The organism is Magnetovibrio blakemorei (assembly GCF_001746755.1).
Taxonomy (GTDB): Bacteria; Pseudomonadota; Alphaproteobacteria; order Rhodospirillales; family Magnetovibrionaceae; genus Magnetovibrio; species Magnetovibrio blakemorei.
Genome location: NZ_MCGG01000027.1, coordinates 57672 through 102916 on the forward strand (window position 1 = coordinate 57672; position 45245 = coordinate 102916).

Consider the following 45245-nt stretch of genomic DNA (forward strand, 5'->3'; position numbering starts at 1 on the left):
TTAGCACATGAAATGCAGGGGACAAAGCCAAAAAAACTCAAGTGTATCAATGACTTTAACAAAAAATACACACGACATTTTCATCAGCATTTACTCATGTAAGTGTTGTTCTTTACGAACAACACTTACATGACGTATTTCTTATGTTGCGACACACCAATGTCACAAACACAATCACTTAGTCTATTTGTACAGGGGCGTTATCGCTCATATATTGCATTGCAATAGAGACATCTACGCGTCAAAAAACTTGCAATCAGCATCCGTTTCCTTGAAGATTTGACCAAATTCGACACTGAGACATGGGGAAAGCCAGAAACCTCCAACTAAATTTAAATTGAAAGTTTGTTATTATGCGTCTCCTTCTTGCTATTCTCGTTCCGTGGTTACAATTTTTCACCATTGGTCGTCCCATTGCCGGCATCATTTGTCTGATATTGCAACTGACCTTGGTGGGCTGGATTCCCGCCGCGATTTGGTCCGTCTACGCTTTGAGCCAGTACAAAACGGACAGCAAAATCAAAAAGGCGCTGGGGCAATAATCCCTCACCTGCCTGTCTCTCAACGCCCTTGACTTGGATTGAACCATGGCTGCTGCCCCGCGCATTCCCGTATTGAAACTGCTCATCTGGTGTTTGATCATCGGGCTCTTGTTGGCGTGGTTCAACGCCTCGCCCGAGGGCGTCTATGCGTGGGCCGGTGAAACTGGTAAAGCGGCCTTTAATTGGCTGTGGAACTTTGGCCAACGAATCGGCCCTTATATACTGATGGGGGCCATGCTGGTGCTGCCCATTTGGGCCGTTATGTTTTTATGGAATTGGTTCAAGACCCGCTGATAAGCATCTGTATTAATGCATGTTTGGCTTCATTAAGACGCCATAATTCTGGGTGGTTTACGCCATTGGGTAAATTGATCGCGAATGTGTTGCGCCAGTTCGGAGGCGATTTCGTTGGCACCGCTGGCAGATGTATACAGGTTGATGTAAAAAACTGGTAAGTCCGGCAACCCCTGCTCTGCGCCCAACACCTCGACATAACTCGGCACGGTCGAATCCAAAATGGCCGTGACGCCGAGATCCGCACTCAACATGGCAAATGATGCGTCCATGTTGCGGGTGACGTTGATGCGCCATTCCCGCCCGACCCGTTCCAAGGCCCGCAGCATCGGCATGCGGAACATGCAGTTTTCATTGACAATCACCAGCGGCAAGGGCGTTTGCAGATGGCTATCGCCGCCACGACCGCCCACCCAAATCAGCTCATTGTGGATCAGCCGTTCAGCCCCTTTTGGGGTGTGGTTCTCGGTGGTCAAAGTGAGGTCAATCCGTCCCTTGGACAAGGCGTTCTTCAAATCTTCGCTGGTGCCGACTTCCAATTCCACACTGACCTTGGGGTATGCACTGGCAAAGCTTTTCAAGATCGGCCCGACAAACGGGAAAACGATGTCGTAGGGCACCCCAAAGCGCACCGTCCCGGAAAATTCCGGTGCCGTCATTAACGTAAAAACTTCATCATTCAAGGCAATCAGCTTTTGCGCCGGAACGATCAGTTTTTCCCCTTCAATGGTGGTATCAAGCCGTTGCCCCGCGCGATCAAACAAGGATTTTTGCAAAAGCTCTTCTAACCGTTTGATCCGTTGGCTGACGGCACCCTGGGTCACATTGAGACGATTGGCCGCGACGGTCATCGAGCCACTTTCCGCGACCGCGATGAAGGCACGCAAAAGCGCCGTGTCGATATCGCGTATGGGAATCTTTGCGTCATTAGCACTCATAATAGCAGTGATTATGAACATTGGTTTTACTAATAGCAAGCCCTTCGGCATTATACCCCTATCAAAACAGTTAACATGAGGAGACCGGGATCATGAATTACAACACTATCACCTGCTGCGACGACATGTGCGACGTATCGGCCAAAACCATGACCCAGCAACTCTTCGGCACCCGTGTGGCCGCGTTGGTGGACTGGGTCAAACGAGCCTATGACGTGTACCGCCAGCGTCGGCACCTTGCCCACTTGAGCGCCCGTGAGCTGTCCGATTTGGGCATCACCCGTGCCCAAGCACAATTTGAGAGCGCTCGGCCCTTCTGGGACCTGCCGAACGACGCGGCCTAACACGTTCCCCCCATCCCCAGCCTTCATTCCTCCAAATGAAAGCGCAAAAAAGCCGCCGGAATTCACTCCGGCGGCTTTTTTAATGAGGCGTTGAGAGACTAACCGCGTGCGCTCATCATTTGGCGCAAGATCGGGGTCAAAATCAGCTCCATGGCGAAGCCCATCTTGCCACCCGGCACGACGATGGTGTTGCGACGAGACATGAACGAGTGCGGGATCATCTGCAGCAAGTAAGGGAAGTCAATGTCCTTGGGCAGATTTTCCGGCTTGCGGAAACGAATCACCACGACGCTTTCATCAGGCGTCGGAATGTCGCGCGCAATGATCGGGTCGGAGGTGTCAACCACCGGCACGCGCTGGAAGTTGATGTCCGAATGCTGGAACTGCGGCACGATGTAGTGAACGTAGTCATGCATGCGGCGCATGATGGTGTCCATCACCGCTTCTTGCGAATAACCGCGTTGCGAGGTGTCGCGATGGATTTTTTGAATCCATTCCAGGTTGATCACCGGCACAACGCCGATTTTCAAATCTACATAACGGGGCATATCAACGTCAGCCGTTTTCACGCTGCCGTGCAGGCCTTCGTAGAACATCAAATCGGTGCCCGAGGGGATATCTTCCCAAGGCGTAAATTGACCGGGGTTTAAGCCTTCGTAAGCTGCGGCTTCTTCATCAGAGTGCAGGTACAAACGACGCTGACCGCCACCGGTCTCGCCATAGGTTTTAAACAGATCAGCCAATTTGGCGAATTCGTTCGCTTCGGGGCCGAAGTGGCTGAAAGTCATGTCGCCAGCGGCTTCGGTCTCAGCGACTTTGGCCTTCATGGCGGCGCGGTCATACCGGTGGAAGCTGTCCCCTTCAATCACGGCGGGGGTCAGGCCTTCACGGCGAAACATGTGTTCAAATGCATCTTTGACCGTGCTGGTCCCCGCACCGGAAGATCCGGTCACGGCGATAATCGGGTGTTTTTTGGACACGGGTGCAATCCTTCCCTGTTGGATTTCATTCATAATCGCCGCTCTAAATGAGCGATCTCTAATATGCGCAGTATGGCTGAATCGGAAAGGACCCGATAGCCATGAAATCACGATTCTTGTCCGGATCGAACGCTCAATCCCAAAAAAAGCCTCAAACGTGAGGCGCTTTGGGCAGAAAATCAACGTTCAACTCGGCCACGGGGAGGTCACTGAGGTAACGACAATGTGCCGTTCACGGGGCAATCTAGTACGCATTCTTTAAACGCGCGTCAACCCTTGTCGGTTCAAACGAAGCGGCTTGGCGGTACGTTTACCCTATGGGGGGAATGGGGTGGCTGATGGGTCTCGAACCCACGACCTCCGCGACCACAACGCGGCGCTCTGACCAACTGAGCTACAGCCACCATAGTGTTAAGCATTCCGAGGTGAACCCCGAAAGCCGCCCTTATCTAGACGGAAGACTTAGTCGCGTCAAGCACCCCGTTTAATGATCTGATGCGGTTTTTTCCAAACCGCACCGTAACCTGTGTTCCGACGCCGAGTTCGCTGACAATTTTCATCTCGCCATCATGGGCTTTGACCAGTTCGTTGGTGAGCGGCAAGCCCAGTCCGGTGCCTTCCGTCAGGCCCGCGATATGGCTGTTGGTGCGACCGAACGGTTCCATGGCCGATGCCAGCCCATCGGCATCCATGCCCAAGCCGGTATCCTTAACGATCAGTTCAATGGCATCGCTTTCATATTTCACAAGCAAGGAAACGGTGCCGCCGTTGGGCGTAAACTTGACCGCATTCGACAACAAATTCAGCAAAATTTGCATCAGGCGCCGTTTGTCGGCGTATAGCAGATCCATCCCATCCGGCGCATCCACAAATATGGTGATCTCCCCCGTCTCTGCGCGCGGTAGAATTTGCGAGACAGCCGCATCGGCAACCTCGGCCAAATCGACGGCTTCTTCATGCAAATCCATCTTGCCCGCTTCGATGGCTGAGAGGTCCAAAATATCGTTGATCAATTCCAGCAGATGGCCGCCGGATGCATGGATATTGGTGATGTATTCCGCATACTTATCATGGCCGAGGGGGCCGAGAATTTCATGGCAAATGCTGTCGGAAAAGCCAATGATGGCATTCAGCGGGGTGCGTAATTCATGGCTCATATTGGCCAAGAAGTCCGACTTGGCCTGGTTGGCGCTGTCGGCCAACTCTTTGGCTTTGACATAGTCGCGGGTACGCTCACTCACCTGTTCTTCCAAATGGCGTTGCTGCTCGGAGAGCACTTGCTCGACTTTTTTGCGTTGCGCAATCTCGTATTCCAATTGCTGGTTCTTGACCTCCAACTCGGCGCTGCGGTCGAGTGCGAGGCTTTCGGTATCTCTTTGCGAGCGCACCATTGTATTGGCTGATCTGGCAACGGCTTCAAGCTCTGCATAAGCCATCTGATCGGCATCAATGTTTATATTTTTTTCTGCGGCATGATCAAAAAAGGTCTGAAAAGCTGCAAAATTTGCCCCCAAAGAATCCGACAAGCGCCGCGCCAGAACAAAATAAATCGCAATCAACACCACCAGCACCAGCAGCGATCGCAAAATATTGCCCATTAATCGCTTGCTCAGGGCACTGCGGCGTTCACTGACTTGCCGTTCAATATCGTCCAGCATGACCCCCGCACCGATGTACCACTCAAACTGATCGATGCTTTCAACATAGCTGACTTTGGGACGCGGCGGACCGCCTTCAAACCCAGGAATGAAATAGTTTAAAAATCCACCACCATTTTTCGCCGCACGAATCAATTCGACGACGATTTTCACGCCATTGACGTCCGTGACCCCTATCATCTGCTTGCCTTTTTGGGGCGCCGTCAAAGAAATGCCATCCCATTGACCGCCAAACAGGTAGTTACCGACCCCGGCGGTCGACGTTTCAATCCGCGACAACAAACTGGCCTTGGTGGCTTTTAAGGCATCGTCCAGATATTCCCCGGTGCCGATGACCCAGCCCAGCGGGGCGTAAAGTTTGACGGCCGTCAGTTTGCGATGTTCGTCTCCGGGCTGATCCGGACGGCTCCAAGTGTGTTCGAAAAAATAAGGCCCCTGGCGTTCAAGTTCTTGACCATTAAGCGCCAACGCCAGGGTTTGGCGCACCATTGCCCTTTTTTTTGGCGGGCTGTCCAACAGCAAGTTCGTGCCTTCGTTTTCCGGTCGGTCCGTGGCCAACTGGGAAACACCCTCTAGGTCGATAATGAAAAAGTAACCTCGGCCATCATTATAGCGGATCTCTCGCAAGGCCTCCCGGACGGCTGTTTTGACCACATCCGGTTCAGACAACGGTGACAGATTCTTGTAGATTGAATCGACAATGGCGATGGCATTTGTCAATTCTTCCGTCAGCTTTTGCTTGGTACGAAGCTGATAGAGTTTACCCTCGGCCCGCACATTCGCCGCCGTGTCCGACACCACAGCCTTCAGAAAGGCCTTGTTTTCTTGAATTGAAGTATCGCGGTATTGATTCAGTTCCCGCGTCAGTTCGCGATAATCTTGATAAGTCCAAATGGTGCCCATGATCACCAGGGCCAGTATGGCCCACAAAGCCATACGCGTCGGCACAGCTGTCGCCAGTCTCGGTTTTTTGACCAGATGTTCGCCCAACGTCCGCTATCCCCATCGACACCCTCTTCTCACGACAACAGCTTAGCTATGTCAAAGAGGTATGTGATTATAAAAGCAAGATTAAGAGACATTCCGCAAGACATGTTTTAAAGGCGCGTGTCTGTTGACGTTTACGAATGCCCAGTCTGCACATAATTGCGTCAAATGCATAAATTTTATACACATCAAATCTAGTGATCGCCCCAATAATGTCACCTTTTAGCTGGATACCACCTTGTTTACATGGCAATAATTATCTATGAGGCCAGTTGGCACGCGGTATGCTAATTAAGCGTGACGCCGGGCTATGAATTTTGTCGGCGGCGTGAGACAGTGGCCGTACCAAGCCCACCTTATGGTGCGACCAAGCGGAGAAAAATTGAGCGATGAAAAAAATCGAAGCCATCATCAAACCCTTCAAACTGGACGAGGTGAAGGATGCCCTTCATGAAGTGGGCCTGCAAGGCATCACCGTCATCGAAGCCAAGGGGTTTGGGCGGCAAAAAGGCCATACTGAACTTTACCGCGGCGCAGAATATGTTGTCGACTTCCTGCCTAAGGTCAAACTTGAGGTGGTGCTCGACGACAGTTTGGTCGAACGCGCGGTTGAAGCCATTCTTCAAGCGGCCCATACGGGACGCATCGGGGACGGCAAAATTTTTATTCTTCCTGTTGAAGAAGCCATCCGGGTTCGCACGGGCGAAACCGGTAGTGATGCCATTTAACAGGGTTTGCACTACGAAACCTAATAAGCGAGACCTGATCTAATTCCACCTCAATTCCGGTCGCACATATACCCGGTCACACATTTACCATGCGGGACCTCCTTAAGATCGGCCTAAACCCTTAAAACCACCATCCACTGAGGAACAAAACTATGTCTTTGGATTGCAAGACTCCTGCTGACGTTATCAAATATCTGAAAGACGAAAACATCGATTTCGTCGATCTGCGCTTTACCGACCCCAAGGGTAAATGGCAGCACTTGACCATGTGTACCGATTTTGTCGACGCGGATGCGTTCGAAGACGGCATCATGTTTGACGGTTCATCCATCGAAGGCTGGAAGGCCATCAACGAATCCGACATGACGTTGATCCCGGACGCCACCACCGCCGTTATGGATCCGTTCTGCGCCCAGCCGCAGCTGATCTTGTTCTGCGACATCCAAGAGCCGTCCACCGGTCAGGGCTACAACCGTGACCCTCGTTCGGTTGCCAAACGCGCTGAAGAATATCTGAAATCCACCGGCATTGGCGACACCGCCTTTTTCGGCCCGGAACTCGAATTCTTCGTCTTTGACGATGTGCGTTTTGATGTTTCCATGAACCGCTGCTCCTACGAATTCGACAGTGACGAAGGTCCTTACGTCACCGGCAAAATCATGGAAGAAAGCAACATGGGTCACCGTCCTGGCGTTAAAGGCGGTTACTTCCCGGTTCCTCCCGTTGACTCTGCTCACGATTTGCGTGCCGAAATGGTTACCGTGATGCGGGAAATGGGCCTAACCATGGACAAGCATCACCACGAAGTGGCGCCGTCTCAGCATGAATTGGGCATGACCTACTCGACCTTGGTTCGTGCTGCTGATGACATCCAGATCAACAAGTACTGCACCCACATGACCGCACACACCTACGGCAAAACGGCGACCTTCATGCCGAAGCCCGTCGCTGGCGACAACGGTTCTGGTATGCACACCCACATGTCGATCTGGAAAGACGGCAAGCCAACCTTCGCAGGCAATGGCTACGCTGATCTGTCCGAAGAAGCGCTCTACTACATTGGCGGCATCATCAAGCACGCCAAGGCTTTGAACGCGTTCACCAACCCGTCGACCAACTCTTACAAGCGTTTGATCCCCGGTTTTGAAGCTCCGGTTCTGTTGGCTTATTCGGCCCGTAACCGTTCCGCTTCTTGCCGTATCCCGTTTGTGGCTTCGCCGAAGGGCAAGCGCGTCGAAGTCCGTTTCCCGGATCCGACCGCAAATCCGTACCTGGCCTTCACCGCCATGATGATGGCTGGTCTTGACGGTATCCAGAACAAGATCCACCCCGGCGATGCTATGGACAAGAACCTTTATGACTTGCCGCCTGCAGAGCTGGCTCAAGTTCCGACCGTGTGTGGCAGCTTGCGCGAAGCGCTGGATTGCCTCGACGCCGATCGCGAATTCCTGAAAAAGGGCGGCGTGATGGACGACGACATGATCGACGGCTATCTGGCCCTCAAGTGGGAAGATGTGTACAACTTCGAACACACTCCTCACCCGGTCGAATTCCAGATGTACTACAGCTGCTAATTCAAACGCAGCCGCATAACGAAAAGCCCCGCCAGAAACGGCGGGGCTTTTTTTATAGCTGATTTGTGATCCAACGGCCTTTGCGTTAGGTATATTTCTCATCGTTCATTTTCATCTTTTCGATGACGGGGCCCATGGCGCGAAAGCGTAAAATTGCGCCGCAAATAATCAAAACTATGCCGCCCAGCGTCCAGTAAACGGGATGAATGTAAACTTCCATGTGACTGAGGAAATACCCCCTTGCGGGTTCCAAAATGGTGCCGAGCACCAAATAAACGGCGGTGAAGAGAATCACCAAAATCCCCCCGCGCAGCAACTGCGCATGGAAGAAATAGCTGATGGGATGATGCTTTTGCATTTCGCGCTCAACACGTTCCCAAAACACATCACTGTTGCCGGGTAAGGCCATGAAAACCCCTTTCATCTGCGCTGGCAGATATAAGTCTGATCCGCAAAGTGTGAACAATTGGCAAACAAGCCGTCTAAGCCAAGACGTTTCGTGACGAATCATCCCTGCACATCGCCCCAATACAGCCATGATATGCTTCTATACTGTGTTAAGTGGCTGGAAAGGTTTCGCCACATATACTGGTGATGGTCAAGAAAGACCAGAGGAGGCCAGAATGTCCTATTATCAAGATCATAGCCACGACAATACCGACGACGACATCGCCCACTTGGCAGACGAATTGGTCCACCGCCTGGGTGTGGAAGACGCCCTTCAAGTTTGTCAGGAAAACTCTTGGGATGGTGTTTTGCATGAAATCCAAGGGCGGATTCAGATGGACGCAGACCGCTAGGTTTGCCCCTTAGGTTTTGACGTGTAGATAGCTCACAATGTAGTCGCCAACGGCTTTTGCATTGTTGAGGTCCAGTTGCGGTATCCCCACCCCTTCAAATGGTTCATCCGTCGCCAAGGCGACCACACTGTCGTCGTCTTCGCAAATCAGTTTTTTGCCCCGTGAGGGTCGATTGATTTCAATTTTCGGATACGTGTGGGATTTAAACCCTTCAATCAGCAAAACATCCACCGGGGCCATCATTTTGATCAAATCATCGATGGCGTATTCAGGGTCTTCGCGCAGTTCGTGGAGCATCGCCCAGCGTTTGCGCGACGTCAGCAAGACCTCTTTCGCGCCCGCTTCTCTGTGGCGATAGCTGTCTTTTCCGGGTTGATCCATATCAAAATCATGATGGGTGTGCTTCATGGTCGAAACCGTTAAGCCACGCGCCGTTAAGTCCGGGATCAGCTTGCCCAAAAGCGTCGTCTTGCCGCTGCCGCTCCATCCGATGATGCCCATGATATACTTAGGGCCCTGTACATTGTGGGGTGCATGAGAAGTCATTTTGGTCCGTCTAAGGCTGTGAAAATTTCATCAAACAATGCATACGACTTCAGAGCATCCTCTTCGTCGACAATCCGTTGGGCGAATTTAAGGTGCACAATGATGTAATCCCCAACTTTGGGTGGGGCGTCCGCCATCAAGGTTAAATCGGCCCAGCGCTCTTCCCCCAAGGCCGTGCAACGTGCTCGATGGCCGTCGATCTGTTCCACTTTCATGGGCACCGTCAAACACATGAGGATTGTTTTCCCGTTGTAAATTTCATTCGTCTGGTCTGAGCGAACTATGTATGCTGACGCCCATGATCACAAGACAAGAAACAATTTTGGTGCTTGGACTGGGCAACATCTTGCTCAGCGACGAAGCCGTGGGCGTCGACGTGGTCAAGCATCTGCAAGATTTGCCAGCTGAACAGACTCAGGGGCTTACCCTCATGGATGGTGGCACCATGGGACTGAGTTTGTTGGTCGCCATGGAAGACGCTGACGCCATGATCATTGTCGATGCCGCCGTTTTGAACGATAAACCGGGTGCCGTTAAAATCTTTGAAGGTCCCGATATGGATCACTTTCTACGCCACCGCGGGCGCAGTCCACACGATATCGGGCTCGACGATATTCTCGACGGTCTGCGCTTGCGTGAAGCGGTTCCCAAACACCGTGCGCTGGTGGGTATCCAGCCCGCCGTCCTCACCATCGGTGAGCATTTAACGGCGGATGTGGCCGCCGCCGTACCCAAAGCGGCTGAGTCCATTTTGCAGCTTATTCATATTTGGCGGTCCTAATTTAGACAAACCTAAATAATATACGCCCTATTCCTGTGAATTTATTGCCATCCTCTAAATTATGCTTTACCATCATTGATGTAATTGGGGATCGTGTGGGTCGATCGAGGGGCTTCATTCCATGGATTGCAAGCATTCTAGCGCCAAAGACTCTCCTGAAAAGGATGATGTGTTTTCCTTTGTCACAACGGGAAACGCCATTCCCTTTCTCCACGAAATCAAACACGCCTTAGAACATCTTTTAAAAACCGGCACCGAGAGTGTGATCGATTTGGGAGCGATTCCATTTGCCCCCGGCGATGAGCGGATTTTAGAGGAAATTCTGGGGCAAGGCGAAGTCGACGCCACCTTAACGATCATGGGACAAAGCCATGTGCGGGAAACGGCGATTCCCGGCGTGTGGCGTGTCGATCACCTAGACACCAACGGCGCGTTTCAGTCGCGTTTTATCGAAATCACCTTCCTGCCCAATATCCTAAAGACGCAACCTGAAGATGCCGAGCGAGGTTTGGCGACCTTGGTGGAGCACTTAGGCGCGATTGAGTCCATCGGTAAACCACAAGGGGACACCTGACATGGCGAACAAACCAATGTTACCGGAACTGATGAAAACCCACGGCGTTAGCCGCCGGGCCTTCATGAAGTATTGCGCATCCTTGACGTCGCTGATGGCGCTTTCCCCTGCCCTGGTGCCCCGCGTGGCACATGCACTGGAAACCGCCATGCGTCCGTCCGTGATTTGGCTTTCGTTTCAAGAATGCACAGGCTGTACGGAATCGATCACTCGTTCCCATGCCCCAACCCTTGAAGACCTGATCTTCAATTCGGTGTCGCTGGATTATCACCACACCTTGCAGGCGGCCTCTGGTCATGCGGCGGAAGCGGCGCGGGAACAGGCCATGAAAGACAATTACGGCAAGTACTTGTTGATTGTCGATGGCTCCATCCCCTTGGACAACCCAGGCTATTCCTGCATTGCCGGCATCTCCAATTTGGATATGTTGAAAGAAACCGCGGCGGGGGCTGCGGCCATTGTCGCCATCGGCACCTGTGCGGCGTATGGCGGCATTCCCCATGCCAACCCCAACCCGACCGGGGCGGTTTCGGTTTCGGATATTATTAAAGACAAACCGATCATCAACGTCCCGGGTTGCCCGCCCATTCCGGTGGTGATGACCGGTGTATTGGCGCACTTCCTAACCTTCGGCATTCCGGAGTTGGATGAATTGGGCCGCCCCAAAGCCTTTTATGGCGAAAGCATTCACGATCGGTGCTATCGCCGCCCGTTCTATGACAAAGGCAAATTCGCCGAAACCTTCGACGACGAAGGGGCGCGTGCAGGCTGGTGTCTCTACAAGCTGGGCTGCAAAGGCCCCACCACCCACAGCGCTTGCGCCACCGTGAAATGGAACAACGGCGTCAGCTTCCCCATCGAAGCGGGCCATCCGTGTCTGGGCTGTACGGAACCGGATTTCTGGGACAACGGCGGGTTCTATAAACCCCTGTCTGTGCCTTCCGGTGATTATCGCAAAATGGGCGTGGCTGCCGTTGTCGGTGGTGCGGCTGTCGGCGTGGCCAGTGCCCTGCTGGCAAAGGCTGGGAAAGCCAAGGCCGTTCAGAACCATGAAACCGTAGACGCACACGACCTGGAGAAATCGTCATGAACAATCCAGCATTTGATCTTCTCATGTGGGCGCGCGGACCCGGGTTCGACATCGCGCTCGCCATTTTCATTGGCGGCATCGTGCTGCGCCTCACCGAAATCATCATCTTGGGGCGCAAGAAGGACATGGCCCCGGCCAAAGGCAACGGCTTTTTGCAAGGCCTTAAGACCATCTTCAGCCGCTCCGTCCCGCGCAAAGGGTTGATAAAGTTCGCCCCCGTCACTTATCTCGGCGGTTACATTTTTCACTTAGGGTTCTTCATCGCGTTTTTCTTCTTCGCCCCGCACATTGCGTTGATCCAAGACGCCTTCGGCATCTCATGGCCCGCTGCGGGCCGCGTGATTATCGAAAGTGTGACGGCGTTGGCGGTGCTGGCGGTGGTGGCTTTGACGTATTCGCGTCTTACCGATCCGGTGCGCAAGTCGTTGACCACCTTTGACGATTATCTGGTGTTGCTGTTGAGCGTCTTGCCTTTGATCACCGGCTATGTTGCCGTGAACAAGCTGTTCGGCGACCCGACCATGATGCTGGCGGTTCACCTCTTGAGCGTTGAAGCACTGATGATCGCATTCCCGTTCACCAAACTGATGCACGCCGTAAGCTTCGTGTTTGCCCGCTACTACAACGGCTCAATCCAAGGCCGGAAAGGAGCTGAATCATGAGCGCCACACTAGAGCGCGGCCTCAACGCCCTGCGCGAACAAATCGACGCCCCCGTTGCCAGCTTTTTCACCAGTTGCGTCAGTTGCGGACTGTGTGCAGAAGCCTGCCTGTTTTACCGCGAAACCGAAGACCCCCAGTACACACCGATTAAAAAGCTCGACCTCATGCGTCGGATGTGGTCTCGCGAATTCACCCTTTTGGGGCGCATTGGCGGCTGGCTGGGCCTGACAAAGCCCATCACCGATGCCGACCTTACGGCGTGGGAACCGCTGGTCTATGACAGTTGCACCATGTGTGGCCGGTGCACCTTGGTGTGTCCGGTGGGCAATGATCTCACCATGATGATCCGCAAAATGCGCGAAGGTATGAGCGCTTCTGGCCATGGCCCGGTGGAATTGATTGGTGCCGCGCAACGCCACATCGACGGCAACAGCGCCATGGGCGACTTGAGCAAAGCCATTCATGCGCAAGTGAAAAACGCCGTTGCAGACACCGGCATTGAGATCGAATTCGACAAGCCCGGTGTGGACTATATGGTCATCTTGTCGGCACAAGAAATCGCCGAATTCCCCGATGTGCTGGGCGCCATGGCGCGCATCTTCAAAAAGGCCGGCGTGACCTGGACCATTTCCAGCGAAGCGTTTGAAGCCACCAACGTCGGCATCCAGATCGGCAGCCGCGACATTGCCCGCACGCTGGTGCAGCGTTTGGTCGATGCGGCGGAAAAGCTGGGCGTTAAAGGCGTGATCAGCCCCGAATGCGGCCACGCCTATCAGGCCTTGCGGTGGGAAGGCCCCAACCTGATCGGACGGGCCTACAACTTCGAAGTCATTCACATCATCGAGTTGCTGGACCAACTGCGCGCCCAAGGCAAACTGAAAACCAAGGGCATGAACACCCAAAAACTTACCTTCCACGACCCCTGTCAGATCAACCGGCGCGGCGGCATCAACAAAGAACCGCGTCGCCTGATGAACATGGTCGCCGAAAACTTCGTCGAAACCGAAGACGCCGGGACCATGAACTGGTGCTGCGGCGGTGGCGGCGGCGTGGGTGCCAATGAACGTGCAGCACCGTTGCGCAATATCGCGTTTAAACGCAAAAAAGCACAGATCGACAAGGTCAATCCGGACGCCATCGTGACCATGTGCGCCTACTGCCATCACACCCTGGACAACGTGTTGGAAGAATTCAACATGGACCTAGAAGTGATGGGCTTGACCGAACTGGTCGCCGAATATCTCGACGATGACGCCTGAGCGTAAGGGGAACTGAGCAATGAGTAAAAGACTGGTCGTAGACCCGATCACCCGTATTGAAGGCCACTTGCGCGTCGAAGCCCAAATGCAGGGCAACACCATCGCCGAGGCTTATTCTTCGGGCACCATGGTGCGCGGGATCGAGATTATTTTGCGTGGCCGCGATCCGCGCGATGCCTGGGCTTTCGCCCAACGCATCTGCGGGGTGTGCACGTTGGTGCACGGCATCGCCTCGGTGCGCGCCGTGGAAGACGCGCTGAATTACAAAATCCCCGCCAATGCGCAACTGATCCGCAATTTGATGATTGCGGCGCAGTATGTGCACGATCACGTGATGCATTTTTATCACCTGCATGCGCTTGATTGGGTGGACGTGGTATCCGCGCTGAGCGCCGATCCCGCAGCAACATCGGCGCTGGCGTCGTCCCTCAGCAACTATCCCAGGTCCTCACCGGGGTATTTTTCCGATGTGAAGAAAAAGCTCAAAACCTTTGTTGATCAAGGCCAGTTGGGTATTTTCGCCAACGGCTATTGGGGGCATTCGGCTTACAAGCTGCCGCCCGAAGCCAACTTGATGGCGGTGGCGCATTATCTGGACGCTTTGGAATGGCAGCGCGACGTGGTTCAGCTGCACACCATATTCGGCGGCAAGAACCCGCACCCGAACTTCTTGGTGGGGGGCGTGGCGTGCTCGTTGGACCCCAATTCCGACGGTGCCATAAACATACAGACCCTGTCGAAAATTTCCGAGGTCATCACCAAAATGGAGGACTTCGTCAATCTGGCTTATCTGCCGGACACCTTGGCGATTGCCGGATTTTACAAAGAGTGGGGCGCCATCGGCGAAGGGGTTGGCAACTTCCTCACCTATGGTGATTTTCCCACCGGTGACACCAACGACGCGTCCACCTTCCTGGTGCCGCGCGGCGTGATCTTGGACCGCGATTTGTCCACCATTCACGACGTCGATTTGGACGAAGAAAGCCAGATCCAGGAATTCGTCGATCACTCCTGGTACGACTACAAAGGCGGCGCGGGCACGGGTTTGCACCCCTATAAGGGCGAAACCGAACTGAATTACACAGGCCCTAAGCCTCCCTATGAACAGCTGGATGTGAACGGCGGCTATTCGTGGCTGAAATCGCCGCGCTGGAAAGGCAAGGCGATGGAAGTCGGGCCCTTGTCGCGCATGTTGATGATGTACGCCAGCGGCAACAATCACGCCCAAGAATTGGTCAACTACACCCTAAAAACCTTGGACGTTCCGGTCGCGGCGCTGTTTTCCACCTTGGGCCGCACCGCCGCCAGGACATTGGAAACAAAGATTTATTTGGACTTCATGCGCGGTTGGTACAACCAGTTGGTGGCCAACATCAAAGCGGGCGATTTGGACACCCACAACGATGCTCTCTGGGACCCCAAAACCTGGCCGAAAAAAGCCCAAGGGGCGGGTTACATGGAAGCCCCGCGTGGCGCCCTGGGCCATTGGATCGTTATCGAAGACCAAAAGATCGCCAACTATCAAGCCGTCGTTCCGACCACCTGGAACGCCGGACCGCGCGACTTGCACGGTCAAGCCGGTCCTTACGAAGCGGCCCTTAAAGGCCACGTTCTGGCCAACCCCGAACAGCCCTTGGAGATTTTGCGCACCATCCACAGCTTCGACCCCTGCATCGCCTGTGCGGTGCATTTGACGGGCGATGACGGCGAAGAAATGCTGCAAATCAACGTCACCTGATGGCGTCCAACACACTTCGACAAAAGGGCGGCTTTCGGGCCGCCCTTTTTCATGTGTGGTGCGACCTTGCCTTGATAACGACATAATATGTTATAATATAACACCTGTCTCAACCCCATTGCAGATCGTCAACGATGAACGTCCAAACCTTTACCCCCCTCCTTCTCCGCCTCCTGGTTGCCAACGTAGTGGCCGTTATTGTGTGGATTGCTGCGTCCCCATTGGCACAGGCCCATCCCCATGCCTGGATTGATCTGCGCAGCACCGTCAAACAAGACGAGCAAGGACGCGTGTCGGCGTTGGTGATGGACTGGACGTTTGGCCTGTATTATTCGGCTTTCATTTTGGAAGACATTCTCAAGCAAGGCACGCCGTCCCCTGAAAATCTGGCCAAATTGCTGAATGAGACGGCCAGTGAAAACCTAAAAAACTTGCGCGAATATGATTATTTTACCGTCGTTAAAGCCGATGATGAAAAACAAACCTTAGGTGACGTTGCCGAATTCAAAACCGAAATCCGTGACCAACGTCTCTGGATGCGCTTTGAAATCCCCTTGCCGACCCCAATCGACCCCAAGGCTCACAAGATCACCTACGCAGTCTTTGACCCCACGTATTACATCGAAATCCTCTACGCCGAAAAAGGCCCTTTGGTCACGTTTGAGAACACCAACACGTGCCAAGCCGAAATCATCGCCCCGACACCGCCGACCGAGGTGATCGGTCTGGCCGCATCGCTTGACCAGACGCAAAACGGCGGTGATACCCTGGGGACGTATTTTGCCGAAACCGTTGCGTTGACTTGCCCATGAGTTTATCGCGCAAGAAAATGCTCAGTTTGGTGATAGTCGCCCTGGTGCTGGGATTGGGTGCCTTAGCCTTGTTCAGCGGTGAAGCAAAAGCATGGTTTGATGCCATTGTTGTGTATGTATTCAACCAACAACGCTGGTTTTCACGCAGTTTGTCCGACAGTGTGGTGGCACTCAGAGACACCGCTGGGGGCGTCGGCGGGGGCGCAACCTGGACGCTGGTGACCTTGGGCTTTGTCTACGGCATCTTTCACGCCATCGGCCCCGGTCACGGGAAGGCGGTCATTTCGGCCTACGCCCTTTCGCATGAAACGCGCTTTCACCGCACCATTGGGCTGTCGTTTGGTGCGGCCTTTGTGCAAGCCTTGAGCGCCATCCTCGTGGTCGGTGTTTTGTCGACCTTGGTGGACGGTGGCGTTCATCGATTTGCGACGTCTGCTGACGATGTCTTAAACCCCATCAGTTTTGCCGCCGTCACGGTATTGGGCATCTATTTGCTGGTGCGCGGTATTTTGCCATTGATTAAGGCCCCCTCTTCGGCGCTGGTGCCCCTGCCTAAGACTTCAAAAGAATTATTGCATGACCACAGCCACGATGAAGCCTGCGGGTGTGGACACAGCCATGCGCCGACACCCGAGCAGGTGCAAGAGGCCTCCAACTTTTGGCGCGCGGCGTCAATTGCCCTGGCGGTCGGCATTCGTCCGTGCACAGGCGCCATCTTGGTGTTGGTGCTGACGTTTTCCTTTGGCTTTGTCATGAGCGGAATCTTGGCGGTTCTGGCGATGGCGCTGGGCACCGCCATCATGGTGTCTACCTTGGCCGTCGGCGCGCAAAGCCTGCGCTGGCCGCTGACGGAACTTCTCAGCGCCTGGGGCCTGCGCGCCGGATTTCTGGGCAGCGCACTGATGATCCTGGGCGGGTTTGTTATTGTCCTTGTCGGCGCAACGCTGTTGTTCAACAGCCTCATCGCACCAACCCATCCCTTTTTCTAGTTCTTTTAAATCAATGGTTTAGCTTTATATTATAATTAATTGTTCACAATGGATGTCGCTCTGAAATTGAGTTACAGTGCATAAAATAACCAATTGTTGTGGTAGCGCAAATAGATTATCCGCTAAACATGAAGCAAAATAAAAGCAATTCAGTCAAAGTGCTTAGCCCTCTATTTCGCAATGGAGTGCCTTTGGCACTGTTTTTAGCGCTGGCCTCTTTGCTGTGGATAACGGACCGATTTGTCAGCCAGTCCCAAGCCGAAGGTCAAATTCAAAACACCAAAATCATCACCGAACAGGCCGCCATCCGCTTAGAAGATTTTTTCAACACTCGGCTGCACATTGTCTTTCATCTATCACAAAAATGGAATGACGGATTATTCCCAGATCAGGAATCCTTTATCCAAGAAGCCAGGCTCATCAACTCTCTCTTTACAGGTTTTCAGGCCACCAATTGGATTGACACACACGGCAAGATTCAATGGGTTGTGCCCGCTTCGGAAAACCCGAACACCATCGGTCGAAGCATCCTGACCATTGCGCCAGCCGCCGAAGTGTTCAACCGCGTTTCTCAGACACTCATCCCTCACGTCACGCCTCCTGTCACATTGTTGCAAGGTTACACCGGTGTGGTCGGCTATTTCCCGACCCAACGCAACGGTCAGTTTGACGGTGTTCTGACGGCTGTATTTCGCACATCCGTGGTTATTGAAGAGGCGCTTTCAAAAAGCCTTGGCCCCGACAGTGCATTTTTGATCACCAATGGCGATCGTCTGATCTATCGCAGTTCGTCCGTCACCGACAAAACAAAATTTGTGGCTCATCACGATTTCAAAGTTTGGGACCGGGTGTGGAGGCTATCGTTGTCTGCGCCAGATTCCTTTGCAAAAACGCACTTGGGATTAAGCTTGCTGGTGTTGATAATGGCATTGACGCTGGCGGCGGGGGTGTCCGGTTTGTTGTGGCTGTATCTCTGCCACCACCACCATTTATTGCAGGCTAAAGAAGAAGCCGTGGCCGCCAACGAGGCAAAATCAGAATTTCTCGCCAATATGAGCCATGAGCTGCGCACCCCTTTGAATTCCGTTATCGGATTTTCCGAAATGCTGAATTTGGAAATGCTCGGGCCCCTTCCGGATCAATACAAGGAATACTCCAGCCTGATCGTATCCAGCGGTCGTCATTTGCTGGAAACCATCAACCAAATTCTCGATATGTCCAAGATCGACGCCGGGGAAATGGAATTACAACTCCAGAAAGTCCACATGAACGACCTGATCAATGCGGTGCTTTTGATGATGAAAACGGTGGCTCTCAAAAAGAACATCAAGATCATCAACAACACCCATGACACCCATATGATGTTGGTCGATCCCTTGAGAGTGAAACAAGCGCTGTTTAACGTCGTCGGCAACAGCGTCAAGTTTACCCAGGAAGGCAGCATCACAATCGATAATGATTGCGGCTCCCATGGCCACACCATCGTTATCCAAGACACCGGCATCGGCATGAACAAAGACGAAATCGCCCTTGCCCTGAAGCCGTTCGGCCAAGTCGACAACAAAGCCTATACCCGCCAAACCACCGGCACCGGGTTGGGGCTCAGCCTGACCAAGCGCATCATGGAACTGCATGGCGGTCGGCTGGACATCAAATCCACCCCCGGCGTCGGCACTGAAATGCGTCTGACGTTCCCCCATGAAAGCGCCGTCTCTTAAGACGCCCTGCTTTTAAGAGGCAATGCGCTCTGCCAACAAATCGTGGGCCGTGGCCAGATCTTCGGGCGTATTGATGTTGAAAAACGGATCGATGCGATCAAAATCAAAATCAACCGTGGCGACTTTGTAGCCAGCCGTCCAGGCATCAACCTTGCGCATACCGTCGACTTCAATGGCGTGGCGCAACTCATAACGCAACGACACCGGCCACAACCCGATCACGGGATGACTGCGCCCATGCGACGTGACCGTACCCAAACAGGCCTCTTCCCGGGTTATGGCTGCCTGCAGGAGATTGACCCAGTTTCTCGGCACGAAGGGCGCATCGGTGGCAAAGGTCGCGACCCAACGGGCATGGGGCATATGCTCGGCAACAAAATCCAAAGCCGACAGCACCCCGGCCAATGGACCTGCATGGCCTTCGACACTGTCTTTTAGCACCGGCAAACCGAGGTCAGGAAAGCGTTCCGCATCGCCGTTGATGTTCAAAATCATCGCCCCCACCTGAGGAGCGGCAAGTTTAGCGACACGCTCCAAGAGCGTTTTTCCGTCCAAAACTTGCAGGCATTTGTCACCGCCGTTAAAGCGCCGTGAAAGGCCGCCTGCCAGCAAAACGCCCACGATTTCACGTGAGCCTGAAGGGATAAGAGATTGCGTATTCATAGGGGAGGTCTACCTTTTCTCGTCATATCGTGCCCCTATAATCGCACACTCATGTGACCAAATCGAGACTTTGTCGAATAGATCTCGACATTGTGCGTAGATCCATATGCTACCCACATAAAATACCGTAAAATGGCATCCCTTCCATTGCACCTTGAGGATCTCCAAGGCATACTTAGACAGGGTGTCGTTAAAGCGTTTTAGTGTAGGAGTTAACTATGTTCCAAAAAATAGCCATTGGCCTTGGCGTTCTCATCGTCGTCATCGCGGTGGGCATCTATTACCTTTCGCAAAACGCGGGCAATATGGTTGCGGGCGTCATTAAAGATGAAGGATCGCGCGTGACGCAGGTCCCGGTCGACGTGAGCGCCGTGGACATCAGCCTCACCGATCTCAAAGCAGGTTTGCGCGGCTTAACGGTCGGCAATCCGACTGGTTTCAAAACGGACCGGGCCATCAGCCTGGGTGAAATCAGCGTTAAGATCGCCAAAGACTGGTCAATGGACGTCATCGTCATTGATGAGGTCATGGTCAACGCCCCGGAAATCACTTACGAAATCGGCACAGGTGGCTCCAACATCGCCGCCATTCAGAAAAACGTCGAAGACTCCCTGAAAGCGATGGGTGGCTCCGCCGAAAAAGCACCGGCTGACGAAGAAAAAGCGGGTCCGAAGATTGTCATCAACAATTTCTACATCAAAAACGGCAAGATCAACGTTTCGTCAAGTTTGCTCCAAGGCACAACATTGCCTGTGGCGCTGCCCGATATCCATTTGAAAGACATCGGCAAGGATAACAAGGACGGCAGCGATGGGGCGAGCACGGCTCAAGTGATCGACGAAGTGATGACTGCCATCACCAAAAAAGCCGGCACTGCGGCAGGTTCACTTGACCTATCCGCCTTGGGCCTGTCCGACATTTCCGGCACAGCCTCGAAAGTCGGCGCGGCCGCCAAAGATGCTGCCACGGGCGCCCTCAAAGGTGCCGGCGACACACTTGGCGGTGCTGGTGAAGGCATCGGCGGCGCTGTGAAAGGGTTGTTTGGCAAGTAACCAGACACATCCGCAACTCATGCCCATCTTAAAGGGGAGCCCGTGCGATACGTACGGGCTCCCCTTTCGTTTTGACCACTCACTTTTACCCGTCTTTTTTGCATTCCTTAAATAACACTGGCTATTCACCGGTCATTTTGTATTTTGAGCTCCTTCTCCAACCTGACCGAGTGAGCCCTCATGCTGTCTTACCAGCACGCCTACCACGCCGGATGTCCCGCAGATGTGCACAAGCACGCAGCCTTGGCGCGGTTGTTGATCCGTCTGACGGCCCAAGACGACCCGCTCACCTTGATCGAAACCCATGCGGGACGCGGGCTTTACAGCCTTACCGCGGCGGAAGCGAAAAAAACCGGCGAAGCCATCCAAGGCATTGTCCGCCTGTTGGCTGATGGCAAACTGCCGCCCACCCACCCGTTGGCGAAAGTCATCAAAGCCACCCGCGCCAAACATGGCCCGGCGGCGTATCCCGGTTCTCCGCTGTTGGCGCATTCCCTTTTGCGCCCCCAAGACCGTCTGCATTTGATGGAACTGCACCCCCAAGAACATGCCGCGCTGGAAAACTTGTTGGGCCACGAGCCGAACGTGTTCATCCAATTTCGCGACGGTTTTGAAGCGGCTTACGAGCTGGCTCCGCCAACTCCGGTGCGCGGTTTGGCGTTGATCGATCCCAGCTACGAAATCAAAACGGACTATGCGCTTACCGCGGATTTTACCATCGATTTGAACGCAAAGTGGCCAGAAGGCATCATCATGGTGTGGTACCCGCTGCTTAAAGCGGGCAATCATGAGGTCTTGGTCAAAACCTTGGAACGGGCAAATCTGAAAGGGTTTCACCGGCGCGAAATCCTCTTTGCCAAACCCAAAGATGTACGCGGTATGTTTGGCAGCGGCCTTATTTTGGTGAATTTGCCCCCCGCTTTTGCCTCCGCTGTCGATGCTTTCGAATGGCCCTATCCGGTCTAAGTTCGCAAAAGTCTCCCAATTTCAAACCATTAATCAGCTTAATGCAAAACAGAGGCGCAATGGGCTGTGGCAATAATCATTGACTTTTTGCAAATTTGAGCTAACTATCTCTTATACGTGTTACATATGTTTTGGCTTACCTAGATAAACGGTACGCTGCTTAGCTTAGTTATTCCTAACAATGTGAACGTTAAATCAAGCGCCCCCTCACATGATGTGAGGCATACGCACAAACGACTTGTTAGAGGACATAACAATGGCTAACGGTACAGTAAAATGGTTCAACCCGACAAAGGGTTTTGGCTTCATCGAACCTGAAGATGGTTCCAATGACGCATTCGTTCACATCTCCGCAGTGGAACGTGCTGGCCTCAGCACCTTGAACGAAGGCCAAAAGGTCTCTTATGAGATCCAAGCTGGCAAAAACGGCAAATCTTCTGCTGAAGATCTCAAGATCATCGGCTAATTTCGCTGAGCGCCGCCCCCAGCGTCAGTTGGGGGCGGCTGCTGCGTTCTGTCAGCTGAGTTTCTAAAGGTCTCGACGACACACGCAAGCATTGGCGCAACCGCACAGCGGCCACGCCCAAATCAATACCAAGCACTGCATCTGATAAAGCGGCATCCCGCATTGGATTGCCGCGCATGTTGTTCACCCCTTTTAGGGTCATCCCGCCTGCGTTCCGGGTGCCCTGATGAACAGCGCCTTCGACCCGTGACGCTGCACCCCAAAGCAGAGGATGATTTCCATGTTTAAGTTCGGAAAAATGAGGGAAGACGAACAGCGCGCTGCCTCAAATAAGAAGGCTGCGCAGATTCAAAAAGACAAAGACGCAGCCCGCAAGGCACGCTCTGCCCACTCTGCCAACCTCCGTGTTCTGCGCCTTGCCAAAGAAGCCGAAGACAAAAAAGCAGCTGATATCGTCAGCGCCGAAAAAGACGCTGCGAAAGCCAAAAAAGCGGCTCGTTCAAACGCCGCTTAAGGCAAACGCCGCTTAAGGCGTTTGTGCGCCGATTTGGGCTTGCCTCAAAGCCAATCGTTTTGTGTGCGCATACCAAAGCGTGGCCATGAACGTCAAAATCAGCAACGGCGCACCGCCGTAGTTAACGGCGTCCCAACCTGATAAATTGAACAATCCACCCGATGAAAACGACCCGGTGGCCGCCGCGGCGAAAACGATGAACTCGTTCACGCCTTGGGTTTTGGCCTTTTCCGAAGGTTGATAGGCTTGGGTCAGCAAGGTCGTGCCGCCGACAAACAAGAAGTTCCACGCCACTCCCAATAAAATCAGCGCCGCCCTGAAGTTCAGCAATTCAATCCCCGACAAGGCAAAAGCCGCACTGACGACAAACAGCGCCATGCCGACGAACAATATCGTCAACACGCCAAAACGGTGGATCAATGACCCGGTGAAAAAGGACGGCACGAACATCGCCAAAACGTGCCATTGAATGACCGATCCGGTGTCGTGCATTTCAAAACCGCAGGCCGTCATCGCCAAGGGCGTGGCTGTCATCACCAACACCATCAAGCTGTAGCTGGTGGCGGCGTTGAGCATTGCCGCAATAAACACGGGTTGGCGAATGATCACGCCAAGCGGCCGCGCGCCTTCGTGGTTGGTGTCTTCCATGGGGCGCGGAATGTGCAACAGCGACAGCGGGATCATCGCCGCAATGCTCACCAGCGCCGACATGGCGAACCCGCCTGCAAACGGAACCGGTGACAACAAATCACGGCTAAATACGGCGATACTCGGTCCCACCAAGGCCGACAGCACGCCGCCCAACAACACCAACGACACCGCTCGACTGACAAAATCCAGCGGCGCGCTTTCCACTGCGGCGTAACGATAATACTGGGTGCACGCCTGATAGATCCCCATGATGAGGGTCGCGCAGCAAAACATCACAAAGTTGCTCTGAAGGATGGCGTAGGCTCCCAAAGTGCCGCTAACAGCCCCGGCGCTGGCCCCGATGAGAAACCCAAACCGCCGCCCGATGCGCTTCATCAACATCGACATGGGCACCGTGCTCGACGCCGTGCCAATGGTCATGATGGCGATTGGCAGGGTCGCCAACAGTTTATTGTCGGCAAGCATTTGCCCCACCAGAGCGGCGAACATGATGTAAGTAACGCCGGATATCAAATACAGCCCCTGCGCCGTCGCCAGCAGACCGATATTGAGGCGGTATCGTTTGACAGCCATCTTAAGAGGCTTCCTTTGTTAAACGCGGGGTCTTCGCCGTTGTGGTCAGGTATATGCCCAGCAAAATCGGTCCAATGCCAATGAAATGGTAAGTCTCCAAGTGCTCGCCAAGAAAGATAATCGAAAAGATCGAAGCAAACAGCGGGATCAGGTGAATGAACAGCCCCGCTTTATTGGCCCCCACTTGGGGCACCGCTGCATTCCAGCACACAAACGCGGCAATGGACGCGAACAACGCTACATAGGCCAACACCAAGACCGATGAAAGCGTGAGCGCAAAGCCACCGACATTGTGATACTCCCACAGGTAAAACGGCAGCAAGACTACGATGGCGATCCAATTGGTCACCCCCAACACCACCATCGGCGGAATGGCGTTGCCGGGTCCCTTGGGAAGGCGGCGCAGCAACACCGAATACATCGACCACGCGACCACCGCCGCCAACACCCACAAATCACCGGGGGTAAACCCTAAGCTCACCAACACCTGCCAATCGCCGCGCGATACAATCACCACCACGCCTAAGGCCGAAATGGATATCCCCAACGCTTGGCGCAGCGATAACCGCTCGTCACCCACGATAAAGGAGATCACAGGTATGACCATCGGCATGCTCGCCAACACCACCGCGGCGTTGATGGCCGTGGTGGTGTTCAGCGCGATATAGGTGAAACTGTGAAACATCACCATGCCAGAAGTCGCCAACACGACCAGTAAAGCCCCGTGCCTGCGGATCAAACCGCGATGGTGCCACATGCCCTGGGCCACGAACGGCAACAAAATCACCCCGGACGCAAACCACCGCCAAAAGGTCAAGTTCAAGGGCGGAATGTCCGTGTGTGCCCACCGCCCAACGACAAAGTTCCCGCCCCAAAACAATGCTGAAAGGCTGAGCAGCACGGCTGGCGGAAATTTGAGCTTCATCACGGAACATCCAACGGTGCAAAAAACATTTTGTGTTGTCAGGGTAATGTCAGGCAAACACGTTACTCTCGTCAAACACACGCTTCCTCATAGATAGACCATACCCCCGGCAAAAACGACGCCGTTTTTGTCCCGGTGACAATTGGAAACAGGTCTTTGCCGTTTGGCGTGGAAGCAGGCCCATTCTGGGTCTATGTGAGATCTTAAGGTGAGAGAAAACATGAAAACCGCCCCCTTGGTTCTAGGCGTCCTTGCCGCCGCATCCGTTGCGATCTTCATGAGTCCCCAGCAAGCTTATAGCGCCCCTCACAATGCCCCCAGTTCTGCTGGCGCATCCTCAAAGACGCTCCAACTCGCACCTCTCATTGCCCCTGCACAGTCACGTCCTGGTTCCTTCACCACATCTATGCACGCCATGACGCCCATTTTGGTCGTGCCTGTGGCGAAAAACAGTCCGCTGGTGTGTCAACGTGCGCCGCGCGTCTCCGAGGCCTTGTTGCGCTATTTTATGCAAAATCCTGCCCCGGTCGACAAAACACGTCGTCTTGATGTGGACAGTTTGACAAAGCAAAGCGTAGCAATGGCGGCTTTTGTCAACACATCGATTGGCATCGACGCCGTCAGCAATGTTTATGTCATTGAAGGCAACAAAGCTTTGACCACCGGAGTTGCTGCGCGCTTGCCGTTCTCCAACACCACGGCTTGCGGCACCGTCTTAAATGAGTACGAAAAGCAAGTCCAAGAGATGCTCAAAAACTAGGTCTGAATCGGTTCGCTTTTGCGGATTATATACGTCTATACACGCCCTCGCTTATCCGCCTCCCCAGATATTTTTATAATTAATTCTTCTACAGCCCTTGACACGCCATAATGTTCATGTTTTGTTCTACACATAAGAACGCACACCAGAACGGAGAATGGACCATGAACAGCTTTGATCAGTTTGAACGCCTGCTTAGCGAAGCCGCCGCTGTCGTCTCCCTGTTTGCTGCAGGGTATGTCTTGTTGATGATTGTCTAAACGGGTCGCATGTAGAACGCTGACTTTACAAGGTATCGGGTAAAATCAGATCGCCATTTTCGTTTGGCACCAGTTGCGGCACGTAGGAAAACTCCCAGGGATGACCGTCCGGATCTTGGATGTATCCAACAAAGCCACCCCAAGGCGTGTCACGGGGCGTTTGAAGCGCTGTTGCACCGGCGGCAAGCGCTTGTTGGAACAAGACCTCGACCTCATCACGGCTGTGGGCGTTTACGGCCAAGGTGATACCGCCGGGTGTAGGGAGGCCCAGGCCTGTATCGTGCGTAAGCGCGTTTTGCAAATACAGTCCCAAGACTTGCCCACCCGCTTGATAAAACGTCACCTCATCCATGCTGATGGGCGACATTTCCCAGCCCATGGCCGCATAATAAGCGCGGGAAACGGCCATATCTTTTACGCCTAAGGTGATCAAATGAATGCGGTTTTGCATCATATGTTCCTCTCATCACAGGGCTCAAGGTTGTGGCACGACTCGTTTGGAGCCGTCTTGTTCCAAAGCGACGAACACAAAGTCGCCCTCGGTAACCTTCAAATCGTCTACATCGGTGCCATTGCGCCGATGGACCCAGGCTTGCACGTGAATGGTCAGCGAACTGGTGCCGACATGGGTGACATCAGCGTAACAGCACAGAACGTCGCCAGCAAACACCGGCAGATGGAATTCCATGGCGGTGATGGCCACTGTGGCAACGCGGCCTTGGGCGCGGTCATTGGCGGTGATGCCGCCCGCCAGATCCATCTGCGCCAACAGCCAACCGCCAAACACGTTGCCGCCCGAATTCAAATTGGCGGGCATCGCCACCTGGCGGATGGCGAGCACGCCGCGCGGGGTTTCGACTTCAGGGCTTTGATGGGAAGCTGTCTCGTCCCGAGAATTCGATTCGCTCATTTTATCCTCAATGATTTTAGGCATAACGGCTATATTTTGTACTTTCTCCAGCACCAGAGTACCGTATGATGAAAAGAAAGCGCGAGCACAGAAAATACGATACGCTGTCGCCGTCGGTGGGGCTAGCTTCTTTGTCTGACCACCCGACACACCCGAACTTAAAGAGACCTAGAAATTTATGAGCGACCTGTTCGAAGCCCCTACTCCCAAAGTCAGTGCCGCAAAGGCCACTGCTCCACAGGCTGTTGTCAAAAAACCGACTGCCAAGCCCTCCGCTATTCCCAAAGCGGTCAGCAACGATGCCTACACGGCGGCAGACATCGAAGTCCTGGAAGGCTTGGAGCCTGTGCGCAAGCGCCCCGGCATGTATATCGGTGGTACCGACGAGCGCGCTTATCACCACTTGGCGGCGGAAATCATCGACAACGCCATGGACGAAGCGGTGGCCGGACACGCCAGCCAAATCGACGTCACGTTGGAGCCCGGAAACCGCTTGGTGGTGCGCGACAACGGTCGCGGCATCCCGGTCGATCCGCACCCCAAATTCAAAGACAAATCGGCGCTGGAAGTCATTTTCACCACCCTGCATTCGGGCGGTAAATTCGGCGGCGGTGCGTATGAAACCTCCGGCGGTCTGCACGGCGTCGGCTCTTCTGTGGTGAACGCCCTGTCATCGGAATTGGTGGTCGAAGTCGCCAAAGACAAACAGCTCTATCGCCAAACCTATTCACGTGGCCTGCCCACGTCCCAACTGGAAAGCTTGGGCGCGGTGAACAATCGTCGCGGCACTTTGGTCAGTTTTGTGCCCGATACCGACATTTTCGGCACGCGGGTCAATTTCCGTCCGCACAGCTTGTTTCGCATGGTGCGTTCCAAGGCGTATCTGTACCGTGGCGTAAAAATCCGCTGGTTCTGCGATGAGAGTCTGCTGAGAGATAAAGAAGACAAAGACGTTCCCGAAAAGGCCGAATTGCATTTTCCCGGCGGCTTGGCAGACTACATCGCCAGTTTGCTGAAAGATCGGCGCACCGTCACCCCCTTGTCGTTTGAAGGCAATGCCAATTTCCCCGAAGGCCCCGGCCGGGTGGAATGGGCGGTGGCGTGGCCACTGGATGAAGACGGATTTTTGAATTCGTACTGCAACACCGTGCCCACGCCCCAAGGCGGCACCCATGAATCGGGGCTAAAATCGGCGCTGACCAAGGGCATTAAAGCCTATGCGGATTTGATCGGCGACAAACGCGCCGCCAAGGTCATGGCCGACGACGTGATTGGTGGGGCCTGTGTGATGCTGTCGGCGTTCATCGTCGATCCCCAGTTCCAAGGCCAAACCAAAGATAAGCTGTCCACCGACGCCGCCGCACGGCTGGTGGAAAACGCCGTGCGTGACCGTTTCGACCATTGGCTCAGCAGTGACCCGAAGGTGGCCAAGGTGTTGCTCGACAACGCTGTGGATCGCGCCAACATCCGCACCCGACGCCGCCTGGAAATGGAAACCAAGCGCAAGTCCGCGACCAAAAAATTGCGCCTGCCCGGCAAACTGTCCGATTGCAGCCAAACGTCGGCGCTGGGCACGGAACTGTTCATCGTCGAAGGCGACAGCGCCGGCGGCTCCGCCAAACAAGCGCGCAACCGCAAAAACCAAGCGATCTTGCCGTTACGCGGCAAAATCCTCAACGTCGCCTCGGCAACCTTGGACAAACTGAAAGCCAACCAGGAATTGTCCGATTTGGGCGAAGCCCTGGGGTGCGGCACCCGCAAAGCCTACCAAGACGAAGCGCTGCGCTACGAAAAAATCATCATCATGACCGATGCCGATGTGGACGGCGCGCACATTGCCTCCTTATTGATGACGTTCTTCTTTAGGGAAATGCCGAAACTCATTGAAAATGGTCATCTTTACATCGCCATGCCACCCTTGTATCGCATTGCCCAAGGGGCCAAAGTGATGTACGCGCGCGATGACGAACACAAAGAAGAATTGATGAAATCCGAGTTCAAGGGCCGCGGCAAAATCGAAATCAGTCGTTTCAAAGGCTTGGGCGAAATGCCACCGGCGCAGCTCAAAGAAACCACCATGAACCCCGAAAAACGCATCTTGTTGCGGGTCACGGTACCTAAGGGTCATGGCGCGGAAGAATGGGATGACATGCACGACACCGAAGAACTGGTCGAAAGCCTGATGGGCAAAAAGCCTGAATTGCGTTATGCATACATCCAGGAACACGCCCAGTTTGTGGAAGACATCGACGTGTAAGCCCACCTTCGAACAGGCCCCCCCTATGCTTTATCAGGTCCTCCTCAAGCACGCTGAACCATTTGCCTTGGACCTGGATAAAAAGCCCTGGTTCATTTCGGTGCGCGCCCAAGTCATTTTGGGGTTTGTGGCCTTGGGTCTGGGCAAAGGCGGCTTGTTCATCTCGACGTTTTTCATCGCCATGGCTTGGTCGGAAACGGGCTGGACGCTCTACGCCGTTGTGAGTTCTGTGATCACTGTGCTGGTGTTAATCTTTGCTTATATTGCCGTCTTGGCGCGCATCGAGGCGCGTATCACCCCTGAATCTGATAAGGTTCATTTAATCAAGCGCATACCCTTTCACCGAACCGAGCACACCGTTCCGCTTTCGCACTACCAAGGCATCGAGCTAACGTCCCGCACCCTGCCCGACCAACGGCTCGTTCACACCGTCATGCTGACCCACCAAGACGCCAATCTCAGTGTCCCCTTATGGCAACGCCGCCAACCGGAACCACCTATGGAAATCTGTGCAACATTTGCAGCCACCTTGAAGGTCGGGAATTTAACCACTCCCCCTCGTAACCCCCTAAATTGATTGCATAATTACAATCTTGAGTATAACCTAGTCCTAAGAGGGTAGACACAATCACGCGGCCTAGAAAAGGCGGTCGGATCATGACCTCGCAGATACAATCACCAGATTCAATCCCTCCGGTTCCACATCTAAGTGCCTCGGAATCCGATGGGCTGGTTGCCTTGAGTGCGTTTCGTCTTTGGCGTTTTTTGGCGTTTCTCATCGTCACCGGCCTGCTCTTGGTATCCATGATCATCTATAGCGCCGAAACGGGGTTGCGCATGTCCCAGCGCTACACCCCGCTGATTGACGCAGCCATGGAAATCAAGCTGGAAGCCGCCTTGGGACATTTGTTGCTCGAAGAAACCCTCCACAAGGAACGTCCAGGCCGCCTTGAAGATGTTTTGACCCACCTCAATCAAGCCGATTGGTATGCCCTGGCCATGCTGGAGGGAGGGACGAATGCGGAAGGCACCTTCATCCCCTTAGATGATCCCTTGCTGCGTCAATACATCGTAGATGTCCGCCACGAACTTGTGCTGTTTAAGGAGGACATAAAATTACACTGGCGCAATACAATGATCCTCCAAACAAAATCCGAGACGGATAAAGTGTTCGATGCAACCTTCAATTCGTTTATCGAAAAAGCCGATATCGTTGAAACACACTTGCAACAGCTCATCAAACAAGCCGAACGGCGTTTTATCGTGGTGCAAATCATCTTGGCGGTGGGAGCGATGGGCGTCGTCATGTGGCTTGGTTTGTTGTTTAGACGCTTTATCAAAGCGCAAAATCGGGCCTTAGAGCTGCTGCAAAGTGAAATCCAACGCCGTCTCCTGATCGAACAGACCTTGCGCGAACAGGCCACCACAGACACCCTAACCGGGTTGCTCAATCGCCGCAGCATGTTGGAGATTTTGCAAGACGAACTGAACCGCGCGCATCGTTTAGGTTCACCGTTTTCCGTCGTTATGTTCGATATCGATCTTTTTAAGGCCGTTAACGACACCTTTGGTCACGAAGCGGGCGACACGGTGCTGACCACCATCGCAACCCGGGTCACATCGCGGTTACGGGACGTTGATTCCTTTGCAAGATGGGGCGGTGAAGAGTTTCTCTTGTTACTGCCGGGAACGGATCTTCAGGGTGCACTGGCGCTGGCCGAAACGTGCCGTGAAATCATCGCCGATAGCCCGATGCCAGGGGTTGGCGTGGTCACGGCAAGCTTTGGGGTTGCCGACTATAGGCATGAAAAAAGCGTCACAGCCTTGATCCGTCGTGCGGATAGCGCCCTTTACGACGCCAAAAACAAGGGCCGAAACCGTGTTGAGGCTTCGATTACAGACGCTTCGCCCGCTGCGCTTTAACTTTGGCCAGACTTAATGGCAACAGTTCTACCGCCAAAACGCCGCAGAGTATCAACGCCCCACCGCTGATTTCCAATGCCCCTAAATGTTCCCCCAGGATCACCGCCCCTGCCAAGGCGGCAAACACCGTTTCGGCGCTGAGAATGACCGAAGCATCCGGGGCCGGCGTATGACGTTGGGCCACCACTTGCAGGGTAAAGCCCACCCCAACCGAAACAACACCCGTGAACACCACCATCGGCGCACTGGCCCACAATCCATCCACCGTCAAGGTTTCGGTCATCCCACCCCACAAAAGCCCCAGAATGCCGCACACGATAAACTGTATGCACGCAACGGTGAGCGGCATCTGAGTGCGCTTGGACACGTAACCGACCAACAAAATGTGAGTGGCCCAAAACAACGCCCCGGCAATCACCCACGCATCCCCGTCGCTGATGTCGTCCAGAACTCCGCCCGACATCAAATACGCCCCGCCCAGGCACGCCGCAGCGGCTGGCCAGATGGCCGGATGGGGCGTCTGGCGAAGCACAAAAAAGGCTAAGATCGGCGTCAGAGGCACATACAATGCGGTCAAAAACCCGGCGTTGGCCACGGTTGTGGCGGCGATGCCAAACTGCTGCAACAAAGCACCCAGAAACAAGGCCGAGCCCGTCATCACCACCCACGGCAGAACGGAGCGCTCAAGCGCCGCAGCTCCATCTGCGTGCCGGGTGTGCTGTTCTTTTAAGGCAAATGGCAGCACCACCAGTGCCCCCAGAACAAAGCGAATGCCCGTAAACAACACCGGTCCGATATGTTCCATGGCCATTTGCTGAATGGAAAACGTCACGCCCCAGATGAGGGCTGCCAGCAACAACAACAGATTGGCGTGCAAACGGCGCATAGAACGTTTCCGCAACAAGAGTTGGTCAGCCAGAACATCGAAAAACATCTCTGTCTACGCTGAATGAGGTGTTGCAGCATGTACGCTGAAGCCATAGAGTTTACAAGGGCGTACATCGTACCAAACACGCTGCAACAGTATGGACTTCCCCCGCATGCCTGATGACAACACGCCATTGCTCAAAGTCGAAGACATCCACAAAAGCTTCGGCGGTCAAGACGTGTTGAAAGGTATCTCCGTCAACGCAAATCGTGGTGATGTGATTTCCATACTGGGGTCCAGCGGATCAGGCAAAAGCACGTTTTTGCGCTGTATCAACTATCTGGAACATCCAGACATTGGCCGCGTCTCCATCGCGGGTGAAGAAATCCGCACCAAAAAGGACAAAAGCGGCAGCCTGGTTCCGGCCGACCCAAAACAGTTGGCGCGGTTGCGCGCGCGCATCGGATTTGTTTTCCAATCGTTCAATTTATGGCCGCATCTCAATGTCTTGCAGAACGTTATTGAAGCACCGATGCAGGTTCTGAAACTCAGCAGGAAAGACGCCACCGAGCGCGCCGAGGTGATCTTGGCGCGGGTCGGTCTGGCGGACCGCATGCACCATTTCCCTGCGCACTTGTCCGGTGGTCAGCAACAACGTGCCGCCATTGCACGAACCTTGGCGATGGAACCGGAAGTGATTTTGTTTGACGAGCCAACTTCTGCCTTAGACCCCGAGTTGGTCAGCGAAGTGTTGGCGGTGATTGGATCGCTGGCTGAAGAAGGCCGCACCATGCTGATCGTCACCCACGAAATGGGATTTGCCCGCGAAGTGTCCACCTGGACCATGTTTCTGCATCAGGGAAAGGTTGAAGAACAAGGTCCGCCTGACAAAATATTCAAAAATGCGGATTCAGAACGCGTCCGCCAGTTTATGGCCAGCCACCTCCATTAACGGCGGCACCGCACGCAAACACTGGAGCACCCAAAATGAGTTTTTTACGTACTTTCACAGGCCTGGCTTTCAAAGGTATGGCCATCGCAACCCTGAGCGTTATTGCGCTCACCGCGACAGCCTATGCAGCGGACAAACTGCGCATCGGCACCGAAGGCGCTTACCCTCCGTTCAATCTGGTTGACAGCAACGGCGAACTTCAAGGCTTTGATGTCGATATCGCCAAGGCGCTGTGCGCCAGCATGAAGGCCGAATGCACCTTCGTCAAACAAGACTGGGACGGCATGATTCCGGCGCTCAACAAGCGCAAATTTGACGCCATTGTGGCGTCCATGTCGATCACCGAAGAACGCCAGAAAGCCGTCGATTTTTCGGAACGCTACTACACCAACAAGCTTCAATTCGTGGGCAAAAAAGGCATGGACGTCGATATTTCGGCGGCGGGCCTCAAGGGCAAAGTGATCGGCGCGCAACGTGCCACCATCAGCGGCCAATGGCTGGAACAAAATCGTGCGGATGCCGACATCAAACTCTACGACACCCAAGAAAACGCCTATTTGGATTTGGCGTCAGGGCGTCTTGACGCCATTTTGGCCGATGCGTTTGTCAACTACGAATGGCTGAATTCCGATGCAGGCAATGCGTTTGAAGCCAAGGGCGACCCGGTTTTTGACGGGGATTTGATCGGCATCGCCATCCGCAAGGGCGAAGACGATTTGCGCATAAAACTCAACAAAGCCATCAAAGACATCGTCGCTGACGGCACCTACGGCAAAATCAACGCCAAATACTTTCCGTTCTCCATCTATTAAGCGACCACCAAACCGACGGGGCTGATTGCCCTGTCGGTTTTGGGGTGGTGTTAGGGGCCGCATGATTGATCTCCAAGGCTTTGGCGCATTGTTGTTTGCGGGCACTCAGGTGACCTTGCAGCTGGCGCTGGCCGCGTTGGTGGTGGGGTTAATCCTTGGTCTGTTGGGGGCGACGGCGAAGCTGTCCGAACATGCCCCCGTCCGGCTGTTGGGCAATGGCTATTCGACCTTGGTGCGCGGGTTGCCTGAATTTTTGGTGGTGTTGACGTTTTATTTTGGCGCGACCGATATCTTGATGGCCGTGGCCTCCACCCTTTTTGGCTATGACGGCTACATCGAAGTTAGCGCCTTTGCTGCGGGCACAACGGCGCTGGGCTTTATCTTTGGCGCTTATGCGTCAGAACTGTTTCGCGGCGCCATCATTTCCATTCCCGGCGGACAGGCCGAAGCGGCCCGCGCACTCGGCATGACCAAACGCCAGACGTTTTTTCGCATCACCCTGCCCCAGGTTTGGCGCATCGCCCTGCCGGGCTTGGGCAATTTGTTTATGATTTTGATGAAGGACACGGCCTTGATTTCGGTCGTCGGCTTGGAAGAGTTGATGCGCGTCACCGCGTTTGCGGTCGGACGCACCAAAGAACCGTTTACCCTTTACCTCACCGCCGCGGTTATTTATCTGCTGCTGACCTCCATCGCCAGCCTGGGTCTGCGCTATCTGGAAAAACGCGCCGCGTTGGGCGTGCGGGAGGCCTTGTCATGACCTGGGTAGCCTTCCTGGAGATGTTGCCCAAATTGGCCAGTGGTGCGGTTCTGACCCTTGAGCTGTTGTTTCTGTCGGCGTGCGTGGGGCTTTTTCTGGCGGTTCCATTGGCCTTGGCGCGGGTGTCGAAACGGTGGTGGCTGAGTCTGATTCCGCGCACCTACATCTTCTTTTTTCGCGGCACCCCTTTGTTGGTGCAGCTGTTCTTGGTCTACTATGGTCTGGGCCAATTCGAAGCGGTGCGCGAAAGTTTCGTCTGGCCGGTGTTGCGCGATGCGTTTTGGTGCGCGGCGATCACCTTCAGCCTGCACACAGCGGCTTATATCTCGGAAATTTTGCGCGGCGCCATTCAAGCCGTACCGGTCGGCGAAATCGAGGCCGCACGTGCCATCGGCATGCGCTTCCACCAAGTCTACATCAGCGTCATCTTACCGCGCGCCTTTCGCATGGCGCTGCCGGCATACGGCAATGAAATCATTTTGATGCTGAAGGCCAGCGCCTTGGCCAGCACCATCACGCTGATGGACTTAACGGGCACGGCAAAAACCATATCTTCGATCAACTATATGCCTGTGGAAACCTTCGTCACGGCCGGGGCATTCTATTTGGCGATCACCTATGTGTTGACGCACGTCATCCGCTTTTTGGAGCGCCATCTCCACCCCGATCGCAAAGAACCGGTCATGATTGTGGGCTAAACGGGCTCCTCAGCCCCCACGACACGCGCTGTAGCATTTTGTACGGCCACCGTCTTTTTTGAACACCACGTACATGTTGTCCGACGTCGGCAAGGTGTAGGTGAGCCCGTAATGCGCCGTAAACCCGGCTTTTTCGCCCATTTTTTTCAATGATTTTGGGGTGAAGTAGTTCAGGTGATCGGGATAGCGAAAGCCACACCACTTGGACCCCATGACCATACGGTTGAGGGATGCATAATTGGGCACTTTGACGATTGCCACGCCGCCGGGCTTCAACACCCGGTGCACTTCGCCGAGCACCGCCAAGGGGTGCATTTCGTGTTCCAGGTAGGAGCGCAAGGTGGCGGCGCTAAAAAAACCGTCGCCAAAGGACTTCAGGCCATCCAAAGTCGGTGCATTGACGCACGCCCCGCCGCTGGCACTGAACAGCATGTCCGCAGCCTTGGCCAGTTCGGTTGAAATCTCAATGCCAAACGGCACAAACGCGGGCGACATATCATTCATCTGCGCTCCGTCACCACAACCCAAATCAATCACCGGACCGGGCTGGGCCCAGGTTTCGACCATGATGGGCATTTGTTTGCGCGGCAACAGATGCATGCGCATGCGCGTCAGCTTGCTGGCTTTATAGGTTACCGGGCGCAATTCGGCGCGACGCTGTTCTTCGATTTTGGTGGTGGTTTCCCAGCTGAGTTCCGCAAACAGCTTGGCGTAATCGGGGCCCTTGTCGATGTAGACAAAACCGCAGTCAGCACATTCACGGATGGTCCAAACATCGTAGCTGTATTCAACTTCAAGCTGGTCATCATTGTTGCGACCACACAACGGGCAGTCTCTGTGCAGCACCTGAACCGTGCCGAGATTCTTTGAATGGACTTCAAAGGGTTCCATGCTCAAGAAAGCCCTGCTGCTTCGTCAAAGCCAAACATAATGTTCAAGTTTTGCACACACGACCCCGACGCCCCTTTGCCCAAGTTGTCGAGCAACGCCATCACGACGGCTTGGTCACCCTCTGCATTGGCGAACACGAACAACCGCAAGTCGTTTGTGCCGTTGGCGTCTTCGGCTTGAAGCTGGGTCAGCTTGGCACTGTCGTCCAGGGCGGCAACTTTGACAAAGGTCGACCCGGCATAGTGCGCCGCCAACACGTGGTGCACATCTTTGGCAGACGGCTTTGCGGGCAAGTCGGCCAATTGCAGTGGAACTTGCACCAGCATGCCCTGGGCAAAGCGTCCGACACTGGGCACAAACAAAGGCCGCTTGGCGAGACCGCTGTGGAGCTGAATTTCCGGCACGTGTTTATGCGCCAAGCCCAAACCGTAAACAAAGTACGGGGCCTGGGTGTAGCCCGCCGAGGCTGGGTCTTCAAAATTGGCGATCAATTGCTTGCCGCCACCGCTGTAGCCGGAAATCGCATTGATCGAGACGCCCAGGTCTGCTGGCACCAAGCCAGCGCTGACCAACGGGTTGAGCACTGAAATGGAGGCCACCGCATAACAGCCCGGATTGCTGACCCGCTTGGACGCGGCAATTTTGGCCCTTTGCCCGGCATTTAACTCGGCAAAGCCATAGGCCCAGCCCGCATCGACACGGTACGCCGTGCTGGCGTCAATCACCTTCACGTGCGGATTTTCGATCATCGCCACGGCCTCGCGGGCGGCATCGTCGGGCAGGCATAAAATGGCCAAGTCCACACTGTTGAGCATGTCACGGCGCGCACTCGCATCTTTGCGGTTTTGTTCCGAAAGACTAATGATTTCAATGTCGTTCCGGTTTTCCAGTCGGCTACGGATTTGCAGTCCCGTTGTACCCACTTCACCGTCAATAAAAATACGCGCGCTCATCACTATACCCCAACGTTATGCTTATCCGTCCAAGACGCCACTACTGCGACATTTCAGTGTCTTGATTAACGGACACCGGTTCCTTACGCAATGCCTACCTAACCAGTATACCAAATAGTATGGCGCTTATATTTGAAATCGAACATATTAAATACACATTGCTTTCGTAATATATTTGCCTTAAATAAATACGACTAAGACCCGCGCAAATGCGTGTAAATCGTGTGAAATTTTAATGTTAAAATTGAAATAATATGTAGCGTGTCCGTTTTATGCATCTACATATAATTGTGTACCATGGGGAGCGGCGCCGCATGAATATGAATTTGAAAAAGACGACCCTACAGCGACGAATTGGTGTGGTTGGTCTGTCCGCACTGTTCGTCTCTCAAGTTCTATTGGCGCCAGTTCTATTGGTGCCTGTGCTCTCAAAATCGGCTTTGGCCAACGAAAGCTTGTTGGGTGGTCGTGCGTTCTCCCCTCCCGGCGAGACCATTCCCATGGGCGATGATTGGGACGCCAAAGGCATCACCCACACCACCAATACTGAAGTTGATTTGGCGGTGGCGCTGGATCAACAACTTTACCCTGCCATGGGTCCGATGGTTGAGGCCTTCGCCAAAGAGCGCGGTGTGAAAATTGCAGTGCAAGATGGAACATGCGGCGTTTCAGCAGGCGTTCTGGCGAACAAAACCGCCGATATGGGCGGGTTCTGTTGTGCGCCCAGTGTCACCGACCGATTGCCAGGGCTTACCTATCATACCGTCGGCATTGGCGCATTGGCGCTGATCACCCATCCGTCAAACCCGGTCAACTCGGTATCCTTAAACGAGGCACGCGCTCTTTTTGGCAATAACATCCGCGATTGGAGCGAACTGCCCATGAGTGGAATGAAACTTGGTGACTCGGAAAAGGTTCGTGCTGTTACGCGATTGCATTGTAAAATTCGCCCCGGTCACTGGCGGCTGATTTTAGACACGGAACAACAGTTTGGCTGGAACATTACTGAAGTCAGCGCCATCAAGGATATGATTTCACAAGTGTCGTCCACGCCGGGCTCCATCGGCTATGAAACCTTGTGGCACATCGACCAGAAAGGCCTGCAAGAGAGCCGCCCGCTTAAGACGCTGTTGGTTAACGATACAGACCCCAGAGACTTGAGCGCCGTTGCCACGGGCAAATACCCGCTTTATCGCGTCTTCAACATCACCAGCTGGGGAAGCGGTCCGGCACACACAAAGCTCGGTACGGAATTGGCCGCTTATCTGGTTGAGCATGCCTCACAAATGGAGGCAAAATTCGCCATTGTCCCGGCCCAAGATCTTCGCAAAAACGGATGGATATTCGAAGGTGACGAACTGATTGGCGAGCCCAAGTAACCCGATAAAGGCCTAATAAAGGAAAGTGCAAATTAGCCGGTTACAAGACACATCTTTAATCTTTCGCATACTGCTGATGGCGGTCACCTCAGCGGTTGCCATCTGGCTTGCGCTTGATCAATATCACACCAATGCGCTCTCCAAAATCTACGAAGAAGATTTTACGGCCCGCCTTCATGATCAGGCGCAGCGTGATCGCATGCGCTTTAACGACGCCGTGCGCCAACAGTATCAGACCTCACACCTCATCGCCGATACGGCCAAAATGCAGCAAACCATTCAGGTCCTCATCGCCAATTCCGGAAATTGGAACGATGCCGAGGCCTCTTTTGACCTGCCCGATGGAAACGATGCCTCTTGGCTGCCGGATCGCGCCATCTTGCGCAACACCCATATTCCTGATTTTTTGCTGTTGCTGGACCCGCAATTGCGGGTGCGCAAGCGGTTCAGCCCTTATCATGCAACCCTACCCGACGTGTACATCCGCCCAAGCCAGTTGTTGATTGAAAAGAGCCTCCACCAAACCCTTATGAGCGAACAGGCCGGAGTGCCCAGTCTCATATCGACCGCCAAAGTATTTGGCCCAACGGGCGATTTATTGGGCTATGTGATGGCCATTTCTGAGATCAATTCAGAATTATTGCTGGCCAGTCAAAAAACCTTTTTGGCCACGGACAACATCGTCGTCATTGCCTTGGGCAGGCCCGAAGTGGTTATCGCCAGTTCCGACGAAGCGCAAATTAAACTGGGCACGCCGATGGCGCAGTTGTCGGAACGTTTCATCGTGACCGGCAATACGTTTTTTGATTATGGCTCATCGGAAATCCAAACCAACTTTCTCAGCCTTATTCCGCGGGCACGCTTTAAGGCCCTGATGGAACCGGTCATAAGCCAAGACCGCCAACAACGCGCCCTATTGGCGGCACTGTTGATTGGATTGCTGATCCTGACTTTGACTTATTTGATGCGGCGCATCGGTGTGTTGACGACTAAAGTTGCACTTTTCTCGGAGCACCTGTTTGGCCGTTCTGCACCCAGCCAAGTGTCCGACGGCGATGAATTGCACAAGATGGAACAGCAATTCAATCATCTGACACAAGAAATCATCGCGTCGCGCGATGCGCTTAAAGAACAAACCCGGCTGAAAGTGGAAGCCATTCTTCAACGCGCCCAAGCGGAAACGGACTTTGAACGGCTGAATATTTTGATGGCCGTCACAGACGCCTTGGGCGTGGGTGTTTTGAAAATTGTAAATCAAGAAACAATCGCAAAAACCGCCGTTATGCAGCGCTTTCTTGATGATTGCGGCGGTGCAAAAACCTTTTTGCAAGCCACGCCTGGGGTTGATCTTGAGGTCGAAGACGCTCATCATAACCAGCGCACTTTTGAAATCATTCGCGCCGACACCATCGGTAAAGACTTGATGCTCGTCACAGACGTCACCGAACGACGGCAACAAGACCGCGTCATCCACGATCTAGCCCTTTTCCCACAACAAAACCCCAGCCCGGTCATCCGCATATCTAAAAAAGGCACATTGCTCAACGCCAATCCGGCCAGTCAGAGCTTGATGGAAGATTGGAACGTAGCAGAAGGCGACCTCGTGCCTGCACACATTCGTAAAGTGGTTCTGCGTACTTTAGATGACCACGAAAACTTTCATCAAGACGTGGTGATCGGTGAAAGCATCTTCACCATTGTCTTTAGCCCTTCGCCGGATGGTGAATACGTCAACGGTTACGGCATGGACATCACAAGCCTCAAAGTTGCAGAAATGGCTTTGAAAAACGCCAATGATGTCCTTGAGCAACGGGTTAACAACCGCACCCGAGAAATGAAACGTTCCGAAAGCAACCTCAAAAATGCCCAGCGCATCGCGCACCTGGGCAGTTGGAGCCACAACCTGCAAACGGGTGACTCGTACTGGTCGGAAGAGCATTATCGGATTTTGGGTCTGGTTCCCGATTCCGTTCCGCCATCGCTTGAAACGTTCTTCGACACCGTTCATCCCGACGATTTATCGTATGTTGAAAGCTCCATTCGTGAAGCCATGGCCGATTTGCATGATTACGTTTTGGAATACCGGGTTGTTCACCCCAATGGTGCCATCCGCATGATCGAGGAGTTGGGTCAGGTCACCACCGATAGCTTTGGTCGGCTGCTGGAATTGTCAGGATCTCTCCTCGACATTACAGAGCGCAAAAAAGTTGAAACCGAGCTGCGCATCGCCAAGGAACATGCTGAAATGGCCTCTCGCGCCAAAAGCTCATTCCTGGCCAACATGTCCCATGAACTGCGCACACCGTTGAATGCCATCATTGGCTTTTCCGATTTGATGACCAATGAAATCTTAGGGCCCGTCAGCAACCCGCAATATATGTCGTACTTGAAAGACATTCACGACAGCGGCCAGCATCTGCTCAGCGTCATCAATGACGTGCTGGATGTGTCGAAGATTGAAGCTGGCAAATTTACCATCGACACACAAGATGTGCACCTCAGTGAATTGCTTGAAAAGGCTTACCGTTTCACCGCTGGTCAAGCCCAGGCCGCAGGCGTGCGGCTGAAGATGGACTTTGACGACAATCTGCCTTTGATCAAAGCCGATCCGCGCAAAAGTCTGCAATTGCTGCTCAATATTCTCTCCAATGCAACCAAGTTCACGCCGGAGGGGGGAACCATCACCGTTGAGACGACCCTGGAAATCACGCATGTCCGGGTCAAAGTCACCGACACCGGCATCGGCATGACACCTCGCGAAGTGGCCCGCGCCCTTCAGCCCTTTGAACAAATCGATACCCGCCTTGAACGGCGCTACGAAGGCACTGGATTGGGGTTGTATTTATCGAAAATGTTTGCTAAACACGGCAACGGGAACCTCGAAATTTCATCAATCAAGGGCAAAGGCACCATCATTTCGATCACCTTCCCGCTTGCGGATTTACACATCCACAAGCCCTTAACGCCCCCCCAAATTCCTCATGATGTTGAGAGCAACCACAGCTAACCAAGGCTTTGGGGGGTGAAATTTACGATATCGTCACCGCCCCTCCCTCAATGTCTTATGTCTGACAATTGTCGGGCGGTTTTCACACGCTTCCCTTTCGCCTAATAGCAAAACTCCACAAAATCAATTCCTTACAGATTTGGCATAACAATTGCTGGAAAGCTGTTGAATATGCTAACTTTCGTTATGTAGCCGACATACATAACGCAGACGAGGACAAGATTTTGACCCATGCGGATGTAGAAGCCGCCCTGACGTTTTTGGTACAGGGCACGTCGAAGGTCGGGGCGGACCGCATTGCCCTGCTGCACGCGATCGGTCAAACGGGATCTTTGACCAAAGCCGCAAAGAACTTAGGGCTCAGCTACAAAGGGGCCTGGGACGCGGTCAAAACCATGAACAACATGCTGCCAAGCCCCGTGGTCATCACCCAGGCAGGCGGCAAGTACGGCGGGGAAAGTATCCTCACCGAAGATGGTCGGCGGATGATTTCCGCGTTTCACCACCTCCAATCTGAACTGGAGCGCTTTACCGCACAACTGTGCCAGGGCGGGGCGCAAACATTTGAAGACAAAATCCCCCTACTGGAAGGACTGTTCATGAGGACGAGCGCCCGAAACATGCTGCGCGGAACGGTAAGCGCCGTCATCCCCGGAGCTGTGAATGCCGAAATACACCTCAAAGTGTCCGATCAGGTGGAACTGGTGGCCATCGTCACCGAACCCAGCGTCATTGATTTGGACTTGCATGTGGGTGGCAATGCCATCGCGCTTATCAAGTCCAGCTTTGTGATTTTGGCACTGGATCAACCGGGTTTGCGGCTTTCGGCACGCAATCAAATCAAAGGCATTGTCTCCCATGTTGAAGACGGAGCCGTAAACGCGGAAGTTGCCGTTGACATCGGTCAGGACAAAACCATCACCGCCATCGTCACCCGACAAAGTGTTCAAGTGCTGGATCTTAAACCGGGTTGTGCCGTGGTGTGCTGCGTCAAAGCTTCCCACATCATTTTGGCTGTAGAGTAAAGATCATGAAAAAAATATTCCCGATCATCGCTCTCATCTCGATTTGTCTCCCCTTTGCGTTGTCGGCCCATGCCGACACCACCAACGTGGCGGTCGCCGCCAATTTCACCGCCGCCGCGAAGGACATCGAAAAAGCCTTCAAGTCCGCCACCGGGCACGATGTGGTGCTGAGCTTCGGTTCCACCGGCAAGCTGTATGCGCAAATCATCAAAGGTGCACCGTTCGACGCGATCCTTGCAGCCGATGCAGCGCGCCCAATTAAATTGGAAGCGGACGGGCAAGCGGTGGCGAACACACGCTTCACCTTTGCGTTCGGCCAAATCGTCTTGTGGTCGCCGCAGGACGGCGTAGATGTACGGTCTCTGCTCTCTACGGGGAACTACAACAAGTTGGCCATCGCCAATCCCAAAACTGCGCCCTATGGTGCCGCCGCCCAGGAAGCCCTGGAAAAAATGAATTTGATGAAAATGGCCCAGGGCAAACTGGTTCAAGGCGACAGCATTGCCCAGACCCATCAATTCGTGTCCACCGGCGCAGCAGACTTGGGCTTTGTCGCCTTGGCTCAGGTGGCTCTGGATGGGTCCGGATCAAAATGGGCCGTGCCCTCAGATCTCTACGCCCCCATCGCACAGCAGGCTATTTTATTGAACAAAGGCACAAACAATCCAGCTACGATCGCATTTCTCGACTTCCTCAAAAGCTCAGAGGCCATAACAATCATCAAATCTTATGGTTACGGAGTTGAAAACTAAGCTATGGGACAAGCGGTAGAACTCACCCTCAAACTCGCCGCAGTGACGACGATCATTTTATTGATCGTCGCCACCCCGCTGGCGTGGTGGCTGGCCCGGTCCAAGTCTTGGGGTAAAGAAATCGTCGGTACTTTGGTGGCATTGCCGTTGGTTCTGCCCCCCACCGTGTTGGGGTTTTATTTGCTGTTGATGCTCAGCCCCGACGGCCCCATCGGCGCCCCCGTAAAGGCTGTGTTCGGCACCACCTTACCGTTCACCTTCACCGGTTTGGTGGTGGGTTCGGTGATCTATTCGCTGCCGTTTATGGTTCAACCCGTGCGCAATGCCTTTGAAGCCTTAGGGGACCGCCCCTTGGAGGTCGCAGCAACCTTGCGCGCCAGCCCGTGGGATGCGTTTGTGTCCGTCGCCCTGCCCCTGGCGCGCCCCGGTTACCTGACCGGAACCGTGCTGGCTTTTGCCCACACCGTTGGCGAGTTTGGCGTCATCTTAATGCTGGGCGGCAACATTCCCGGAGAAACCAAAGTGTTGTCGGTGGCCATTTATGACCATGTGGAATCCCTGGAATATGCCCAAGCGCATATCCTGTCGGGGGGCATGGTGGTGGGCGCGTTTGTCTTGATTTTGCTCATGACCTTGGGGCAAAAACGATGGGAGCGGAGGATCAAATGAGTTCCTCAATCGGCATCGACGCGTACTTCGCCGGCCCCATAGGCGATTTTAAACTCAAAGCCGCCTTTCATGTGCCCGCCACCGGAGTCACCGCGCTGTTTGGACCGTCAGGCTGTGGCAAGACCACGGTGTTGCGGTGCTTGGCCGGACTGATGCGCATGCCCGGCAGTTCCCTGCGCTTCAACCGCGACGTCTGGCAATTTGAAAACCGCTTTGTGCCCCCGCATAAACGGCCTATTGGCTATGTGTTTCAAGAAGCCAGCCTGTTTGCCCATCTCTCGGTTCGCCAAAATTTGCTGTTTGGGGCCAAGCGGGCATTTAAAGACAGCTCCGCCCCCGCTGTTGTCGGCGTGGCTTTTGACGAATTGGTGGATTTGTTGGGTATTGAAGCGTTGTTGGCGCGCGCCCCCAACAAGCTGTCGGGCGGTGAACGTCAACGCGTCGCCATTGGCCGGGCCTTATTATCAAGGCCCAAATTGTTGCTCATGGACGAGCCGCTGGCCGCCTTAGACACCGCCAACAAAGACGAAATTTTACCCTATTTGGAAAAGCTTCACGCTCATCTGGCCATTCCGGTCGTGTATGTCAGTCATGACATGGCCGAGGTCGAACGCCTGGCCGATCATATGATCTTGATGGATCAAGGCCGGGTCCACGCCGCTGGGCCGCTGGACAGTCTGGTGGCGGATTTAACGCTCCCGTTGGCGGGCAGCAAACAAGCCGCAGCGCTCTTGGATGCACGCATCGAAGCCTATGACACCGATTACGACCTCAGCCACTTGTCCGTGCCGGGCGGTCAGTTGCTGATACCGGGGCATTTGGGTCTGAAGGGTCAACGTCGCCGCGTGCAAATCGCCGCCACCGACGTGTCCATTGCCCTCACCCACACCACCGACAGTTCCATCAACAACGTCTTGGCGGCGCGCATCATCGACATGAAACCGATCACACAGAGCCAGCTCAACGTCTCTTTGAAATTGGGTCACGATGGGAGCGGTGGACGTATCTTGTCGCGGGTGACGCGCAAATCGTGGGATCGCCTCAACCTGCACATCAACGCCCACGTTTACGTCCAGCTCAAATCCTTAGCCATGGTGGGCGGCGTTTATGAAGGGGCGCACGTTCCGGAAGACAAGGCCTGAAGACGGGCCTGAAGACGGGGCTAAACGGTTGATGGCGGGACGACAATGTTTTGAGGAAAATGAAGGGTGACCGTCGTTCCCTTGTCAGGTTCGCTCTCAACATGCAGGTCGCCCCCTAACAACTCCATGATTTTACGGCTTAAGGAAAGCCCCAGACCGGTTCCCTGATAACGCCTTGATAGAGAATTCCCATGGATCTGCTTAAACGGCATAAGCGCCACCTCGACTTGATCTTTGGTCATGCCGATCCCTGTGTCGGAAATTGTGATGGTGTGGCCGAAGGCGTCACGGGAATTGCGCATGACAACATGACCGCAGTCCGTGAATTTTATGGCGTTGTTGAGCAAATTGATCAAAACCTGTTTGGTGCGCACGGAATCCACATTTAAAAATGGCAAGTTGC

49 protein-coding genes and 1 tRNA gene are annotated in these 45245 nt (G+C 54.0%); 33 read left to right on the forward strand and 17 right to left on the reverse strand.

All coding sequences use genetic code 11. The features are described from left to right. The first annotated feature begins 353 nt into the window (after window positions 1–353). Together BEN30_RS09510 and BEN30_RS09515 are read left to right on the forward strand one after the other, a co-directional pair. Window positions 354–542: a YqaE/Pmp3 family membrane protein gene (locus BEN30_RS09510; RefSeq protein ID WP_069958111.1), complete on the forward strand. Its 189-nt coding sequence runs from the start codon at window positions 354–356 to the stop codon at window positions 540–542. A gap of 45 nt (window positions 543–587) precedes the next feature. Beyond that, window positions 588–836 carry a DUF6460 domain-containing protein gene (locus BEN30_RS09515; RefSeq protein ID WP_069958112.1) on the forward strand — a complete coding sequence of 83 codons (249 nt, stop codon included), beginning with the start codon at window positions 588–590 and terminating at the stop codon, window positions 834–836. 32 nt (window positions 837–868) lie between these two features. Here BEN30_RS09515 and BEN30_RS09520 read toward each other — a convergent pair whose 3' ends face one another. Continuing rightward, window positions 869–1774 (reverse strand): LysR substrate-binding domain-containing protein, encoded by a 906-nt coding sequence (locus BEN30_RS09520; RefSeq protein WP_069958113.1) that lies wholly within the window; start codon window positions 1772–1774, stop codon window positions 869–871. A 92-nt stretch (window positions 1775–1866) separates the two neighbouring features. Between BEN30_RS09520 and BEN30_RS09525 the strand changes: the two genes are divergently transcribed. Then, window positions 1867–2118, forward strand: a complete 252-nt coding sequence (locus BEN30_RS09525) for a DUF1127 domain-containing protein (RefSeq protein WP_069958114.1) — start codon at window positions 1867–1869, stop codon at window positions 2116–2118. Between the two features lie 98 nt (window positions 2119–2216). On the opposite strand, the gene BEN30_RS09530 is transcribed toward BEN30_RS09525, so the two are convergent. The 3 genes from BEN30_RS09530 to BEN30_RS09540 all read right to left on the reverse strand — a co-directional run bounded on the left by BEN30_RS09530 (window position 2217) and on the right by BEN30_RS09540 (window position 5746). Continuing rightward, window positions 2217–3098: a phosphoribulokinase gene (locus BEN30_RS09530; protein WP_069958156.1), complete on the reverse strand. Its 882-nt coding sequence runs from the start codon at window positions 3096–3098 to the stop codon at window positions 2217–2219. A gap of 327 nt (window positions 3099–3425) precedes the next feature. Beyond that, a tRNA-His gene (locus BEN30_RS09535) sits at window positions 3426–3502 on the reverse strand. Window positions 3503–3547: 45 nt separating this feature from the next. After that, window positions 3548–5746, reverse strand: a complete 2199-nt coding sequence (locus BEN30_RS09540; RefSeq protein ID WP_069958115.1) for a cache domain-containing protein — start codon at window positions 5744–5746, stop codon at window positions 3548–3550. Window positions 5747–6132: 386 nt separating this feature from the next. On the opposite strand from BEN30_RS09540, the gene BEN30_RS09545 reads away from it, so the two are divergent. Together BEN30_RS09545 and glnA are read left to right on the forward strand one after the other, a co-directional pair. Next, window positions 6133–6471 (forward strand): P-II family nitrogen regulator, encoded by a 339-nt coding sequence (locus BEN30_RS09545; protein WP_069958116.1) that lies wholly within the window; start codon window positions 6133–6135, stop codon window positions 6469–6471. Between the two features lie 152 nt (window positions 6472–6623). Next, on the forward strand, window positions 6624–8045 hold the full coding sequence (gene glnA / locus BEN30_RS09550; RefSeq protein WP_069958117.1) for a type I glutamate--ammonia ligase: 1422 nt from the start codon (window positions 6624–6626) through the stop codon (window positions 8043–8045). A gap of 85 nt (window positions 8046–8130) precedes the next feature. Here the strand turns inward: glnA and BEN30_RS09555 are convergent, their stop codons facing one another. Next, window positions 8131–8454: a hypothetical protein gene (locus BEN30_RS09555; protein ID WP_139134949.1), complete on the reverse strand. Its 324-nt coding sequence runs from the start codon at window positions 8452–8454 to the stop codon at window positions 8131–8133. A gap of 214 nt (window positions 8455–8668) precedes the next feature. Here BEN30_RS09555 and BEN30_RS18635 point away from each other — a divergent pair, with 214 nt between their 5' ends. Beyond that, window positions 8669–8845 carry a hypothetical protein gene (locus tag BEN30_RS18635; RefSeq protein ID WP_170827013.1) on the forward strand — a complete coding sequence of 59 codons (177 nt, stop codon included), beginning with the start codon at window positions 8669–8671 and terminating at the stop codon, window positions 8843–8845. Between the two features lie 9 nt (window positions 8846–8854). Here BEN30_RS18635 and mobB read toward each other — a convergent pair whose 3' ends face one another. Further along, complete coding sequence (mobB, locus tag BEN30_RS09560; RefSeq protein ID WP_245649033.1) at window positions 8855–9346, reverse strand: molybdopterin-guanine dinucleotide biosynthesis protein B; 492 nt, start codon at window positions 9344–9346, stop codon at window positions 8855–8857. 41 nt (window positions 9347–9387) lie between these two features. Beyond that, window positions 9388–9624, reverse strand: coding sequence for a HypC/HybG/HupF family hydrogenase formation chaperone (locus tag BEN30_RS09565; RefSeq protein ID WP_069958120.1), 237 nt, complete (start codon window positions 9622–9624; stop codon window positions 9388–9390). Window positions 9625–9689: 65 nt separating this feature from the next. Between BEN30_RS09565 and BEN30_RS09570 the strand changes: the two genes are divergently transcribed. From BEN30_RS09570 to BEN30_RS09610, 9 genes are all read left to right on the forward strand, one after another. After that, window positions 9690–10172, forward strand: a complete 483-nt coding sequence (locus BEN30_RS09570; protein ID WP_069958157.1) for a hydrogenase maturation protease — start codon at window positions 9690–9692, stop codon at window positions 10170–10172. Window positions 10173–10293: 121 nt separating this feature from the next. Next, window positions 10294–10746 carry a hydrogenase expression/formation C-terminal domain-containing protein gene (locus tag BEN30_RS09575; RefSeq protein WP_084005331.1) on the forward strand — a complete coding sequence of 151 codons (453 nt, stop codon included), beginning with the start codon at window positions 10294–10296 and terminating at the stop codon, window positions 10744–10746. A 1-nt stretch (window position 10747) separates the two neighbouring features. Further along, window positions 10748–11836, forward strand: coding sequence for a hydrogenase small subunit (locus BEN30_RS09580; protein ID WP_069958121.1), 1089 nt, complete (start codon window positions 10748–10750; stop codon window positions 11834–11836). Beyond that, window positions 11833–12498 (forward strand): hypothetical protein, encoded by a 666-nt coding sequence (locus BEN30_RS09585; protein ID WP_069958122.1) that lies wholly within the window; start codon window positions 11833–11835, stop codon window positions 12496–12498. Before BEN30_RS09580 ends, BEN30_RS09585 begins: the two co-directional genes overlap by 4 nt. Beyond that, window positions 12495–13757: a (Fe-S)-binding protein gene (locus tag BEN30_RS09590; RefSeq protein WP_069958123.1), complete on the forward strand. Its 1263-nt coding sequence runs from the start codon at window positions 12495–12497 to the stop codon at window positions 13755–13757. The genes BEN30_RS09585 and BEN30_RS09590 overlap by 4 nt, the downstream gene beginning before the upstream one ends. 19 nt (window positions 13758–13776) lie before the next feature. After that, on the forward strand, window positions 13777–15495 hold the full coding sequence (locus BEN30_RS09595) for a nickel-dependent hydrogenase large subunit (RefSeq protein WP_069958124.1): 1719 nt from the start codon (window positions 13777–13779) through the stop codon (window positions 15493–15495). A gap of 134 nt (window positions 15496–15629) precedes the next feature. Next, complete coding sequence (locus BEN30_RS09600) at window positions 15630–16307, forward strand: DUF1007 family protein (protein ID WP_069958125.1); 678 nt, start codon at window positions 15630–15632, stop codon at window positions 16305–16307. After that, complete coding sequence (locus BEN30_RS09605; RefSeq protein ID WP_069958126.1) at window positions 16304–17296, forward strand: nickel/cobalt transporter; 993 nt, start codon at window positions 16304–16306, stop codon at window positions 17294–17296. Before BEN30_RS09600 ends, BEN30_RS09605 begins: the two co-directional genes overlap by 4 nt. A gap of 191 nt (window positions 17297–17487) precedes the next feature. Then, entirely contained in the window at window positions 17488–19014 is a 1527-nt protein-coding gene (locus BEN30_RS09610) for a sensor histidine kinase (RefSeq protein WP_170827014.1), read from the forward strand. A 12-nt stretch (window positions 19015–19026) separates the two neighbouring features. On the opposite strand, the gene mobA is transcribed toward BEN30_RS09610, so the two are convergent. After that, window positions 19027–19677 carry a molybdenum cofactor guanylyltransferase MobA gene (mobA, locus tag BEN30_RS09615; protein ID WP_069958128.1) on the reverse strand — a complete coding sequence of 217 codons (651 nt, stop codon included), beginning with the start codon at window positions 19675–19677 and terminating at the stop codon, window positions 19027–19029. Window positions 19678–19895: 218 nt separating this feature from the next. On the opposite strand from mobA, the gene BEN30_RS09620 reads away from it, so the two are divergent. The 3 genes from BEN30_RS09620 to BEN30_RS09630 all read left to right on the forward strand — a co-directional run bounded on the left by BEN30_RS09620 (window position 19896) and on the right by BEN30_RS09630 (window position 22161). After that, window positions 19896–20729, forward strand: a complete 834-nt coding sequence (locus BEN30_RS09620) for an AsmA family protein (protein WP_069958129.1) — start codon at window positions 19896–19898, stop codon at window positions 20727–20729. Window positions 20730–20909: 180 nt separating this feature from the next. Next, complete coding sequence (rlmJ, locus tag BEN30_RS09625) at window positions 20910–21695, forward strand: 23S rRNA (adenine(2030)-N(6))-methyltransferase RlmJ (protein WP_069958130.1); 786 nt, start codon at window positions 20910–20912, stop codon at window positions 21693–21695. A gap of 256 nt (window positions 21696–21951) precedes the next feature. Next, window positions 21952–22161 (forward strand): cold-shock protein, encoded by a 210-nt coding sequence (locus tag BEN30_RS09630; RefSeq protein WP_069958131.1) that lies wholly within the window; start codon window positions 21952–21954, stop codon window positions 22159–22161. On the opposite strand, the gene BEN30_RS09635 is transcribed toward BEN30_RS09630, so the two are convergent. Continuing rightward, the gene (locus BEN30_RS09635) at window positions 22151–22339 is read right to left on the reverse strand and encodes a hypothetical protein (RefSeq protein ID WP_139134951.1); all 189 of its coding nucleotides are present in this window, start codon (window positions 22337–22339) and stop codon (window positions 22151–22153) included. The two genes, BEN30_RS09630 and BEN30_RS09635, sit on opposite strands and share 11 nt — an antisense overlap. Window positions 22340–22441: 102 nt before the next feature. Between BEN30_RS09635 and BEN30_RS09640 the strand changes: the two genes are divergently transcribed. Further along, a complete protein-coding gene (locus BEN30_RS09640; protein WP_139134952.1) occupies window positions 22442–22675 on the forward strand; it encodes a hypothetical protein in 234 nt (77 codons plus the stop codon). 12 nt (window positions 22676–22687) lie between these two features. On the opposite strand, the gene BEN30_RS09645 is transcribed toward BEN30_RS09640, so the two are convergent. Further along, window positions 22688–23899, reverse strand: coding sequence for an MFS transporter (locus BEN30_RS09645; protein WP_069958134.1), 1212 nt, complete (start codon window positions 23897–23899; stop codon window positions 22688–22690). Between the two features lies 1 nt (window position 23900). Next, complete coding sequence (locus BEN30_RS09650; RefSeq protein WP_069958135.1) at window positions 23901–24824, reverse strand: DMT family transporter; 924 nt, start codon at window positions 24822–24824, stop codon at window positions 23901–23903. Window positions 24825–25044: 220 nt separating this feature from the next. Between BEN30_RS09650 and BEN30_RS09655 the strand changes: the two genes are divergently transcribed. Beyond that, the gene (locus BEN30_RS09655; RefSeq protein WP_139134953.1) at window positions 25045–25584 is read left to right on the forward strand and encodes a hypothetical protein; all 540 of its coding nucleotides are present in this window, start codon (window positions 25045–25047) and stop codon (window positions 25582–25584) included. Window positions 25585–25869: 285 nt separating this feature from the next. Here the strand turns inward: BEN30_RS09655 and BEN30_RS09660 are convergent, their stop codons facing one another. Continuing rightward, window positions 25870–26298, reverse strand: coding sequence for a VOC family protein (locus tag BEN30_RS09660; protein WP_245649034.1), 429 nt, complete (start codon window positions 26296–26298; stop codon window positions 25870–25872). A gap of 21 nt (window positions 26299–26319) precedes the next feature. Beyond that, window positions 26320–26754: an acyl-CoA thioesterase gene (locus tag BEN30_RS09665; protein ID WP_069958160.1), complete on the reverse strand. Its 435-nt coding sequence runs from the start codon at window positions 26752–26754 to the stop codon at window positions 26320–26322. Between the two features lie 178 nt (window positions 26755–26932). Between BEN30_RS09665 and parE the strand changes: the two genes are divergently transcribed. From parE to BEN30_RS09680, 3 genes are all read left to right on the forward strand, one after another. Then, complete coding sequence (gene parE / locus BEN30_RS09670) at window positions 26933–29011, forward strand: DNA topoisomerase IV subunit B (RefSeq protein WP_084005337.1); 2079 nt, start codon at window positions 26933–26935, stop codon at window positions 29009–29011. Window positions 29012–29036: 25 nt separating this feature from the next. Further along, window positions 29037–29588 carry a hypothetical protein gene (locus tag BEN30_RS09675; protein ID WP_069958137.1) on the forward strand — a complete coding sequence of 184 codons (552 nt, stop codon included), beginning with the start codon at window positions 29037–29039 and terminating at the stop codon, window positions 29586–29588. Window positions 29589–29749: 161 nt separating this feature from the next. After that, entirely contained in the window at window positions 29750–30934 is a 1185-nt protein-coding gene (locus BEN30_RS09680; RefSeq protein ID WP_170827015.1) for a GGDEF domain-containing protein, read from the forward strand. Here the strand turns inward: BEN30_RS09680 and BEN30_RS09685 are convergent. Continuing rightward, window positions 30906–31820: a DMT family transporter gene (locus tag BEN30_RS09685; protein ID WP_069958162.1), complete on the reverse strand. Its 915-nt coding sequence runs from the start codon at window positions 31818–31820 to the stop codon at window positions 30906–30908. The genes BEN30_RS09680 and BEN30_RS09685 overlap by 29 nt on opposite strands. Before the next feature lie 154 nt (window positions 31821–31974). Here BEN30_RS09685 and BEN30_RS09690 point away from each other — a divergent pair, with 154 nt between their 5' ends. The 4 genes from BEN30_RS09690 (at window position 31975) to BEN30_RS09705 (ending at window position 35024) form a co-directional block, all read left to right on the forward strand. Further along, window positions 31975–32754 (forward strand): ABC transporter ATP-binding protein, encoded by a 780-nt coding sequence (locus BEN30_RS09690; protein WP_069958139.1) that lies wholly within the window; start codon window positions 31975–31977, stop codon window positions 32752–32754. A 35-nt stretch (window positions 32755–32789) separates the two neighbouring features. Then, a complete protein-coding gene (locus BEN30_RS09695; RefSeq protein WP_069958140.1) occupies window positions 32790–33566 on the forward strand; it encodes an ABC transporter substrate-binding protein in 777 nt (258 codons plus the stop codon). Window positions 33567–33627: 61 nt separating this feature from the next. Further along, a complete protein-coding gene (locus BEN30_RS09700) occupies window positions 33628–34326 on the forward strand; it encodes an ABC transporter permease (protein WP_069958141.1) in 699 nt (232 codons plus the stop codon). Then, entirely contained in the window at window positions 34323–35024 is a 702-nt protein-coding gene (locus BEN30_RS09705; protein WP_069958142.1) for an ABC transporter permease, read from the forward strand. The genes BEN30_RS09700 and BEN30_RS09705 overlap by 4 nt, the downstream gene beginning before the upstream one ends. A gap of 9 nt (window positions 35025–35033) precedes the next feature. Here BEN30_RS09705 and BEN30_RS09710 read toward each other — a convergent pair whose 3' ends face one another. After that, window positions 35034–35915: a class I SAM-dependent methyltransferase gene (locus BEN30_RS09710; RefSeq protein WP_069958143.1), complete on the reverse strand. Its 882-nt coding sequence runs from the start codon at window positions 35913–35915 to the stop codon at window positions 35034–35036. Window positions 35916–35917: 2 nt separating this feature from the next. Further along, window positions 35918–36868, reverse strand: coding sequence for an N-acetyl-gamma-glutamyl-phosphate reductase (gene argC, locus BEN30_RS09715; RefSeq protein ID WP_069958144.1), 951 nt, complete (start codon window positions 36866–36868; stop codon window positions 35918–35920). Window positions 36869–37182: 314 nt separating this feature from the next. Between argC and BEN30_RS09720 the strand changes: the two genes are divergently transcribed. From BEN30_RS09720 to modC, 6 genes are all read left to right on the forward strand, one after another. Then, entirely contained in the window at window positions 37183–38247 is a 1065-nt protein-coding gene (locus tag BEN30_RS09720; RefSeq protein ID WP_139134954.1) for a PstS family phosphate ABC transporter substrate-binding protein, read from the forward strand. 76 nt (window positions 38248–38323) lie between these two features. Beyond that, a complete protein-coding gene (locus BEN30_RS09725; RefSeq protein WP_069958146.1) occupies window positions 38324–41254 on the forward strand; it encodes a sensor histidine kinase in 2931 nt (976 codons plus the stop codon). 224 nt (window positions 41255–41478) lie between these two features. Further along, window positions 41479–42279, forward strand: a complete 801-nt coding sequence (locus BEN30_RS09730; protein ID WP_069958147.1) for a TOBE domain-containing protein — start codon at window positions 41479–41481, stop codon at window positions 42277–42279. A 5-nt stretch (window positions 42280–42284) separates the two neighbouring features. Continuing rightward, on the forward strand, window positions 42285–43031 hold the full coding sequence (gene modA, locus BEN30_RS09735) for a molybdate ABC transporter substrate-binding protein (protein ID WP_069958148.1): 747 nt from the start codon (window positions 42285–42287) through the stop codon (window positions 43029–43031). A 3-nt stretch (window positions 43032–43034) separates the two neighbouring features. Continuing rightward, on the forward strand, window positions 43035–43700 hold the full coding sequence (gene modB, locus BEN30_RS09740; protein ID WP_069958149.1) for a molybdate ABC transporter permease subunit: 666 nt from the start codon (window positions 43035–43037) through the stop codon (window positions 43698–43700). After that, window positions 43697–44842 carry a molybdenum ABC transporter ATP-binding protein gene (modC, locus tag BEN30_RS09745; protein WP_069958163.1) on the forward strand — a complete coding sequence of 382 codons (1146 nt, stop codon included), beginning with the start codon at window positions 43697–43699 and terminating at the stop codon, window positions 44840–44842. Before modB ends, modC begins: the two co-directional genes overlap by 4 nt. A 20-nt stretch (window positions 44843–44862) precedes the next feature. On the opposite strand, the gene BEN30_RS09750 is transcribed toward modC, so the two are convergent. Next, window positions 44863–45245 (reverse strand): ATP-binding protein (locus tag BEN30_RS09750; protein ID WP_245649035.1); only part of this gene is annotated, 383 nt, incomplete at its 5' end.

Coding starts and splice junctions, on each gene's coding strand:
- BEN30_RS09510 (WP_069958111.1), top strand. CDS start 354: ATGCGTCTCCTTCTTGCTATTCTCGTTCCGTGGTTACAATTTTTCACC.
- BEN30_RS09515 (WP_069958112.1), top strand. CDS start 588: ATGGCTGCTGCCCCGCGCATTCCCGTATTGAAACTGCTCATCTGGTGT.
- BEN30_RS09520 (WP_069958113.1), bottom strand. CDS start 1,774: ATGAGTGCTAATGACGCAAAGATTCCCATACGCGATATCGACACGGCG.
- BEN30_RS09525 (WP_069958114.1), top strand. CDS start 1,867: ATGAATTACAACACTATCACCTGCTGCGACGACATGTGCGACGTATCG.
- BEN30_RS09545 (WP_069958116.1), top strand. CDS start 6,133: ATGAAAAAAATCGAAGCCATCATCAAACCCTTCAAACTGGACGAGGTG.
- glnA (WP_069958117.1), top strand. CDS start 6,624: ATGTCTTTGGATTGCAAGACTCCTGCTGACGTTATCAAATATCTGAAA.
- BEN30_RS09555 (WP_139134949.1), bottom strand. CDS start 8,454: ATGGCCTTACCCGGCAACAGTGATGTGTTTTGGGAACGTGTTGAGCGC.
- BEN30_RS18635 (WP_170827013.1), top strand. CDS start 8,669: ATGTCCTATTATCAAGATCATAGCCACGACAATACCGACGACGACATC.
- mobB (WP_245649033.1), bottom strand. CDS start 9,346: ATGGGCATCATCGGATGGAGCGGCAGCGGCAAGACGACGCTTTTGGGC.
- BEN30_RS09565 (WP_069958120.1), bottom strand. CDS start 9,624: ATGTGTTTGACGGTGCCCATGAAAGTGGAACAGATCGACGGCCATCGA.
- BEN30_RS09570 (WP_069958157.1), top strand. CDS start 9,690: ATGATCACAAGACAAGAAACAATTTTGGTGCTTGGACTGGGCAACATC.
- BEN30_RS09575 (WP_084005331.1), top strand. CDS start 10,294: ATGGATTGCAAGCATTCTAGCGCCAAAGACTCTCCTGAAAAGGATGAT.
- BEN30_RS09580 (WP_069958121.1), top strand. CDS start 10,748: ATGGCGAACAAACCAATGTTACCGGAACTGATGAAAACCCACGGCGTT.
- BEN30_RS09585 (WP_069958122.1), top strand. CDS start 11,833: ATGAACAATCCAGCATTTGATCTTCTCATGTGGGCGCGCGGACCCGGG.
- BEN30_RS09590 (WP_069958123.1), top strand. CDS start 12,495: ATGAGCGCCACACTAGAGCGCGGCCTCAACGCCCTGCGCGAACAAATC.
- BEN30_RS09595 (WP_069958124.1), top strand. CDS start 13,777: ATGAGTAAAAGACTGGTCGTAGACCCGATCACCCGTATTGAAGGCCAC.
- BEN30_RS09600 (WP_069958125.1), top strand. CDS start 15,630: ATGAACGTCCAAACCTTTACCCCCCTCCTTCTCCGCCTCCTGGTTGCC.
- BEN30_RS09605 (WP_069958126.1), top strand. CDS start 16,304: ATGAGTTTATCGCGCAAGAAAATGCTCAGTTTGGTGATAGTCGCCCTG.
- mobA (WP_069958128.1), bottom strand. CDS start 19,677: ATGAATACGCAATCTCTTATCCCTTCAGGCTCACGTGAAATCGTGGGC.
- BEN30_RS09620 (WP_069958129.1), top strand. CDS start 19,896: ATGTTCCAAAAAATAGCCATTGGCCTTGGCGTTCTCATCGTCGTCATC.
- rlmJ (WP_069958130.1), top strand. CDS start 20,910: ATGCTGTCTTACCAGCACGCCTACCACGCCGGATGTCCCGCAGATGTG.
- BEN30_RS09630 (WP_069958131.1), top strand. CDS start 21,952: ATGGCTAACGGTACAGTAAAATGGTTCAACCCGACAAAGGGTTTTGGC.
- BEN30_RS09635 (WP_139134951.1), bottom strand. CDS start 22,339: ATGCGCGGCAATCCAATGCGGGATGCCGCTTTATCAGATGCAGTGCTT.
- BEN30_RS09640 (WP_139134952.1), top strand. CDS start 22,442: ATGTTTAAGTTCGGAAAAATGAGGGAAGACGAACAGCGCGCTGCCTCA.
- BEN30_RS09645 (WP_069958134.1), bottom strand. CDS start 23,899: ATGGCTGTCAAACGATACCGCCTCAATATCGGTCTGCTGGCGACGGCG.
- BEN30_RS09650 (WP_069958135.1), bottom strand. CDS start 24,824: ATGAAGCTCAAATTTCCGCCAGCCGTGCTGCTCAGCCTTTCAGCATTG.
- BEN30_RS09655 (WP_139134953.1), top strand. CDS start 25,045: ATGAAAACCGCCCCCTTGGTTCTAGGCGTCCTTGCCGCCGCATCCGTT.
- BEN30_RS09660 (WP_245649034.1), bottom strand. CDS start 26,298: ATGATGCAAAACCGCATTCATTTGATCACCTTAGGCGTAAAAGATATG.
- BEN30_RS09665 (WP_069958160.1), bottom strand. CDS start 26,754: ATGAGCGAATCGAATTCTCGGGACGAGACAGCTTCCCATCAAAGCCCT.
- parE (WP_084005337.1), top strand. CDS start 26,933: ATGAGCGACCTGTTCGAAGCCCCTACTCCCAAAGTCAGTGCCGCAAAG.
- BEN30_RS09675 (WP_069958137.1), top strand. CDS start 29,037: ATGCTTTATCAGGTCCTCCTCAAGCACGCTGAACCATTTGCCTTGGAC.
- BEN30_RS09685 (WP_069958162.1), bottom strand. CDS start 31,820: ATGCGCCGTTTGCACGCCAATCTGTTGTTGTTGCTGGCAGCCCTCATC.
- BEN30_RS09690 (WP_069958139.1), top strand. CDS start 31,975: ATGCCTGATGACAACACGCCATTGCTCAAAGTCGAAGACATCCACAAA.
- BEN30_RS09695 (WP_069958140.1), top strand. CDS start 32,790: ATGAGTTTTTTACGTACTTTCACAGGCCTGGCTTTCAAAGGTATGGCC.
- BEN30_RS09700 (WP_069958141.1), top strand. CDS start 33,628: ATGATTGATCTCCAAGGCTTTGGCGCATTGTTGTTTGCGGGCACTCAG.
- BEN30_RS09705 (WP_069958142.1), top strand. CDS start 34,323: ATGACCTGGGTAGCCTTCCTGGAGATGTTGCCCAAATTGGCCAGTGGT.
- BEN30_RS09710 (WP_069958143.1), bottom strand. CDS start 35,915: ATGGAACCCTTTGAAGTCCATTCAAAGAATCTCGGCACGGTTCAGGTG.
- argC (WP_069958144.1), bottom strand. CDS start 36,868: ATGAGCGCGCGTATTTTTATTGACGGTGAAGTGGGTACAACGGGACTG.
- BEN30_RS09720 (WP_139134954.1), top strand. CDS start 37,183: ATGAATATGAATTTGAAAAAGACGACCCTACAGCGACGAATTGGTGTG.
- BEN30_RS09725 (WP_069958146.1), top strand. CDS start 38,324: ATGGCGGTCACCTCAGCGGTTGCCATCTGGCTTGCGCTTGATCAATAT.
- modA (WP_069958148.1), top strand. CDS start 42,285: ATGAAAAAAATATTCCCGATCATCGCTCTCATCTCGATTTGTCTCCCC.
- modB (WP_069958149.1), top strand. CDS start 43,035: ATGGGACAAGCGGTAGAACTCACCCTCAAACTCGCCGCAGTGACGACG.
- modC (WP_069958163.1), top strand. CDS start 43,697: ATGAGTTCCTCAATCGGCATCGACGCGTACTTCGCCGGCCCCATAGGC.